The 54692-nt window shown below is 59.8% G+C and carries 62 protein-coding genes and 1 pseudogene (2 of these 63 running past the window's edge); 49 read left to right on the plus strand and 14 right to left on the minus strand.

Annotated features, from left to right (window positions below; genetic code table 11):
- The 5 genes in view from smc to def are tightly spaced (at most 32 nt apart) and all read left to right on the plus strand, a layout consistent with a single transcriptional unit that may run on beyond the window.
- Positions 1 to 1677, plus strand: the 3' portion of a protein-coding gene (smc, locus tag ACQ4WR_RS26620; RefSeq protein ID WP_436490995.1) for a chromosome segregation protein SMC. The gene continues 1851 nt to the left of window position 1, outside the view; only the last 1677 of its 3528 coding nucleotides appear in the window; its start codon lies off the left edge, out of view; it ends in the stop codon at positions 1675 to 1677.
- Positions 1674 to 2864: a cell division protein ZipA C-terminal FtsZ-binding domain-containing protein gene (locus tag ACQ4WR_RS26625; RefSeq protein ID WP_436490997.1), complete on the plus strand. Its 1191-nt coding sequence runs from the start codon at positions 1674 to 1676 to the stop codon at positions 2862 to 2864. The genes smc and ACQ4WR_RS26625 overlap by 4 nt, the downstream gene beginning before the upstream one ends.
- 14 nt (positions 2865 to 2878) lie before the next feature.
- Entirely contained in the window at positions 2879 to 5230 is a 2352-nt protein-coding gene (ligA, locus tag ACQ4WR_RS26630) for an NAD-dependent DNA ligase LigA (protein ID WP_436490999.1), read from the plus strand.
- 32 nt (positions 5231 to 5262) lie between these two features.
- Positions 5263 to 6156 (plus strand): UTP--glucose-1-phosphate uridylyltransferase GalU, encoded by an 894-nt coding sequence (galU, locus tag ACQ4WR_RS26635; RefSeq protein WP_436491001.1) that lies wholly within the window; start codon positions 5263 to 5265, stop codon positions 6154 to 6156.
- On the plus strand, positions 6153 to 6689 hold the full coding sequence (gene def / locus ACQ4WR_RS26640; protein ID WP_436491003.1) for a peptide deformylase: 537 nt from the start codon (positions 6153 to 6155) through the stop codon (positions 6687 to 6689). Before galU ends, def begins: the two co-directional genes overlap by 4 nt.
- Before the next feature lie 185 nt (positions 6690 to 6874).
- On the opposite strand, the gene ACQ4WR_RS26645 is transcribed toward def, so the two are convergent.
- The 4 genes from ACQ4WR_RS26645 to map form a co-directional block, all read right to left on the minus strand.
- Entirely contained in the window at positions 6875 to 7639 is a 765-nt protein-coding gene (locus ACQ4WR_RS26645; RefSeq protein ID WP_102293855.1) for a flagellar brake protein, read from the minus strand.
- Positions 7640 to 7794: 155 nt separating this feature from the next.
- Positions 7795 to 8544 (minus strand): pseudouridine synthase, encoded by a 750-nt coding sequence (locus tag ACQ4WR_RS26650; RefSeq protein ID WP_034752263.1) that lies wholly within the window; start codon positions 8542 to 8544, stop codon positions 7795 to 7797.
- 49 nt (positions 8545 to 8593) lie between these two features.
- A complete protein-coding gene (locus ACQ4WR_RS26655) occupies positions 8594 to 11161 on the minus strand; it encodes a [protein-PII] uridylyltransferase (protein WP_436491005.1) in 2568 nt (855 codons plus the stop codon).
- Positions 11162 to 11217: 56 nt separating this feature from the next.
- Positions 11218 to 12030 carry a type I methionyl aminopeptidase gene (map, locus tag ACQ4WR_RS26660; RefSeq protein WP_102293886.1) on the minus strand — a complete coding sequence of 271 codons (813 nt, stop codon included), beginning with the start codon at positions 12028 to 12030 and terminating at the stop codon, positions 11218 to 11220.
- A 390-nt stretch (positions 12031 to 12420) separates the two neighbouring features.
- Here map and rpsB point away from each other — a divergent pair, with 390 nt between their 5' ends.
- The 17 genes from rpsB (at position 12421) to ACQ4WR_RS26745 (ending at position 29556) form a co-directional block, all read left to right on the plus strand.
- On the plus strand, positions 12421 to 13173 hold the full coding sequence (rpsB, locus tag ACQ4WR_RS26665) for a 30S ribosomal protein S2 (RefSeq protein ID WP_086145236.1): 753 nt from the start codon (positions 12421 to 12423) through the stop codon (positions 13171 to 13173).
- Between the two features lie 157 nt (positions 13174 to 13330).
- Positions 13331 to 14242, plus strand: coding sequence for a translation elongation factor Ts (gene tsf, locus ACQ4WR_RS26670; RefSeq protein WP_436491007.1), 912 nt, complete (start codon positions 13331 to 13333; stop codon positions 14240 to 14242).
- 148 nt (positions 14243 to 14390) lie between these two features.
- Positions 14391 to 15107, plus strand: coding sequence for a UMP kinase (gene pyrH / locus ACQ4WR_RS26675; RefSeq protein ID WP_092715775.1), 717 nt, complete (start codon positions 14391 to 14393; stop codon positions 15105 to 15107).
- Positions 15108 to 15411: 304 nt separating this feature from the next.
- The gene (frr, locus tag ACQ4WR_RS26680) at positions 15412 to 15972 is read left to right on the plus strand and encodes a ribosome recycling factor (protein ID WP_092802600.1); all 561 of its coding nucleotides are present in this window, start codon (positions 15412 to 15414) and stop codon (positions 15970 to 15972) included.
- Between the two features lie 97 nt (positions 15973 to 16069).
- A complete protein-coding gene (gene uppS / locus ACQ4WR_RS26685) occupies positions 16070 to 16837 on the plus strand; it encodes a polyprenyl diphosphate synthase (RefSeq protein ID WP_102293852.1) in 768 nt (255 codons plus the stop codon).
- Positions 16837 to 17670 (plus strand): phosphatidate cytidylyltransferase, encoded by an 834-nt coding sequence (locus tag ACQ4WR_RS26690; protein ID WP_436491009.1) that lies wholly within the window; start codon positions 16837 to 16839, stop codon positions 17668 to 17670. The genes uppS and ACQ4WR_RS26690 overlap by 1 nt, the downstream gene beginning before the upstream one ends.
- A gap of 11 nt (positions 17671 to 17681) precedes the next feature.
- Positions 17682 to 18866 carry a 1-deoxy-D-xylulose-5-phosphate reductoisomerase gene (gene ispC, locus ACQ4WR_RS26695; RefSeq protein ID WP_436491011.1) on the plus strand — a complete coding sequence of 395 codons (1185 nt, stop codon included), beginning with the start codon at positions 17682 to 17684 and terminating at the stop codon, positions 18864 to 18866.
- Entirely contained in the window at positions 18863 to 20224 is a 1362-nt protein-coding gene (gene rseP / locus ACQ4WR_RS26700; RefSeq protein WP_436491013.1) for an RIP metalloprotease RseP, read from the plus strand. The genes ispC and rseP overlap by 4 nt, the downstream gene beginning before the upstream one ends.
- Before the next feature lie 82 nt (positions 20225 to 20306).
- Entirely contained in the window at positions 20307 to 22643 is a 2337-nt protein-coding gene (bamA, locus tag ACQ4WR_RS26705; protein ID WP_102293848.1) for an outer membrane protein assembly factor BamA, read from the plus strand.
- A 52-nt stretch (positions 22644 to 22695) separates the two neighbouring features.
- Complete coding sequence (locus ACQ4WR_RS26710; RefSeq protein WP_102293847.1) at positions 22696 to 23214, plus strand: OmpH/Skp family outer membrane protein; 519 nt, start codon at positions 22696 to 22698, stop codon at positions 23212 to 23214.
- Between the two features lie 165 nt (positions 23215 to 23379).
- Positions 23380 to 24435, plus strand: a complete 1056-nt coding sequence (gene lpxD / locus ACQ4WR_RS26715; RefSeq protein WP_102293846.1) for a UDP-3-O-(3-hydroxymyristoyl)glucosamine N-acyltransferase — start codon at positions 23380 to 23382, stop codon at positions 24433 to 24435.
- Positions 24432 to 24926, plus strand: coding sequence for a 3-hydroxyacyl-ACP dehydratase FabZ (fabZ, locus tag ACQ4WR_RS26720; RefSeq protein WP_071077748.1), 495 nt, complete (start codon positions 24432 to 24434; stop codon positions 24924 to 24926). The genes lpxD and fabZ overlap by 4 nt, the downstream gene beginning before the upstream one ends.
- A gap of 1 nt (position 24927) precedes the next feature.
- Positions 24928 to 25719 (plus strand): acyl-ACP--UDP-N-acetylglucosamine O-acyltransferase, encoded by a 792-nt coding sequence (lpxA, locus tag ACQ4WR_RS26725; RefSeq protein WP_102293845.1) that lies wholly within the window; start codon positions 24928 to 24930, stop codon positions 25717 to 25719.
- Positions 25703 to 26878, plus strand: a complete 1176-nt coding sequence (lpxB, locus tag ACQ4WR_RS26730; protein ID WP_102293844.1) for a lipid-A-disaccharide synthase — start codon at positions 25703 to 25705, stop codon at positions 26876 to 26878. Before lpxA ends, lpxB begins: the two co-directional genes overlap by 17 nt.
- Before the next feature lie 43 nt (positions 26879 to 26921).
- Positions 26922 to 27560, plus strand: coding sequence for a ribonuclease HII (gene rnhB / locus ACQ4WR_RS26735; protein ID WP_102293843.1), 639 nt, complete (start codon positions 26922 to 26924; stop codon positions 27558 to 27560).
- Positions 27557 to 28342 (plus strand): TrmH family RNA methyltransferase, encoded by a 786-nt coding sequence (locus tag ACQ4WR_RS26740; RefSeq protein WP_436491017.1) that lies wholly within the window; start codon positions 27557 to 27559, stop codon positions 28340 to 28342. Before rnhB ends, ACQ4WR_RS26740 begins: the two co-directional genes overlap by 4 nt.
- Positions 28343 to 28353: 11 nt before the next feature.
- Entirely contained in the window at positions 28354 to 29556 is a 1203-nt protein-coding gene (locus ACQ4WR_RS26745; protein ID WP_436491019.1) for an aminotransferase class V-fold PLP-dependent enzyme, read from the plus strand.
- A gap of 38 nt (positions 29557 to 29594) precedes the next feature.
- Here the strand turns inward: ACQ4WR_RS26745 and ppsR are convergent, their stop codons facing one another.
- A complete protein-coding gene (gene ppsR, locus ACQ4WR_RS26750; protein WP_436491020.1) occupies positions 29595 to 30443 on the minus strand; it encodes a posphoenolpyruvate synthetase regulatory kinase/phosphorylase PpsR in 849 nt (282 codons plus the stop codon).
- A gap of 152 nt (positions 30444 to 30595) precedes the next feature.
- Between ppsR and ppsA the strand changes: the two genes are divergently transcribed.
- From ppsA to ACQ4WR_RS26775, 5 genes are all read left to right on the plus strand, one after another.
- On the plus strand, positions 30596 to 33028 hold the full coding sequence (ppsA, locus tag ACQ4WR_RS26755) for a phosphoenolpyruvate synthase (protein ID WP_046685533.1): 2433 nt from the start codon (positions 30596 to 30598) through the stop codon (positions 33026 to 33028).
- 167 nt (positions 33029 to 33195) lie between these two features.
- Positions 33196 to 33693 (plus strand): Dps family protein, encoded by a 498-nt coding sequence (locus tag ACQ4WR_RS26760; protein ID WP_071324012.1) that lies wholly within the window; start codon positions 33196 to 33198, stop codon positions 33691 to 33693.
- A gap of 177 nt (positions 33694 to 33870) precedes the next feature.
- Positions 33871 to 34287 (plus strand): NfeD family protein, encoded by a 417-nt coding sequence (locus ACQ4WR_RS26765; RefSeq protein ID WP_436491022.1) that lies wholly within the window; start codon positions 33871 to 33873, stop codon positions 34285 to 34287.
- Positions 34288 to 34302: 15 nt separating this feature from the next.
- Complete coding sequence (locus ACQ4WR_RS26770; RefSeq protein ID WP_102293839.1) at positions 34303 to 35247, plus strand: SPFH domain-containing protein; 945 nt, start codon at positions 34303 to 34305, stop codon at positions 35245 to 35247.
- A gap of 621 nt (positions 35248 to 35868) precedes the next feature.
- Complete coding sequence (locus ACQ4WR_RS26775) at positions 35869 to 36177, plus strand: H-NS histone family protein (protein WP_076569808.1); 309 nt, start codon at positions 35869 to 35871, stop codon at positions 36175 to 36177.
- 310 nt (positions 36178 to 36487) lie between these two features.
- Here ACQ4WR_RS26775 and smpB read toward each other — a convergent pair whose 3' ends face one another.
- On the minus strand, positions 36488 to 36937 hold the full coding sequence (gene smpB, locus ACQ4WR_RS26780) for an SsrA-binding protein SmpB (protein WP_034784131.1): 450 nt from the start codon (positions 36935 to 36937) through the stop codon (positions 36488 to 36490).
- Positions 36938 to 37030: 93 nt separating this feature from the next.
- On the opposite strand from smpB, the gene ACQ4WR_RS26785 reads away from it, so the two are divergent.
- Positions 37031 to 37462 (plus strand): type II toxin-antitoxin system RatA family toxin, encoded by a 432-nt coding sequence (locus ACQ4WR_RS26785; RefSeq protein ID WP_102293838.1) that lies wholly within the window; start codon positions 37031 to 37033, stop codon positions 37460 to 37462.
- Complete coding sequence (locus ACQ4WR_RS26790) at positions 37455 to 37760, plus strand: RnfH family protein (protein ID WP_436491026.1); 306 nt, start codon at positions 37455 to 37457, stop codon at positions 37758 to 37760. Before ACQ4WR_RS26785 ends, ACQ4WR_RS26790 begins: the two co-directional genes overlap by 8 nt.
- Positions 37761 to 37970: 210 nt before the next feature.
- On the opposite strand, the gene ACQ4WR_RS26795 is transcribed toward ACQ4WR_RS26790, so the two are convergent.
- The 3 genes from ACQ4WR_RS26795 to ACQ4WR_RS26805 all read right to left on the minus strand — a co-directional run bounded on the left by ACQ4WR_RS26795 (position 37971) and on the right by ACQ4WR_RS26805 (position 39931).
- Positions 37971 to 39080 carry an Arm DNA-binding domain-containing protein gene (locus tag ACQ4WR_RS26795; RefSeq protein ID WP_436491027.1) on the minus strand — a complete coding sequence of 370 codons (1110 nt, stop codon included), beginning with the start codon at positions 39078 to 39080 and terminating at the stop codon, positions 37971 to 37973.
- A gap of 5 nt (positions 39081 to 39085) precedes the next feature.
- On the minus strand, positions 39086 to 39421 hold the full coding sequence (gene xisR / locus ACQ4WR_RS26800) for an excisionase family protein (RefSeq protein ID WP_436491029.1): 336 nt from the start codon (positions 39419 to 39421) through the stop codon (positions 39086 to 39088).
- 267 nt (positions 39422 to 39688) lie between these two features.
- Positions 39689 to 39931 (minus strand): hypothetical protein, encoded by a 243-nt coding sequence (locus ACQ4WR_RS26805; RefSeq protein ID WP_436491031.1) that lies wholly within the window; start codon positions 39929 to 39931, stop codon positions 39689 to 39691.
- Positions 39932 to 40162: 231 nt separating this feature from the next.
- On the opposite strand from ACQ4WR_RS26805, the gene ACQ4WR_RS26810 reads away from it, so the two are divergent.
- The 10 genes and pseudogenes from ACQ4WR_RS26810 to ACQ4WR_RS26855 all read left to right on the plus strand — a co-directional run bounded on the left by ACQ4WR_RS26810 (position 40163) and on the right by ACQ4WR_RS26855 (position 45342).
- Positions 40163 to 40297: a hypothetical protein gene (locus tag ACQ4WR_RS26810; RefSeq protein ID WP_436491033.1), complete on the plus strand. Its 135-nt coding sequence runs from the start codon at positions 40163 to 40165 to the stop codon at positions 40295 to 40297.
- Positions 40294 to 40551 carry a hypothetical protein gene (locus tag ACQ4WR_RS26815; protein ID WP_436491034.1) on the plus strand — a complete coding sequence of 86 codons (258 nt, stop codon included), beginning with the start codon at positions 40294 to 40296 and terminating at the stop codon, positions 40549 to 40551. Before ACQ4WR_RS26810 ends, ACQ4WR_RS26815 begins: the two co-directional genes overlap by 4 nt.
- A 266-nt stretch (positions 40552 to 40817) precedes the next feature.
- Complete coding sequence (locus tag ACQ4WR_RS26820) at positions 40818 to 41108, plus strand: hypothetical protein (protein WP_436491036.1); 291 nt, start codon at positions 40818 to 40820, stop codon at positions 41106 to 41108.
- A 17-nt stretch (positions 41109 to 41125) separates the two neighbouring features.
- On the plus strand, positions 41126 to 41341 hold the full coding sequence (locus ACQ4WR_RS26825) for a hypothetical protein (protein ID WP_436491038.1): 216 nt from the start codon (positions 41126 to 41128) through the stop codon (positions 41339 to 41341).
- A gap of 76 nt (positions 41342 to 41417) precedes the next feature.
- Positions 41418 to 41657: pseudogene (locus ACQ4WR_RS26830) on the plus strand (helix-turn-helix domain-containing protein); the annotation flags it as partial.
- A gap of 20 nt (positions 41658 to 41677) precedes the next feature.
- Positions 41678 to 41857 (plus strand): hypothetical protein, encoded by a 180-nt coding sequence (locus tag ACQ4WR_RS26835; RefSeq protein ID WP_436491040.1) that lies wholly within the window; start codon positions 41678 to 41680, stop codon positions 41855 to 41857.
- Positions 41857 to 42357, plus strand: a complete 501-nt coding sequence (locus tag ACQ4WR_RS26840; protein ID WP_436491041.1) for an HNH endonuclease signature motif containing protein — start codon at positions 41857 to 41859, stop codon at positions 42355 to 42357. The genes ACQ4WR_RS26835 and ACQ4WR_RS26840 overlap by 1 nt, the downstream gene beginning before the upstream one ends.
- Positions 42358 to 42512: 155 nt before the next feature.
- Positions 42513 to 42860: a helix-turn-helix domain-containing protein gene (locus ACQ4WR_RS26845; RefSeq protein WP_436491043.1), complete on the plus strand. Its 348-nt coding sequence runs from the start codon at positions 42513 to 42515 to the stop codon at positions 42858 to 42860.
- A complete protein-coding gene (locus ACQ4WR_RS26850; protein WP_436491045.1) occupies positions 42857 to 44866 on the plus strand; it encodes a DNA cytosine methyltransferase in 2010 nt (669 codons plus the stop codon). The genes ACQ4WR_RS26845 and ACQ4WR_RS26850 overlap by 4 nt, the downstream gene beginning before the upstream one ends.
- Positions 44866 to 45342 carry an HNH endonuclease signature motif containing protein gene (locus ACQ4WR_RS26855; protein ID WP_436491046.1) on the plus strand — a complete coding sequence of 159 codons (477 nt, stop codon included), beginning with the start codon at positions 44866 to 44868 and terminating at the stop codon, positions 45340 to 45342. Before ACQ4WR_RS26850 ends, ACQ4WR_RS26855 begins: the two co-directional genes overlap by 1 nt.
- A gap of 2 nt (positions 45343 to 45344) precedes the next feature.
- Here the strand turns inward: ACQ4WR_RS26855 and ACQ4WR_RS26860 are convergent, their stop codons facing one another.
- The gene (locus ACQ4WR_RS26860) at positions 45345 to 45572 is read right to left on the minus strand and encodes a hypothetical protein (RefSeq protein WP_436491048.1); all 228 of its coding nucleotides are present in this window, start codon (positions 45570 to 45572) and stop codon (positions 45345 to 45347) included.
- Between the two features lie 14 nt (positions 45573 to 45586).
- Between ACQ4WR_RS26860 and ACQ4WR_RS26865 the strand changes: the two genes are divergently transcribed.
- Positions 45587 to 46015, plus strand: a complete 429-nt coding sequence (locus tag ACQ4WR_RS26865; RefSeq protein ID WP_436491050.1) for a hypothetical protein — start codon at positions 45587 to 45589, stop codon at positions 46013 to 46015.
- Between the two features lie 110 nt (positions 46016 to 46125).
- On the opposite strand, the gene ACQ4WR_RS26870 is transcribed toward ACQ4WR_RS26865, so the two are convergent.
- Complete coding sequence (locus ACQ4WR_RS26870) at positions 46126 to 46785, minus strand: hypothetical protein (RefSeq protein ID WP_436491052.1); 660 nt, start codon at positions 46783 to 46785, stop codon at positions 46126 to 46128.
- A gap of 56 nt (positions 46786 to 46841) precedes the next feature.
- Between ACQ4WR_RS26870 and ACQ4WR_RS26875 the strand changes: the two genes are divergently transcribed.
- Genes ACQ4WR_RS26875 through ACQ4WR_RS26890 form a run of 4 tightly spaced genes read left to right on the plus strand, consistent with a single transcriptional unit; the run spans position 46842 to position 49168 of the window.
- Positions 46842 to 47330, plus strand: coding sequence for a nuclease domain-containing protein (locus tag ACQ4WR_RS26875; RefSeq protein ID WP_436491054.1), 489 nt, complete (start codon positions 46842 to 46844; stop codon positions 47328 to 47330).
- Entirely contained in the window at positions 47327 to 47734 is a 408-nt protein-coding gene (locus ACQ4WR_RS26880; RefSeq protein ID WP_436491056.1) for a hypothetical protein, read from the plus strand. The genes ACQ4WR_RS26875 and ACQ4WR_RS26880 overlap by 4 nt, the downstream gene beginning before the upstream one ends.
- Positions 47731 to 48510, plus strand: a complete 780-nt coding sequence (locus ACQ4WR_RS26885) for a YdaU family protein (protein ID WP_436491058.1) — start codon at positions 47731 to 47733, stop codon at positions 48508 to 48510. Before ACQ4WR_RS26880 ends, ACQ4WR_RS26885 begins: the two co-directional genes overlap by 4 nt.
- Entirely contained in the window at positions 48497 to 49168 is a 672-nt protein-coding gene (locus tag ACQ4WR_RS26890; protein ID WP_436491059.1) for a DUF6475 domain-containing protein, read from the plus strand. The genes ACQ4WR_RS26885 and ACQ4WR_RS26890 overlap by 14 nt, the downstream gene beginning before the upstream one ends.
- Before the next feature lie 44 nt (positions 49169 to 49212).
- On the opposite strand, the gene ACQ4WR_RS26895 is transcribed toward ACQ4WR_RS26890, so the two are convergent.
- Together ACQ4WR_RS26895 and ACQ4WR_RS26900 are read right to left on the minus strand one after the other, a co-directional pair.
- On the minus strand, positions 49213 to 50010 hold the full coding sequence (locus ACQ4WR_RS26895; protein WP_436491060.1) for an SGNH/GDSL hydrolase family protein: 798 nt from the start codon (positions 50008 to 50010) through the stop codon (positions 49213 to 49215).
- Between the two features lie 173 nt (positions 50011 to 50183).
- Positions 50184 to 50528: a TfoX/Sxy family protein gene (locus ACQ4WR_RS26900; protein ID WP_436491062.1), complete on the minus strand. Its 345-nt coding sequence runs from the start codon at positions 50526 to 50528 to the stop codon at positions 50184 to 50186.
- A 118-nt stretch (positions 50529 to 50646) separates the two neighbouring features.
- On the opposite strand from ACQ4WR_RS26900, the gene ACQ4WR_RS26905 reads away from it, so the two are divergent.
- Entirely contained in the window at positions 50647 to 50895 is a 249-nt protein-coding gene (locus ACQ4WR_RS26905) for a hypothetical protein (protein ID WP_436491064.1), read from the plus strand.
- Positions 50892 to 51359, plus strand: a complete 468-nt coding sequence (locus ACQ4WR_RS26910) for a MepB family protein (protein ID WP_436491066.1) — start codon at positions 50892 to 50894, stop codon at positions 51357 to 51359. The genes ACQ4WR_RS26905 and ACQ4WR_RS26910 overlap by 4 nt, the downstream gene beginning before the upstream one ends.
- Before the next feature lie 24 nt (positions 51360 to 51383).
- On the opposite strand, the gene ACQ4WR_RS26915 is transcribed toward ACQ4WR_RS26910, so the two are convergent.
- Entirely contained in the window at positions 51384 to 52931 is a 1548-nt protein-coding gene (locus tag ACQ4WR_RS26915) for a recombinase family protein (protein ID WP_436491068.1), read from the minus strand.
- Between the two features lie 110 nt (positions 52932 to 53041).
- Here ACQ4WR_RS26915 and ACQ4WR_RS26920 point away from each other — a divergent pair, with 110 nt between their 5' ends.
- The 3 genes from ACQ4WR_RS26920 to ACQ4WR_RS26930 form a co-directional block, all read left to right on the plus strand.
- Positions 53042 to 53254 (plus strand): hypothetical protein, encoded by a 213-nt coding sequence (locus tag ACQ4WR_RS26920; RefSeq protein ID WP_436491069.1) that lies wholly within the window; start codon positions 53042 to 53044, stop codon positions 53252 to 53254.
- 172 nt (positions 53255 to 53426) lie between these two features.
- Positions 53427 to 54434: a 2-hydroxyacid dehydrogenase gene (locus ACQ4WR_RS26925; protein WP_436491071.1), complete on the plus strand. Its 1008-nt coding sequence runs from the start codon at positions 53427 to 53429 to the stop codon at positions 54432 to 54434.
- A gap of 116 nt (positions 54435 to 54550) precedes the next feature.
- Positions 54551 to 54692, plus strand: partial view of a hypothetical protein gene (locus ACQ4WR_RS26930; RefSeq protein ID WP_436491073.1) — the 5' end (the start) only. The gene runs 401 nt beyond the window's last position; only the first 142 of its 543 coding nucleotides appear in the window; its start codon is at positions 54551 to 54553; the stop codon falls past the right edge of the window.

Raw genomic sequence — 54692 nt, forward strand, 5'->3', positions numbered from 1 at the left:
GACGCGGCCGAAGCCCTGGCGGAACGGGGCAAACTGCCGCCGGGCGGCTATTTCGTCACGCGCGCCGGCCACGTGGTCACGGCCACCAGCGTGCGCTTTTATGCGGCCGATTCGGAGCAGGAAGGCATGCTGGGCCGCCAGCAGGAAATCGACAATATCGGCAAGCAGCTGCGTGCCCAGCAATTGCTGGCCGAAGAGGCGCGGGCCCGTTCCGTGCGGGCCGACGCGGCCGTGGGCGCCCTGACGCGCAACCTGTCTGATTTGCGCCTGCGCATACAGCAGCTTACGTCCTCCGTGCATACCTTGCAGCTGGACGTGGTGAAACTGTCGGAAGTGGAAGCGCGTTTCAATCAGCGCAGCACGCAGATCGGTGCCGACCTGGCGGAAATCGGCGCGCAGGAAGCGGAACAGCAGCAGATCAAGGCGGAATCGGAAGAAAAATTCGAACAGCTGGACATGGAGCTGGGCAACTTGCAGGAAGCGCACGAAGACGGCCATACGGATTTCCTGCAGAAGGAACAGCGTCTGGCCGAGGCGCGCGAAGCCTTGCGCGACCTGGAACGCGCCGCCAAGGATACGGAATACGCGGAAAAAGCCCACCGCGCGAAGATCGAGGAATTGCGCCGCAACATCGCCACGGCCAGCACGCAGGCGCAGCAAGTGTCGGAAAGCCTGCAGGCGGGACAGCTGGAACTGGCCAACCTGGAAAGCGGCGCTGCCGCCGACGGCTTGCAGGATCTGCTCGAGCGCCGCACCACGCAGGAACGGGCGCTGGCGGACGCGCGCCATGAACTCGATCAAATTACGCAGCAGCTGCGTTTGTCCGAAGATGCGCGTACGCAATCGGAACGCAGCCTGCAGCCGCAGCGTGACAAGATCATGGAAATGCAGCTCAAGGAGCAGGCCGCGCGCCTGAACCAGGAGCAATTCGCCCAGCAACTGCTGGAGTCGGGAGCCGACGAGGCCGCGCTGACGGAAAAATTGCACCCGGACATGCGCCCCTCGTATCTGCAGGGCGAAGTAACGCGCCTGACGAATGCCATCACGGGGCTGGGCGCCGTCAACCTGGCCGCGCTCGACGAGCTGGCGCAGGCTTCCGAGCGCAAAAATTTCCTCGACGCCCAGAATGCCGACCTGACGGAAGCGATCAACACGCTGGAAGACGCGATCCACAAGATCGACAAGGAAACGCGCGACTTGCTGCAAGACACGTTCGACAAGGTCAACCATCACTTTTCCGAGCTGTTCCCGATTCTGTTTGGCGGCGGCCAGGCCAAGCTCACCATGACGGGCGACGAAATTCTCGATTCCGGTGTACAAGTCATGGCGCAGCCGCCTGGCAAGAAAAATGCCACCATCCACCTGTTGTCGGGTGGAGAGAAAGCGCTGACCGCGACGGCCTTGGTGTTTTCCATGTTCCGCCTGAATCCGGCGCCGTTCTGCCTGCTCGACGAAGTCGATGCACCGCTGGACGATTCGAACACGGAACGCTTCTGCCGCATGGTCAAGCGCATGTCCGACCAGACCCAATTCCTTTTCATTTCGCATAACAAGATTGCGATGGAAATGGCCCATCAATTGATCGGTGTGACGATGCAGGAGCAAGGCGTATCGCGCATCGTGGCGGTGGACATGGAGTCCGCCGCAAATTTTGCTACCGAGGCACAAGCAGCATGACAGACCTTCAAATTACTTTGTTCGGCGCCGGCGGCGTCTTTATCGTCGGTGTTTTCTCCTACAATAAATGGCAGGAATACAAGGCCAAGAAAAGCGTGGAGCGGGCCTTTTCCACCGATCACGATGACGTGCTGATGCGCGAAGGCGAAGCGCCTGTGGCCGATGTCCAGGAACCCGTCCTGCGCCAGGAACCGCGTTTCGATGCGGCGCCTGCCGCCAAGGCCGAGCCGTCGTTTGGCGCGCCCCCGGCCGCCGCCGTAACGGACGCGCCCGTGCACGCGGAACCGTCGCTGGGCGATGCCGCCGCGCCTGTGGTTTCGCCTGCCGCTGCGCCTGCCGCGGCCGCAGCGGCCGCTCCGGTACGGGAAGAAGTCAGCGCCGCCAGCGAACAGGCTACCAGCCTCGTCGATCCGCTGATCGACTGCCTGCTGCCCTTGTCGCTGGAAGCGCCGGTGCGCGGCGACAAGATTTTGCCCGTGCTACAAACGCTGCGCCTGGTGGGCAACAAGCCCGTGCATTTCATCGGCCTGCATGTGAATGGCGACTGGGAACCGATCACGCATGGCGGTGTCTACACCAAGATGCAGGGCGGTGTGCAGCTGGCCAGCCGCAGCACGGCCCTGAATGAACTCGAGTACTCGGAACTGGTCACGCGCCTGCGTGGCGTGGCCGACGATATCGGCGCCGAGCCGGAAGTGCCGGACATGATGGAAGTGATGGCAGAAGCGCGCAATCTGCACCGTTTCGTGGCTGGACACGACGCGCAGCTGGGTGTCAACCTGCACACGAATGGCGCGCCATGGGCCATTTCCACCTTGCTCGTGGCACTTGAAAAACAAGGTTTCGACGTGCGTCCCGACGGCCGCTTCGTCATGCCGGACGGCGATGGCAGCTATCTGTTCTCGTTGTCGACCAACGTCACGCTGGCCGAGGAAACCACGCCCCGCTTGACCCTGCTGCTCGACGTGCCTTGCGTGGCGCCCGCGCGCGACGGTTTTGGCGCCATGATCGCCTGCGCTAAATCGCTGGTGGGCCGCCTGGACGCGACCATCGTCGACGACTACAACCAGGCCCTGTCCGACGCGGCGCTGGCCGAGATCGCCGGCCAGGTGCAAGAGTTTTACCAGGAAATGGACGCGGCCGACATTCCGGCCGGCTCCACCCGCGCCCTGCGTTTATTTAGCTGAAGAATCCCGCAACAATGACTGATCTGACCAACCAGGACGCCGCAGCGCGGGTCCTGGCACTCACTGCCGAACTCAACCGGCATCTGCACGCCTACCACGTGCTTGACAATCCCACCATTCCTGACGCCGAGTACGACAAGCTGTTTATCGAACTGCAGGCGCTGGAAGCTGCCCATCCGGAGCTGCTGCAGCCGGATACGCCCACCTTGCGCGTGGGCGCGGCGCCTCTGCCGCAATTCGAGCAAGTCACGCACACGGTGCCGATGCTGTCGCTGAACAATGGTTTTAGCGACGACGACATCGTCAATTTCGACCGCCGCGTGCGCGAAGGCCTGGGCCTCGACGGACAGGACGTCGCCTATGCGGCCGAAGTGAAATTCGACGGCCTGGCCATCAACCTGCGCTATGAGAACGGCCTGTTCGTGCAAGCGGCAACGCGCGGCGATGGCGCCACGGGCGAAGACGTGACGGCGAATATCCGCACCATTTCCGGCATCCCGCTGCGCCTGCATGGCAAGACCGTGCCGGCGCTGCTCGACGTGCGCGGCGAAGTCATGATGTTCAAGGCCGATTTTGCCCGCCTGAACGAACGCCAGCGCGAGGCCGGGCAGAAGGAATTCGCCAATCCCCGCAACGCGGCGGCCGGCAGCCTGCGCCAGCTCGATTCGCGCATCACGGCCCAGCGCAAGCTGCGTTTCTATGCGTACGGCATCGGCGCCCTCGATGGCGCCGCCATGCCCGCGTCGCATTCGGCCTTGCTGGACTGGTACGAACTGCTCGGCATCCCCGTATCGAAAGAGCGCAAGGTGGTGCAAGGTGCGCAGGGCTTGCTCGATTACTACGCCGACATCGGCGCCCGGCGTCCCGCCTTGCCGTACGAAATCGACGGCGTGGTCTACAAGGTCAACGCCACGGAAGACCAGCAGGAACTGGGCTTTGTCTCGCGCGCGCCGCGTTTTGCGCTGGCGCACAAGTTTCCCGCCGAAGAAGCGCTGACGCAGGTGCTGGGCATCGATATCCAGGTTGGCCGCACGGGCGCCATGACGCCAGTGGCGCGCCTGGCGCCCGTTTCCGTGGGCGGCGTGACGGTCACCAATGCCACCTTGCACAATGAAGACGAAGTGCTGCGCAAGGATGTGCGCGTGGGCGATACCGTCATTGTGCGGCGCGCTGGCGATGTCATTCCGGAAGTGCTCGCCGTGGTGCTGGAGAAACGTCCAGACCCGGCGCCGCCGCCGTTCAAGATGCTGGAAGCATGCCCCGTGTGCGGCTCGCACGTGGTGCGCGAAGAGGGCGAGGCGATCGCCCGCTGCTCGGGCGGCCTGTTCTGTTCGGCGCAGCGCAAGGAGGCGTTCCGCCACTTCGCTGGCCGGCGCATGATGGATATCGAAGGCCTGGGTGAACGTTATATCGATACCCTGGTCGAACTGGAATACGTGCATGGCCTGGCCGATCTGTACAGCCTGACCCTGGACAAGCTGCTGGAAATGAAGGTACGCGCCGATGAGCGCGATGGCTCCACGCCTGAGACAGTGCAACAAGGCAAGATTCCCACGAAGTGGGCGGAAAACCTGCTGGCTGGCATCGAAGCAAGCAAGCGGCCGCCGCTTGAGCGTTTCCTGTTTGCGCTGGGCATCCGCCACGTGGGTGAATCGACGGCGAAGACCCTGGCCGAGTGGCTGGGCAGCCTGGAATATGTGCGCCGCGCGCCGGCGGCCCTGCTGCGCGTGCTGCCCGATATCGGCGGCACGGTGGCCGAGTCCATCGCCGACTTCTTTGCGGAAGAAAAAAACCAGCAGGCGCTGCAGGCATTGCTGGACGCCGGGGTCGCGCCGCAAGGCGAACATGCGCCCAGCGCCAAGCTGCGCACGCAGCTGGAGCAAACCAAGCTGCTGGCCGCGCTGGGCATTCCCAAGCTGACCGAGCCGCGCAGCAAGCAGCTGGTGGAGCGGGGCGTCACCCTTGCCAGCCTGGCGGCGCAGGGTGCCAGCTTCCATGCGGGCTTGCCCGCTGCCGTGGCCGAGTCGCTGGCGCAATGGCTGTCTGTTGACGACAATGTCAAGCTGCTTGGTCAATTGGACGCCCTCAGAAATGAATTACTGTCACAATTGCCTGAAATGCCAGCTTCCGGCGGCAAGCTGGACGGCAAGACGTTCGTCTTGACGGGCACCTTGCCCACCATGGGCCGCGATGACGCGGCCGCGCTGATCGAGGCGGCTGGCGGCAAGGTCAGCGGTTCCGTGTCGAAGAAAACCAGCTATGTCGTGGCTGGCGCCGACGCAGGCAGCAAGCTGGCCAAGGCCCAGGAGCTGGGCGTGCCCGTGCTGGACGAGGCGGCCATGCTGGCGTTACTGGCACAGCAATAGCGGTATTTATTCAATATTTTGTAGATAGATCCATGAAAAAAATCCGAAAAGCAGTTTTCCCCGTCGCGGGCCTGGGCAGCCGTTTCTTGCCCGCCACCAAAGCGCAACCGAAGGAAATGCTGCCCATCGTCGACAAACCCTTGATCCAGTATGCGGTGGAAGAGGCGGTGGCGGCGGGCATCACGGAAATGATCTTCATCACGGGCCGCAACAAGCGCGCCATCGAAGACCATTTCGATACGGCCTACGAACTGGAAACAGAACTGGAAGCGGCAGGCAAGCGCCAGTTGCTGGAGATGGTGCAAAACGTCATTCCCAAGCACATCAATTGCATCTACATCCGCCAGTCGGCGCCGCTGGGCCTGGGCCATGCCGTGCTATGCGCCCGTCCCGTGATCGGCGACGAGCCGTTTGCCGTGCTGCTGGCCGACGATTTCATGGATGTGGAAGAGGGCGTGCGTCCGGTGCTGGCGCAGATGGCCGATGTATACCAGTATGAAAACTGTTCCTTGCTGGCGGTGCAGGATGTGCCGCGCGCGGAGACCAAGCAGTACGGCATCGTCAGCGCCCAGCATTATCAGCCTGACCTGGAACTGGTGTCGGCCATCGTGGAAAAACCTGCCCCGGAAGAGGCGCCGTCGACCCTGGCCGTGGTCGGACGCTATGTGCTGACCAGCCGCATCTTCGAGCACCTGGAAAAAATCGGCACGGGCGCCGGTGGCGAAATCCAGCTGACGGACGGCATTGCCGCCCTGATGCGCGAGGAGCGCGTGCTGGCCTACCGCTACAAGGGCCAGCGCTATGACTGCGGCTCCAAGCTCGGCTACCTTAAGGCGACCACGGCGATGGGCATGAAGCATGCGGAAACGGGTGCCGCTTTCCGCAATTATCTGCAACAGCTGCAATCGACACTGGACGCCAAATGACGGTACGCGAGATTCTGAGGATGGGTGATCCGCGCTTGCTGCGGATGGCCGAGCCCGTGCGCGAATTCAATACGCCCGAATTGCACGCGCTGATCGCCGACATGTTCGACACCATGCATGCCGCCAATGGCGCCGGCCTGGCCGCGCCGCAGATCGGCGTCAACCTGCAGGTGGTGATCTACGGCTTCAAGCAGAATGCGCGCTACCCTGACGCGCCGCAAGTGCCGGAAACCGTGCTGATCAATCCGGTCCTGACGCCCTTGTCGGAACGCAAGGAAGAGGGTTTCGAGGGCTGCCTGTCCGTGCCCGGCCTGCGCGGCAGCGTGCCGCGCTGGAGCGAGCTGCACTATGAAGGGTTCGACCAGTTCGGCCAGCCCATCAGCCGCGACTGCGACGGCTTTCATGCAAGAGTGGTGCAGCATGAGGTCGATCATCTGCACGGCATTCTGTATCCGATGCGGATTGTCGACTTTACGCAGTTCGGTTATACCGAGGTCATGTTCCCGGACCTGGATCCGAACGACGACGATTGATCGGCCCCTGAGAAAACGCCCAAGGCTGCGTTGCGTTGCATTGCCTCGCCGTACTATTCCGTACTGTCTTCGGCAATACGCCTTGCCCTGAACGTTTTTCAGGTGCCTCATACGTGTGACTGTCGAACATAAAATGGCCGCGCAGCTTGAGCTGGGCGGCCATTTTTTATGGGCAAGCGAGAAACTCAGCGTACCTTGCGGCTGCTGCCCATATTGTCGAGCAGCATTTTCAATTCATCCTGCATGGCTACCGACAGGTTCAGGAAGCGGCAGCCGATCTGCACCTGTTCGCCCAGCAGGAAGGAGCGGAAGGTGCGCGACAAACGGATTTCCAGGTCGGCGATCATGACCTTGTCCGGTCCCAGTTCCAGGCGCACGCGCGACAGCTTGCGGCCCACGTACAGGCCCACCGTATCGCGTGGATGGGCGCGCATGCCGATGCCGCCGGCGGAAAAGTCATACAGCTGCAATTCGTAGGGACGGCCTTCCAGCACGAACGCGGCCAGGTAGTACACGCCCAGCGGCGTTTCCAAGCGCGTCGATTCGCGCCGCTCGAGCACCAGGCAGTGGCTGGGGAAGTTCGTCAGGTAGACGTTGGGCCGCTCGGGATAGGCTTCCCATTCGCCATTGATGGTGAATTGCAGCTTGGCGCTTTGCACCCAGGACACGAAGGTGGCGCCGCCCGGCGGCAGGGTGGCACCTTCATTGAGCTCCAGCACGAATTGCGGCAGGTCGTCATCGACCGACAGAATGCGCGCCATGATGACCTCTTCGCCACCGCTGGGGTAGATGGAGATGGCGTCACCGTTGTCTGCCAGGCTGCACAGTGTTTCGCCGATATCCCACGGATCGCTCATGTGGTGCGGCTTGGTGCCGGGCGCCATCGGCTCGGCCACGTCGGCCAGGCTGGGCGCGCCCTTGCGCAGGGGATTGGGGATGGGATCGTTCACGACGGCGTATCTCTTCTGTTCTAATGGGGAATAGTGTATAGGTTCACGGCAATATTTGCTAAGCAAATCACAATAATGATATTTATTGCACTATATTCCTGTTTCTTCTTGTGCAGTCTGGCATGCCGCAGGGCATGCCGCCTTGATCTGCGTGCTTAAAACTGCTCGTCCGCGCTCAGGTAGCGCCATTGGCCCGTCGGCAGGTCGCCCAGCTTGACCTTGCCGATGCGCACGCGTTTCAAGCCCAGCACCTTCAAGCCCACGGCTTCGCACATGCGGCGGATCTGGCGCTTCTTGCCTTCGCGCAGGGTAAAGCTCAGCTGGTCTTCATTCTGCCAGCGCACTTTGGCCGGCAGCAATGGCTTGCCATCGAGCCACAGGCCGTGGTTGAGCTTTTTCAGCTCGCTGTCGGGCAGGGTGCCGCCCTTGGTGTAGCTGACGCGCACCAGGTATTCCTTGTCGATATCGGTATCGTGGCCGATCAGCTGCTTGGCCACGCGGCCATCCTGCGTCAGCACCAGCAAGCCGACGGAATCGATGTCCAGGCGACCGGCCGCCACCAGGCTGCGCAGCTGGGTCGGATGAAACTGTTCCGGGCTGCGGTCTTCCGCCCAGCGGTTTTCCGCCTTGATCAGGGCCACGGCGGGCGTGTAGCCATCTTCGGCCTGGCCGCTGACATAGCCGACGGGTTTGTTGATCAGGACGGTGACCCGCTTTGACTGCTCGGCCGCCGCCTGGCGCTCCACGGTGACGCGCTGGCTGGGGTAGACCTTGCTGCCCAGTTCGGATACCACTTTGCCATCTACGCGGACCCAGCCGCGCGCGATCCATTCATCGGCTTCGCGGCGCGAGCACAGGCCCAGTTCGGACATGCGTTTGGACAAGCGTAATAATTCTTCGGTCATGGTCTGTGTTTCACTAAATCAATAAGAGTGGACGCTGCGCTGGCGGCATTTACACCTTCAGCGCATCGAGTAAGTCGGTTTCCAGCAATATCTGGTTGCGGGCATTGTTGAGCGCGGGGCCATCGACAAGGAAGACGTCTTCGACCCGCTCGCCCAGGGTCATGATCTTGGCCGTATGCAGGTTGATGCGGTACTTGGTCAGCACATTGGCGATCGAGTACAGCAAGCCCGTGCGGTCGTTGGCGGCCACCGACAGCAGGTAGTACTGGCCCCTTTCGTCTGGCCGCAAGTCGACCGTCGGCTGGAAGGGGAAGGTGCGCGACAGACGCGACAGCCGGCCCTTGCCCGGCGGCGGCAGCGGCGCCTGCGACAGCAGCAGTTCGCCCAGTTCATGCTCGATCAGGCTGATGATGTCGCGGTAGCTCTTGGCGAAGTTCTGTTCCGTGACCAGGAAGGTGTCGAGCGCATAGCCGTTCTTCGTGGTGTGGATCTTCGCGTCGAGGATGCTGAAGTTCTTGCGGTCGAAATAGCTGCAGATGCGCGCGAACAGGTCGGGCTGGTCGGGCACGTAGACGGCCACCTGCAAGCCTTCGCCAATGGGCGCCAGCCGGCATTTTACCACCGGCAACTTGCTGTCGAGCTTGTCATACAGCGAGCGCGTCTGCCAGGCGATGTCGGAGGCGTCGTGGCGCAGGAAATACGCCACGTCCAGCTGCTGCCACAGCTTGACATGCGCGTCCGGCGGCAAGCCGTACAGGCGCAGGGTGGCCAGCGCTTCCTGCTGGCGGTTCTTCAGCTCGCGGTCGGCCGTGTGCGGTTCGCCACCGAGAACGCGCAGGGTGACCTTGTACAGGTCTTCCAGCAGCTTGCCTTTCCACGCATTCCACACTTTCGGGCTGGTGCCGCGGATGTCGGCCACCGTCAGCAGGTACAGGCCCGTCAGGTGGCGCTCGTCCTTGACCACTTTCGCAAAAGCGGCGATGACGTCGGGATCGGACAGATCCTGCTTCTGCGCCACCTGCGACATGGTCAGATGGTTTTCCACCAGGAAGGCGATGAGTTCCGTATCCTCGGCCGACAGGCCATGGTCCTGGCAGAACTGGGTGGCGTCGGCCACGCCCAGCTTGGAATGGTCGCCGCCGCGGCCCTTGGCGATATCGTGGAACAGGGCCGCCACGTACAGCAGCCACGATTGCGAGAAATCGGCCATCAGCTGGCTGCAGAACGGGTATTCGTGCGCATGCTCGCTCATGGTGAAACGGCGCATATTGCGCACCACCATCAGGATATGCTGGTCAACCGTGTACACGTGGAACAGGTCGTGCTGCATCTGGCCCACGATGCGGCGGAAATTCGGCAGATAGCGTCCCAGGATGCTCATTTCATTCATGCGCCGCAGCGCGTGGATGATGCCGACGGGCGCCTGCATGATGCGCAGGAAGAGGGCGCGGTTGGCGGGATCCTGGCGGAAGGCGGCGTCGATCTTGAAACGCTCGTGCCACAGGGCCCGCGTGGCGCGCGAAGTCATGCCCTTCAGGGCCGGGCGTTCCGTCATCAGCACGAAAATTTCCAGCATGGCCGACGGGTATTGCTCGAACGTGTCGTCGGCGCTGATGTCGATCAGGCTGTTGACTTCATTGAAGCGCTCGTTGATGGGCACGGCCACATCGTCTTGCGGAAACAATCGCGCTTCGATGTTTTGCAGCAGAATCGTGTTGAGCTGGGTCACCGTCTTGGCGGCCCAGTAATAACGCTGCATCAGGAATTCGCTGGCGCGGCGCATGTGCGGCCCGCTGCCCGTCGCTTGCAGGCCCAGCGATTCGGCGATGGCCGTCTGCACGTCGAACACCAGGCGGTCTTCGCGCCGGCCCGCATGCAGGTGCAGCCGCACGCGGATATCCTTGAAAGCGCGCTCCTTTTCCATCAGCTGGCGCGCTTCCGTCAGCGTGATCAGGCCGCCCGTGGCCAACGTGCGCCAGGAATTGGCCAGGCCGGCCGCCTTGGCCACCCATAAAATCACCTGCAAGTCGCGCAGGCCGCCGGGGCTCTCCTTGCAATTGGGTTCCAGGCTGAAGGCCGTGTCTTCATATTTGGCGTGGCGCTGGCGCATTTCCGCCGTTTTCGCCTGGAAAAACGCCTGCGGATCCATGGCCGCATCGTAGCGCTGCTGCAATTGCGCGAACAGCTCCGCGTTGCCGCACACCAGGCGCGCTTCGAGCAAGCTCGTTTGCACGGTGATGTCGGCTTTCGATTCGATCAAGCACTCATCGACGGTGCGGATGCTGTGGCCGATTTCCAGGCCCAGGTCCCACAGCAGTTGCACCAGTTCCTCGAGCTTTTCCTGCGTCGCCGCATCCGGCGATTGCTGCAGCAGGATCAGCAGGTCGACGTCTGAATAGGGAAACAGTTCGCCGCGGCCATAACCGCCGACGCCCACCAGTGAAGTGCCAGGCGGCAAGCCCGCTTCCTGCCACGCGCGCGCCAGCACGCCGTCGACGCTGTGGCGCAGGCTGCGCAGCAGTTTTTCAGGCTTGCCGTCGGCCTGGAAGGCCGCGATGACGACCTGGCGGTCGGCTTTCAGTTGCTGTTTCAGCTGTTCCCGAACTTGCTTTTTCATCTGGGCCCTGGGTGGCGGTGGGTCGGGTGGGGTCAGGCTAGGTCAATCAGGCGTGATCAGGCTTTTTTGGCGATGATGGCCGGCGGCGGCGGCATGCCCGGCGAAACGGTCAGCACTTCATAGCCCGTTTCCGTCACCAGCACCGTGTGTTCCCATTGCGCCGACAGGCTGCGGTCCTTGGTTTTGATGGTCCAGCCGTCGTTCATTTCGCGGATTTCGCGGCGGCCCGAGTTGATCATCGGTTCCACGGTGAAAATCATGCCCGCTTCCAGGCGCTCCAGGGTGCCTGGCTTGCCGTAGTGCAGCACTTGCGGTTCTTCATGGAACACCTTGCCGATGCCGTGGCCGCAGAATTCGCGCACCACGCTGTAGCCGGCTTTCTCGGCATGTTGCTGGATGGCATGGCCAATATCGCCCAGGTGGGCGCCCGGCTTGATCTGGTCGATTCCCAGCCACATGCATTCATAGGTGATTTCCGACAGGCGCTTGGCCAGGATGGTGGGCGTGCCGACCAGGAACATGCGGCTGTTGTCGCCGTGGTAGCCATCCTTGATGACGGTGATGTCGAGGTTGACGGCGTCGCCGCTCTTCAAGACCTTGTCGCCGGGAATGCCGTGGCAGATGACATCGTTGACGGACGTGCAGATGGCTTTCGGGTAGGGCGTGTAGCCTGGCGGGCAATAGTTCAGCGGGGCCGGGATGGTGCCTTGCACATTGACCATGTATTCGTGGCACAGGCGGTCCAGTTCACCGGTCGTGACGCCCACCTTGACGAAGGGGGTGATGTAGTCGAGCACTTCGGCGCCGAGTTTGCCGGCAACGCGCATGCCTTCGATGTCGGCGGCGGTATTGATACGGATGGTGGACATGATATGGTTCGCAATCTGCAAGAGGTTCGGCTGAAAAGCACAGACTTATCCTGCGCAAGGCGGAAAAGTCTGCAAATATGTCGAAATTATAAACGAGGCGCACCCGATCCGCCGCCTCCTTCCTATGGCCGGGAGGCGATTTGTGGGGGAAAAGGCGCCGCCGCCGCCCCTTGCACCAGCCTGGTGCGCCGGCCGCTTTCCCCCTGCGCGCGATTTGCGCCGCGCACTTGATGCAATGGGCATTTCAGTGTAGAATCCCGGGTTGCTTGAATTCTCTTTTAAGCAATGCAGTAAAACAGTGTCTTTAATTTATATAAACACGCGAATCCGGTCGACAAGGGTGCCTGTATGGTGACTGATCGGATTCCAGACCCAACCCTGGAGTTAATAATGTCCGTAACAATGCGCGAAATGCTGGAAGCCGGTGTCCACTTTGGTCACCAAACCCGTTTTTGGAATCCAAAAATGGCACCGTTCATCTTCGGCCATCGCAACAAGATCCACATCATCAACCTGGAAAAAACCATGGCGATGTACCAGGACGCAATGAAGCACGTGCGTCAACTGGCTGCAAACCGTGGCACCATCCTGATGGTTGGCACCAAGCGTCAAGCTCGCGAAATCATCGCTGCTGAAGCACAACGCGCTGGCGTGCCTTTCGTTGATCAACGTTGGTTGGGCGGTATGCTGACCAACTTCAAAACGATCAAAACCTCGATCAAGCGCCTGAAGGACATGGAAGCGATGGTCGAAGATGGTTCGATCGAGAAGCTGTCGAAAAAAGAAGCGCTGATGTTCTCCCGCGAAATGATCAAGCTGCAAAAATCGATCGGCGGCATCAAGGACATGGGCGGCGTTCCTGACGCAATCTTCGTCGTCGACGTCGGCTACCACAAAGGCGCGATCACCGAAGCAGCTAAACTGGGTATCCCGGTCATCGGCGTTGTCGATACCAACCACTCCCCAGAAGGCGTGAACTTCGTGATCCCAGGTAACGATGACTCCTCGAAAGCCATCATGTTGTACGCTCGCGGTGTTGCTGATGCAATCATCGAAGGCCGTGCAGCTGCCGGTAACGAAGTTGTTGAAATGGTTAAAGCAGCCGCTGGTGACGAATTCGTCGAAGTTAACGAACAGGCTTAATGGCCAGGCTATCGCAGGATAGCCGTTTGTAAGCACAGCAGTAAGGGAAAAGGGGTGGCAGCAGCTCCCCCTTTTTTTTAACAAAAAAACGATAGCGACCGCTGGCAAGGCGCAAGCCCGTGCCGCGACTATCGACTCACCGAATCAGGAGAAACACATGGCAGCGATTACAGCAGCGATGGTAGGCGAATTGCGCGGCAAAACCGACGCACCAATGATGGAATGCAAAAAAGCACTGACCGAAGCCGATGGCGACATGGCCCGTGCGGAAGAGATCCTGCGCGTCAAACTGGGCGGCAAGGCATCGAAAGCATCGGCACGCATCACCGCTGAAGGCGTAGTGGCAACCTACATCGCCAACGGCGTAGGCGCCCTGGTCGAAGTGAACTCGGAAACCGACTTCGTTGCTAAAAACGACGATTTCCTGGCACTGGCCAACAACGCTGCCCGTCTGGTAGCGGAACACAACCCGGCTGACGTAGCTGCCCTGCTGGCCCTGCCACTCGATGGCAAGACCCTGGAAGAAGTGCGCGCTGCCCTGATCGGCAAAATCGGCGAAAACATGACCATCCGCCGCTTCCAGCGTTTCGAGACCAGCGCCAAGCTGGCTTCGTACCTGCACGGTTCGCGCATTGGCGTGATCGTCGAATTCGACGGCGCCGATGAGCAAGTAGGCAAAGACGTGGCCATGCACATCGCTGCAATGAAGCCAGTGTCGCTGTCGTCGGAACAAGTTCCAGCGGAACTGATCGAAAAAGAGCGTTCGGTTGCTCAGCTGAAAGCTGAAGAAGACGCAGCCAAAGCTGCCGCCGAAGGCAAGCCAGCGCAATCGCCGGAAATCCTGGCCAAGCGCCTGGAAGGTTCCGTACAGAAGTACCTGAAAGAAGTTTCCCTGCTGAACCAAGCTTTCGTGAAAAACGACAAGCTGTCGGTTGAGCAAATGCTGAAGGCGGCTAACACCACCGTCAAGGGTTTCGCCATGTACGTGGTGGGCGAGGGCATTGAGAAGAAGCAAGACGACTTCGCAGCGGAAGTCGCAGCACAGATGGCTGCCTCCCAGGGAGCGTAAGTAAAGCGGGCCGAGAGGCCCGTTTTTTTGGCCCGCCCGCACCCGTCGTGCCGGGCGGCGGCATGGGCAGCTTCCTCCCGCCTATCCGGCGCTGCAAGGCGCTGCGCCATGTCATACTCGAATAACCTCATTTATGGAGCCCCAGCTCATGTCAAAACCAGCCTACAAGCGCGTCCTCCTCAAGTTGTCCGGCGAAGCCCTGATGGGCGATGATCCCTACGGCATCAACCGCGCCACGATCGAGCGCATGGTGGCCGATGTGGCCGAGGTGGCGAAGTTGGGTGTGGAACTGGCAATCGTGATTGGTGGCGGCAATATCTTCCGCGGCGTCGCGCCTGGCGCGCAAGGCATGGACCGTGCCACCGCCGACTACATGGGCATGCTGGCCACCGTGATGAATGCACTGGCCCTGGCCGATGCCATGCGCCACGTGGGTATCACGGCGCGCGTCATGTCGGCCATCGGCATCGAACAAGTTGTCGAGCCGTATGTTCGTCCGAAAGCCCTGCAATACCTGGAAGAGGGCAAAGTGGTTGTCTTCGCCGCCGGCACCGGCAATCCCTTCTTCACCACCGACACGGCTGCTGCCCTGCGCGGTTCCGAGATCAGCGCCGAGATCGTCCTGAAGGCCACCAAGGTCGACGGCGTCTACACGGCCGATCCGAAGAAGGATCCGAACGCCACCCTGTTCAACACCATCACGTTCGACGACGCCATCGCCAAGCACCTGCAGGTGATGGATGCCACGGCATTCGCCCTGTGCCGCGACCAGAAACTGCCAATCAAAGTGTTTTCGATTACGAAACCAGGCGCCTTGATGCGTGTCATCATGGGTGAAGACGAAGGCACGCTGGTCCACGTATAAAAATAAGGAGGACCAAAAAACCGTCCATGGCTGCGTCGCTCCACCTTGCCAGTACCATGCGTACTGGCTTCGGTGCGGCGCCTTGCCCTGAACGGTTTTCGGCACTCTTGACGGGCGCCAGCCGCGCGTCATATGGATGTAATTGCAAGATTAATTTATCACTAACAACGCCTGGCAAAACCGTCGCGAGCGGAAGGGAGTTGTGGCTGAGAAGCGCAACCGTACGAAGGTACGGTGAGCATCGCAGGCCGCAAATACCGACGCGCAGCAGGTTTTTGACAGGCGTCACTACAGGAGTACAGTAATGTCCTTAGCTGACGTTAAGAAAAACGCCCAGGAACGCATGACGAAATCGCTGGAAACACTGCGCGCCGACCTGGCCAAAGTGCGTACCGGCCGTGCCCATACGGGTATCCTGGACCACGTGATGGTCGACTACTACGGTTCGCCGACGGCGCTGACCCAGGTGGCCAACGTGACCCTGATCGATGCGCGCACCATCGGTGTGCAGCCATACGAAAAGAAGATGGCTTCGACCGTCGAAAAAGCCATCCGCGACGCCGACCTGGGCTTGAACCCGTCGGCACAGGGCGACCTGATCCGCGTACCGACGCCGCCCCTGACGGAAGAGCGCCGCAAGGAAATGGTCAAGCTGGTGAAAAGCGAAGCGGAAGACGCGAAGATTGCCGTGCGCAATATTCGCCGCGATGCGAACGAATCGCTGAAGAAACTGGTCAAGGAAAAAGCCTGCTCCGAAGACGACGAGCGCCGCTCGTCGGAAGAAGTGCAGAAGCTGACGGACAAGTTTATTGCCGACATCGACAAGATGGTTGTCGACAAAGAAAAAGAAGTGCTGACGGTCTAGTCTTCAGTCTTTTGCGCTGCCCGGGAAAGCATGGCTTTTCCGGGCAGTGCTATTTGGCGCATAATAACTATCTTTTATTTTTGGCATTAGTGTTTTCATGATCTATTCGAGTTCGACAACGGCAGTACCCGAGGTGGGCACGGTGCCGCGCCATGTGGCAATCATTATGGATGGCAATGGTCGCTGGGCAACCAAGCGCTTCCTGCCCCGGGTGGCTGGCCACGTCAAGGGCGCCGACGCCGTGCGCGGCATCGTCGAGACTTGCCTTACGCGCGGCGTCGAGTACCTGACCCTGTTTGCCTTCAGTTCGGAAAACTGGCGCCGTCCCGAAGAAGAAGTGTCGATGCTGATGCGTCTGTTCGTCACCATGCTGGAACGCGAAGTGGTGAAGATGCATGCCAACGACATCCGCCTGAAAGTGGTGGGCGACTTGTCGCGCTTCAATGAGCAGTTGCAAACGCTGATTGCCGATGCCGAACGCAAGACGGCGCGCAACACGCGCCTGACGATGACCATCTGCGCCAATTATGGCGGCCGCTGGGACATCATGCAGGCAGTCAATAAAATGACGGCCGCAGCCATCGCCGCTGGCCAGGCGCCCGGCCAGGCTTATACGGAAGAGCAACTGGCGCCCCATCTGGCCATGGCCTACGCGCCCGAACCCGACCTGTTCATCCGCACTGGCGGCGAACAGCGCATTTCCAATTTCCTGTTGTGGCAACTGGCGTACACTGAGTTGTTTTTCACCGAGACTTTCTGGCCTGACTTCAATGAAGAATGCCTCGACGCGGCAATCGCGTCTTACCAGCAGCGCGAACGGCGCTTTGGCCGTACCAGCGCGCAACTAACTGAAAAGAAAAACTGATGCTGAAAACACGGATAATCACCGCCCTGGTCTTGTTGGCGGTCTTGCTGCCGGTTCTGTATCTCAATTATTTCCCCGCATTCGCCGTGATCGTCACGCTGTTCTTCGGCGCCGCCGTGTGGGAAAGCTTCCGCCTTTTCAAGAATCGCCAGGCGCTGGTGATCGCGGCCGTCTGGACGGCCGCCTTCGCGTATACGTTTTTTGTCGGCAACGGCATGGCGCAGCTCAATTTCTGGTTCGCCCTGAGCGTGGCCATCTGGCTGATCCGCTTCGTGCCCTCGCTGGCGACGGGCCTGCCGCCCATGGAAGGGCTGGGCAACACCTTGCTCAGCCTGGTGTACCCGGTCACCATCGTCGGCTGCTTCGTTGCCATCATCTCCTTGTTCCTGCATAGCCCCCTGTACCTGCTGTCCGTCATGGCGCTGGTATGGATCGCCGACATCGGCGCGTATTTCTCGGGCAAGGCTTTCGGCAAGCGCAAGCTGGCGCCGACCATTTCTCCAGGCAAGTCGTGGGAAGGCGCGATCGGCGGCGGTATTGCCGTGCTGGTCATTTCCGCCATCACGATTCTCGCCGCGCCATCGCTGCCCGTCTTGCAGGACACCTTCGCCGTGCAACTGCAACTGCACCGCGGCTGGCTGGTGGCCCTGCTGATCCTGCTGCTGGTGGTGGCCGCCAGCGTCGTGGGCGACCTGTTTGAATCGCAATTGAAACGCCGCGCCGGCATCAAGGACAGCAGCAACCTGCTGCCTGGCCATGGCGGCGTACTCGACCGTATCGACGCCTTGATCCCGGTCTTGCCGTTTGCCGCCCTGGTGGCCAACTGGCTTTAAGGAATTAGTTCATGCAATACATCACCATCCTAGGCGCGACCGGCTCGATCGGCGTGTCCACCCTGGACGTGCTCGCGCGCCATCCGGAGCAGTACAGCGTCTACGCGCTGAGCGCCCACAGCCGCGTTGCCGAGCTGGCCGCCCAGTGCCTGCAATTTCGTCCCCAGCGCGCCGTCGTCGCCACGGCCGAGGCGGCCCTTGAACTGACGCGCTTGCTGCGCGGGCAGGGCGTGTCCACCGAAGTCGAGTACGGCGAGGCGGCCTTGTGCGCGATCGCCAGCGCGCCACAGGTGACGGGCGTGATGGCCGCCATCGTCGGCGCCGCCGGCCTGGCACCCACCCTGGCCGCAGCCCGGGCCGGCAAGAAAGTCTTGCTGGCCAACAAGGAAGCGCTGGTCATGTCCGGCCAGCTGTTCATCGATGCCGTGCACGACAACGGCGCCGTGCTGCTGCCGATCGACAGCGAACACAACGCCATTTTCCAGTGCCTGCCGCATGCCTACGGCCGCGCGCCTGCAGCCTCGGGCGTGGCAAAGATCGTGCTGACGGCGTCCGGCGGTCCCTTCCTGACGCGCGACGTCGAGACGCTCGACAAGGTCACGCCTGACCAGGCATGCAAGCATCCGACCTGGGCCATGGGCCGCAAGATCTCCGTCGATTCGGCCACCATGATGAACAAGGGCCTGGAAGTGATCGAGGCGCACTGGCTGTTTGGCGCGCCTGCCGACAGGATCGAAGTGCTGATCCATCCGCAAAGCGTGATCCATTCCATGGTCTCGTACATCGACGGCTCCGTGCTGGCCCAGCTGGGCAATCCGGATATGCGCACGCCCATCGCGCACGCGCTGGCGTATCCGCAGCGCATCGATTCCGGCGTGGCGCAGCTTGACCTGGCGCAAGTAGCCACCTTGCAGTTCGAACGTCCCGATTTCCGCCGTTTCCCTTGCCTGGCCCTGGCGTTCGACGCCTTGCGCGCGGGCGGTACGGCACCGGCCCTGCTGAACGCGGCCAATGAAGTGGCCGTGCAAGCCTTCCTCGACGAACAGATCGGCTTCCGCCAGATCGACACCGTCATTGCCCACGTGATCGAGACGGTGGCGCATGGCGCCGCCTCCAGCATCGATGCCGTGATGGAACAGGACCGCCTGGCCCGCGTGGCGGCACAGGCGTATATCGCCGGCAGGCTGGCCGCATGACGCTCATTACCACCTTGCTGGCGTTTATCGTTGCGCTGGGCTCGCTGATTACCCTGCACGAGCTGGGCCACTACCTGGTGGCGCGCTGGTGCGGCGTGAAGGTGCTGCGTTTTTCCATCGGCATGGGCAAGGTCGTGTATTCGCGCAAGCTGGGCAAGGATCAAACGGAGTGGGCCATTTCCGCGCTGCCGCTGGGCGGCTATGTGAGCATGCTCGACAGCCGCGCGCAAGACCTCAGCGGCTTGCCGGAAAGCGAACTGCGCCGTGAATTCACGCGCCAGAGCGTGTGGCGCCGCATCGCCATCGTCGCTGCCGGCCCGCTGGCCAATTTCCTCGTCGCCATCGTGCTGTACGCAGGCCTGTTCATGTACGGCATCGAAGAGCCATCGAGCAAGCTTGGCCCCGTGGCCGAACAGACGGCCGCCTATACGGCCGGCCTGCAGCGTGACGATCTGGTCGAATCGGTCAATGGCAAGGCCGTGGGCAGCTGGTCCGACCTGCGCTGGGAGCTGATCCAGGCCGCGCTCGACAAGCAGCCGGCGCGCATCGAAGTGCGCCGCCCTGACCGCGGCGTGCAGGAAGCCATCCTGCCGACGGCCAGCCTGACGGAAACGGACCTCGAAGGCGACGTGCTGGGCAAGCTGGGCCTGACCCTGGCCCGCTCGGCGCCCACCATGATGGAAATCCTGCCCGGTGGTGCCGCCGAGCGCGCCGGGCTGCAAAAGGGCGATGAAATCCTCGCCATCGACGGCAAGCCTGTGCATGACGTGACCGCCATCATCGACACCCTGAGCCGGGCGCCCGGGCAAACCTTGCAATTGCAACTGTTGCGTCAAGGGCAAGACCTGACCCTGCCGATCACTCCCGACGCCGTGCCCGGTGCGGGGGCGGAGGGAGCTGTAACAGTTGGTAAGATCCAGGCCAAGCTGGGACAGGTGCCGGATATGATCACCGTGGCATCGGGACCGTTCGCCGCCGTCGGCAAGGCCAGCGTCAAGGTCTGGGATACCAGTGTCATGAGCCTGAAAATGCTGGGCAAAATGATCACCGGACAGGTGTCGCTGAAGAATGTGACGGGGCCGATTACCATCGCCGACTATGCGGGCCAGACGGCGCGCATCGGCCTGGTGAGCTACCTGAGCTTCATTGCCTTCATCAGTATCAGTCTTGGCGTGATGAATTTGCTACCCATTCCTGTTCTGGATGGCGGGCATTTGCTGTATTATTCGCTGGAAGTTTTGACCGGACGCCCCGTGCCGGAACGCGTAGGCGAGATTGCCCAGCGTCTGGGGATCGGTCTGTTGCTGACCTTGATGGTGCTTGCCGTCTTTAACGACGTCTTGCGGCTGCTGAATTAAGGCAATGGCTGATGCCATTGAGTGAGTCGCACAAGCAATCTTTTGTGTATGTTGTCCACTGATTTACCATTGAATAACCCCAATGAAATTACATTCTGCTCGTTTTGCCTTGCCTTCCTTTCGCCGTAGCCTGATCGGTGCTGCCGTCATGGCTTTCTGTGCCGGCCACGCGCTGGCCGTCCAGCCGTTCACTGTCAAGGACATCCGGGTCGAAGGGATCCAGCGTACCGAAGCGGGTACCGTGTTCAGCTACCTGCCGGTGCGGGTAGGCGAGACGTTCTCCGACGAAAAGAGTATCGCCGCCATCAAGGCCCTGTATGCGACGGGTTTCTTCAAGGATGTGCGCCTGGAAGTCGATGGCGACGTGCTGGTCGTGCTGGTCGAGGAACGCCCGGCCATCGCCGCGGTGGAATTCACCGGCACCAAGGAATTTGAAAAGGACGTGCTGGTCAAGGCATTGAAGGAAATTGGCGTGGGTGAAGCCAAGATCTTCGACAAGGCTTCGGTCGACCGCGCGGAACAGGAACTCAAGCGCCAGTACCTGTCGCATGGCCTGTACGGCGTGAAGATCACCACCACCGTCACGCCGATCGAGCGCAACCGCGTCAACGTGGTGTTCGCCGTCGACGAAGGCGACGTGGCGCGCATCAAGCAGATCAACATCGTCGGCAACAAGGCGTTCAAGGACAAGGAACTGCGCGAGCAGCTGGCCCTGAACACGGGCGGCTGGTTCAGCTGGTACACCAAGGCCGACCAGTATTCGAAGACCAAGCTGACGGGCGACATCGAGTCGCTGAAGTCGTTCTACCTTGACCGCGGCTATATCGAGATGCAGGTCGATTCGACGCAAGTGTCGATCACGCCCGATAAAAAAGACATCTACCTGACGATCAACATCACGGAAGGCGAGAAGTACAAGATCGCCGGCACCAAGTTCGAAGGCGAGATGTTTGGCCGCGAAGAAGAACTGAAGGCGCTGAACCTGATGCGCGAAGGCGAGATCTATTCGGGCGCGCGCCTGACGGCGACCAACAAGCGTATCCAGGACCGCCTGGCGACGTTCGGCTATGCGTTTGCCAACGTCAACGCCAATCCCGAGATCAATCGCGAAAAGCATGAAGTGGGCTTTACCTTCTTCATCGATCCGGGCAAGCGCGTCTACGTGCGCCACATGAATATCGCCGGCAACACCACCACGCGCGATGAAGTCATCCGCCGCGAATTCCGCCAGTTCGAGTCGTCCTGGTACGACAGCAACAAGATCAAGCTGTCGCGCGACCGTGTCGACCGCCTCGGCTACTTCAAGGACGTGACCATCGACACGCCGGAAGCGCAGGGCACGAACGACCAGGTTGACGTGAACGTGACGGTGGTGGAAAAGCCGACCGGTAACTTCCTGATCGGCGGCGCGTTCTCGCAGTCAGAGAAATTCACCCTGTCGGCTTCGATTTCGCAAGCCAACTTTGCCGGTAGCGGCAACACGGTGGGTATCGAACTCAATACCAGCCATTACAGCCGCACCATCGCGTTTTCGCAAACCAATCCGTATTTCACGGACGACGGCATCTCGCGCAGCTTTGAAGTCTACCTGCGGACGACGGAACCGCCGGCGCTGAACATCGGCAGCTACAAGATCAAGCAGACCGGTGGCCGCGTCAGTTTCGGCGTGCCATTCTCGGAAATGGATACCGTCTTCTTCGGTATCGGCGCCGAGCGCTCGCGCATCGAAACGGATGCCACCAGCCCGGTGCGCTTCAAGCAATACGTGATCGACAACGGCGGCCCGTCCGACGGTATCGGTTCGGCCACCACCAATTCCATCCCGCTGACGGCGGCATGGCAGCGCGACAGCCGCGACAGCGCGCTGACACCATCGATTGGCCGCTACCAGCGCGTCAACCTCGAGGCTGACCTGGTCGGCGACCAGAAATACTTCCGTGCCATCTATGAGCACCAGTATTTCCGTCCGTTGTTCAGCAAGGTCACCCTGGCGCTGAAAGGCGAGATCGATTACGGCCACGGTATCGGCAACCACGTGTATCCGGTCTTCAAGAACTTCTACGGCGGCGGCATCGGTTCGGTGCGCGGCTACCTGAGCTCTTCGCTGGGCGCGGTTGAACCAAGCACCAACGACGCCCTCGGCGGCGCGTCGCGCCTGATCGGTAACGCGGAACTGCAAATGCCATTCCCCGGTTCGGGCAATGACCGCAGCCTGCGCTGGTTCGGTTTCCTCGACGGCGGCCAGGTCTACCAGGAAGGCGAAAAAATGCGGATCTCGCAATTGCGCTATTCTGCAGGTCTGGGGATCAGCTGGATTTCGCCGGTGGGCCCGCTCAAGCTGAGCTATGCCAAGCCGTTGAACGCCAAACCGACAGACCGCCTGGAGCGCTTCCAGTTCCAGATGGGTACCGGTTTCTGACCGGGCCCTCTGCAGCAGGGCGCCAGCTTACACTTTTTGACCATGGAGTATCATGAACACCGCATCCGCTACCCTGCCCAAGACCCTTGCCGCGCTTGCATTGTGCTGGAGTTCGCTGTTGCCGGTGCAGGCACAGGCTCAGGAGTCGAAGATCGCCTGGATCAGCAGCGAACGTATTTATAACGAATCGAAGCTGGCGAAACAGGCCAGCGCCAAGCTGGCCGAGGAATTCCGTTCGCGGGAAAAGGCCGTGCAGGAATTGGCCGCCCGTTTCAAGGTGGCCAACGAGGCGCTGGAAAAGGACATGCCGACCCTGAGCGAGGCCGACCGTGCCAAGCGCCAGCGCGAATTTTTCGAACTGGACAAGGAATTGCAGCGCCGCCAGCGCGAATTCCGCGAAGACCTGAGCCAGCGCACGAACGAAGAGCGCAGCGCCATCGCGGAAAAGGCCAACACCATCATCCAGCAGATGGCGCATATCGAAGGATATGACATCGTGCTGCAGGAAGCCCTGTGGGCCAGCCCGCGCATCGACATTACCGACAAGGTCTTGAAGGCGCTGGACAAGTAATCGAAACGGTTTTAAGCCTGACAGTGCCGTAGCGAGCGGATGTGAGTGGTGCTTGAAAAGCGGAGCCGTGCGAATGCACGGGGCCGCCCGAGGCAGCGAGCATCGCAGACCGCACATCGCGCCGCGCGGTACGCATAGTCAGGCGTTCTTATAAAAAGGTAAAAGATGGGCACTCGACTAGGAGACTTGGTCGAACGCTTCGGCGGGCAGTTGGCGGGCGATCCCAACCTGGAAGTCACAGGGATCGCACCGCTGGCCGACGCCGGCGCTTCGCACATCAGCTTTCTCAGCAACAGTAAATTTCGCGCACAGGCGGCCCAGAGTGGCGCTGCCGCCCTGATCCTCACGCCGGCCGACGACGCGCTGATCGGCGTTGAGTACGCGGGCGCGCGCATCGTCACGCCGAATCCCTATGTGTATTTCGCGCGCGCGGCGCAGTATTTCGCCGCCCTGCATGAAATCAAGGCCCCGCCGGGCATCCATGCCAGCGCCGTGGTCGACGCCAGCGCGCAGGTCGACGCCAGCGCCTCCGTCGGCGCCAATGCCGTCATCGAGGCCGGTGCCGTGATTGGCGCCGGCTGCGTGATCGGCTCAGGCTGTGTGGTGGGGCGCGACGCCGTGATCGGCGCCGGCACGCAGTTCTTCGCCAACGTGACCTTCCACGCGCGCTGCGTGATCGGCCAGCGCGGCATCATCCATTCGGGCGCCGTCATCGGCACCGACGGATTCGGCTTCGCCAACGAAGGCGGCGTGTATATCAAGATCCCGCAAACGGGCAGGGTGGTGATCGGCGACGATGTCGATATCGGCGCCAACACCACCATCGACCGTGGCGCACTGGCCGACACCATCATCGAAGACGGCGTCAAGCTGGACAACCAGATCCAGATTGGCCACAACTGCCATATCGGCGCGCACACGGCCATGGCCGGCTGCGTCGGCGTGGCGGGCAGTGCCGTCATCGGCAAATACTGCACCTTTGGCGGCGCCGCCATGGTGCTGGGCCACCTGACGATCGCCGACCGCGTCCACGTCGGCTCGGGCAGCATGGTCTCGCGTTCGATTCTTGAAGCGGGCCAGTACACGGGTTTCTACCCGCTGGCCAAGAACGCCGACTGGGAAAAGAGCGCCGCCATCGTGCGCAACCTGTCAAGCATGCGCGAGAAAATCCGCGCGCTTGAAAAAACAATTAAAACACTGACCACGCAAGACGAAAAATGACTACTGAAAAAAAGACCCTCGACATCCTGGCCATCAAATCGCTGCTGCCGCACCGCTACCCGCTGCTGCTGGTGGACCGCGTGCTGGACTGGGAAGCGAACAAAACCATCACCGCCATCAAGAACGTGACGGTCAACGAAGAATTCTTCCAGGGCCACTTCCCGCACAAGCCAGTCATGCCTGGCGTGCTGATGATCGAAGCGCTGGCGCAGACGGCGGCCTTGCTGTCGTTCCTGTCGATGGGCGTGAAACCGGACGAGAACTCGGTGGTGTACTTCGTCGGCATCGACAATGCGCGCTTCAAGCGTCCCGTCGAACCGGGCGACCAGCTGAAGATGGACGTGGAAATTCTGCGCGTCTCGCGCGGCATCTGGAAGTACAAGGCGGTCGGCTCGGTCGACGGCAAAGTGGCGCTGGAAGCGGAGCTGATGTGCACCATCCGCAGCGCGCAGGATGCCAGCCAGTCTGCGAGCCAGCCTGCGGGACAGTAATATGGCGGCCATCCACTCCACGGCAGTGATCGACCCGAAGGCCGAGCTGGACAGCTCGGTCGAAGTCGGTCCGTATTCCATCATTGGCCCGCACGTGCGCATCGGCGCCGGCACCAAAGTCGGCCCGCACGTGGTGATCGACGGTCACACGACGATCGGCACGGACAATCACCTGTTCCAGTTTTCTTCCATCGGCGCGCAGCCGCAGGATAAAAAATGGGCAGGCGAGGCGACGCGCCTGGACATCGGCGACCGCAACACCATCCGCGAATTTTGCACCTTCAACACCGGCACGGTGCAGGGCGGCGGCGTGACGCGCCTGGGCAATGACAACTGGATTTCGGCGTATGTCCACCTCGCGCACGACTGCCTGGTGGGCAACAACACCATCTTTTCGAACAACGCGCAGCTGGCGGGCCACGTGGAGATCGGCGACTGGGTCATCATGAGCGGTTTCGCCAACGTGCACCAGTTCTGCAAGATCGGCGCGCATGCCTTCGTCGGCATGAGCACCAGCCTGACGCAGGACGTGCCGCCGTTCGTGCTGCTGAGCGGCAATCCGGCGCAGGCGCATGGCGTGAATATCGAGGGCCTGAAACGCCGCGGTTTCACGCGCGAGCAGATCAACGGCATCCGCACCGCCTATAAACTGATCTACCGCTCGGGCCTGACCCTCGATGAGGCCAAGGCGGCGCTGTTCGAAGAAGAGCAGGCTTCCTCGCCCGAGGTGGCCGAGCACATTCGCGCCATGCGCGAATTCCTGGGCGTGGCGTCGCGTGGCATCGTCCGCTGACCAGGCAGGCGGCCTGTCGGTCGCCATCGTCGCCGGCGAGGTGTCGGGCGACCTGCTGGCCAGCCGGCTGCTGTCCGGCCTGGTGCCGCAGCTGCCCGGTGCGCGTTTCCATGGCATCGGCGGCGAGCACATGGCCAGGCAGGGTTTTGTTTCCGACTGGCCGCTGGACAAGCTGACGGTGCGCGGCCTGTTCGAGATCATTCCCCGCTACCGCGAAATCAAGGGTATCCAGAACGCGCTGCGCGACCAGCTGCTGGCCGAGCGTCCCGCCGTCTTCATCGGCGCCGACTATCCCGGCTTCAACCTGGGGCTGGAACAGCAGCTGAAGGAAGGCGGCATCCCCACCGTGCATTACATCGGGCCGCAGATCTGGGCCTGGCGCGGTGGACGCATCAAGAAAATCATCAAGGCTGTCTCGCACATGCTGGTAATCTTCCCTTTCGAGGAAGAGATCTACCGCAAGGCTGGCGTGCCCGTCACGTATGTCGGCCATCCGCTGGCCGAGATGATTCCCGTGCAGCCTGACGAGGCGGCCGCGCGCCGTACCTTGGGCTTGCCGGAAGATGCCAACGTCGTGACCCTGATGCCGGGCAGCCGCATGGGTGAGCTCAAATACAATACGGTGGCCTTTGTCAGCGCCTGCAAGCTGCTGCTGGCGCGCGACCGTTCGCTGAAATTCGTCGCGCCCATGGCCGGCGAAAAACAGCGCCAGTACTTCCTGCAGCTGATCGCGCAAGCTGGCTTGCAGGACGTCGAGATCCTGCTTACCGATGGCGGCTCGCATACGGCCATCTGCGCCGCCGATGCGGTGCTGGTGGCATCCGGCACGGCTTCGCTGGAAGTGGCGCTATACAAGAAGCCGATGGTCATTGCCTACAAGATGATGCGCGCCTCGTGGGAAATCATGCGCCACATGGGCTACCAGCCGTGGATTGGCTTGCCCAACATCCTGGCGCGCGACTATCTGGTGCCCGAGCTGCTGCAAAACGCGGCCAGCCCCGAAGCGCTGGCCGAAGCCATGTGGCAGCAGCTGAGCGACGTGCCAGGGCGCTTGCGCCTGGTGCAGCGCTTCACGGACATGCACCACAGCCTGCTGCGCGACAGCGCGCGCGAGAGCGCCAACGCGGTGATGCAAGTTATCGCCGCCAACCGCAAGTAGTTCCGCTCACCGCTTCAACCGCAGTACCAACCAAAGATTTAACGTGAAAAATATCTATCCAGGCCTGTTTGACGACTTGCCATTCTCGCTCGATGAAATCGTCTGTGGCGTCGACGAGGCAGGGCGCGGTCCGCTGGCCGGCCCCGTCTTCGCCGCTGCCGTGATCCTCGACCCGAACCAGCCAATCGACGGCTTGCGCGACTCGAAGAAACTCACCGAAGCCAAACGCGACTTGCTGGCGCCGCAGATCAAGGCCAAGGCCCTGGCCTGGGCCATCGCCGAAGCGTCGGAAGAGGAGATCGACAGCCTGAATATCCTGCAGGCGTCGATGCTGGCCATGCGCCGCGCCGTCGAGGCGCTGGCGACCGTACCGACCCTGGCCCTGATCGATGGCAACCGCTGCCCCGTGATGCCGGTACGCGGCATGGCGATCATCGGTGGCGACGACAAGGTCGACTCCATTTCCGCCGCCTCGATCCTGGCCAAGACGGCACGCGACGCCGCCCTCGTGCACCTGCACGCGGCGTATCCTGAATACTGCTTCGACCAGCACAAGGGCTACGGCACCAAGCTGCACCTGGAACGCCTGCACCTGCACGGCGCCTCGCCCGTGCATCGCCGCTCGTTCGCGCCCGTACGTAACGTGATCGCCCTGTTTGGCGGACAGGAGGTGGCGGCATGAAGACGATCACCTCGCGCGACAACGCGCAGTACAAGGACCTGCTGAAACTGGCGGGCAGTTCGCAGGCGCGCCGCAAGTCCGGCCGCACCTTGCTCGATGGCGTGCACCTGTGCCAGTCCTACTTGCAGCTGCGCGGCATGCCGGAGCAGTGCATCGTCAGCGAAAGCGCCTTGCAGAATCCGGAAGTGGCGGACATCGTCGGCCAGCTCGAAAGCCAGCGCGCGCACGTGCTGGGTTTGCCCGATGCGCTGTACCACTCCGTGAGCCAGGTCGAACACGGCGTCGGCGTGATGTTCCTCATCGGGACACCGGAACGGGCCGTCACGGCGCCCGTCAGCGTCTCGGCCGTGCTGCTCGATAACCTGCAGGATCCGGGCAACGTCGGCTCTATTTTGCGCAGCGCGGCCGCCGCCGGCATCACGCAGGTGTATTGCAGCGCCGGCACGGCATTCTGCTGGTCGCCGAAAGTGCTGCGCGCGGCGATGGGCGCGCACTTCGTGCTCGATATCTTTGAAAACGTCGACCTGGCCGCGCTCGTTGCGGGCGCCAAGGTGGCGACCCTCGCCACCAGCGGCTACGCCACGCAGCGCCTGTACGATGTCGACCTGCGCCAGCCCGTGGCCTGGCTGTTCGGCCATGAAGGGCAGGGCGTGGCCGACGACCTGCTGGCTATGGCCACGCACCAGGTGGTCATTCCCCACCTGGGCCAGATCGAATCGCTGAACGTGGCCGCCTGCGCCGCCGTCTGCTTCTTCGAGCAGCTGCGCCAGGGCCAGTCCTGAACGGGGGAGCCATGTCTTTTCTTCTGCTTGCCGATGGTGCCGTACGTGATGAGGCCTGGTGGCGCCAGGTGGCCGCGTTTTATCCCGCGCCGCCGGACGCCATCGTCAATCTCGAACATGGCTATTTCGGCGCCATGGCCGCGCCTGTGCAAGCTGCCTTCGAACAGGCCGTGCGCTACACCAACGAGCAACTGAGTCCTTTCGTGCGCGGCGAGTTCACGCGCACGCACGTGGATATCCTGCGCCAGCGCGTCGCCGCGCTGATCGGCGCGCAGCCGCACGAGATCCTGCTGACCCGCAGCGGCACCGAGTCCATGCAGGTGCTGATCACGCAATACCACGGCCTGGCGCCCGGCGATACGGTGCTATGGAGTAATCTCGATTATCCGGCCATGCGCACGGCCATGCGCTGGCTGGCGCAGCGCCGTGGCGTCACCAGCACGCAAGTTCAATTGAGCCTGCCCATCAGCGATGACGAGATCATCGCCCGTTACGCGCAAGCCATGCGCCAGGCCGTCAATCCAAAATTGCTGCTGCTGTCGCAGGTGACGCCGGCCAACGGCCAGCAACTGCCGCTCAACGACATCATGGCGCTGGCGCGCGAGCACGGCATCGACGTGCTGCTCGATAGCGCCCATGCGCTGGGACAGGTCGACGTGGACGTGCAGGCCATGGGCGTCGATTTCGCCGGTTTCAATCTGCACAAATGGCTGGGAGCGCCGGCGGGACTCGGTGTCGTGTATATCCGCACATCGCAGCTGCACAAGATCGAGCCGCACTATGGCGACGACGATTATCCGCTGGACGATATCCGCAGCCGCCTGCACATGGGCATGCCCCCGATCGGCGCCATCCTGGCCGCGCCCGCCGCGTTGGATTTTCATGCGCGCCTGGGCGGCACGCCGGCCAAGAACGAACGCCTGGCATGGCTGCGCACTTACTGGGTCAGCCGCGCCGCGCAACTGCCCGGCGTGCGCATGTTGTCGCCGCCCGATGCCAGGCGCGGCACGGCGCTGGTGGCCTTTGCCGTGGACGGCATGAACGCGCGCGATCTGCAGCAAGCCTTGCTGCAGCGCTTTGGCATCTTTACCGTGCAGCGCAATATCGGCGATGCCGATGTCGTGCGCGCCACGGTCGCCGTCACGACCACCACCGCTGAACTCGATCAGCTGGTGGCCGCGCTGACGGTGCTGTCCAGCGAGGCGACCACCTGACAAAACCGACGCGCAGCAGGTCTGGTCAGGTGCTTTTCTCAGTATTCGCGGCGGTTCGGTTTGATCTCCTGGAGGATCGTCGTGGAGATCTCTTCAATCGACTTTGTGGTCGACGACAGCCAGCGTATTCCCTCGCGTTTCATCATTTTTTCCGCCTCGTTGACTTCGTAACGGCAATTTTCGATGGCCGCATACTTGCTGCCAGCGCGTCTTTCGTTGCGTATTTCCGACAAACGTTCGGGCGTAATGCTCAATCCGAAAATTTTATTCTTAAATTCCAGCAAGGCCGATGGCAGCTTGTCGCGCTCGAAATCATCGGGTATCAGCGGATAATTGGCCGCCTTGATGCCGTACTGCATGGCCAGGTACAGGCTGGTCGGGGTCTTGCCAGAGCGCGACACGCCCACCAGAATGACATCGGCCGACGACAGATTCTTGTGCGACTGGCCATCATCGTGCGCCAGCGAATAGTTGATCGCCTCGATGCGGTTCTTGTATTCCTCGCTGTCGACGATGTTGTGCGAGCGGCCGATGGTATGCGTCGACATCACGCCCAGCTCCTGCTCCAGCGGGGCGACGAAGGTCTGGATCAGGTCCATGTGCATGCCGCTGGACTTGCGGATCACGGCCGACAGGTCGCTTTTCACCAGGGTCGAGAAGATGATGGGCTTCTGGCCGTCGGTGGCGAAGGCTTCGTTGATTTTGCGCGCCGCGTCATGGGCCTTGTCCATGGTGTCGATGAAGGGCAGGCGGATCTGGCGGAAGCGCAGCTCGAATTGTGTCAGCACGGAATGGCCGAAGGTTTCGGCGGTGATGCCGGTACCGTCAGAAACGAAGAAAACAGTGCGGGCCGCAGGGGGCAGGGGAGGGCGTGGTTCTTGTGTCATGGGTCTTCGGATCGAGATTGTGCGTCGTCAATTTGCGCTGCACAAGGTAAAATGGCTGTAACGGTATGATTGTGCTGCACGACGCCAAGAATAACAAGAAGACAGTCTGTGCGCCGCGCGTAAAGATTTCTATCATCAGTAAGGGTGTCATTATGACCAACGCAGTATCGCAACAGCAGGAAGACAAGGACGCGGTGTATGTTGCCTCGTTCGAGCATTTGCGCATGACGGATGTCGAATCCGTCGGCGGCAAGAACGCCTCCCTGGGCGAAATGATCAGCCAGCTGGCGGAAGCCGGCGTGCGCGTGCCCGGTGGCTTCGCCACCACGGCGCAGGCTTTCCGCGACTTCCTGTCGTATAGCGCCAATGGCGGCTTGCCGCTGGCCGAACGCATCGCCCAGCGCCTTGAAGGGCTGGACATCGACGACGTGCGCTCGCTGGCGCAAGCCGGTGCCGAGATCCGGCAATGGATCGTGGAAACGCCGTTCCAGCCGCGCCTGGCAGCTGAAATCGACCAGTTCTACGCCAAGCTGGTGGCCGATTCCGATACCGAAATGTCGTTTGCCGTGCGCTCCTCGGCCACGGCGGAAGACTTGCCGGACGCCTCTTTTGCTGGTCAGCAAGAAACCTTCCTCAACGTGGTCGGCATCGACAACGTGCTCGACGCCATGAAACAGGTGTTCGCATCGCTGTACAACGACCGCGCCATCTCGTATCGCGTACATAAAGGCTTTACGCACGCTGAAGTGGCCTTGTCGGCCGGCGTGCAGCGCATGGTGCGCTCCGACCTGGGCGCTGCCGGCGTGATGTTTACCATCGATACGGAATCGGGCTTCAAGGATGTGGTCTTCGTCACCTCCAGCTATGGCCTGGGCGAAACCGTGGTGCAGGGCGCCGTCAATCCCGACGAATTCTATGTGCACAAGCCGATGCTGGAAAAGGGCAAGTCGCCCGTGATCCGCCGCAATATCGGCTCGAAGCTGCTGAAGATGGAATTCACCAATGAAGCGAAAGCTGGCCGCTCCGTAAAAACCGTCGACGTGCCCGTCGAAATGCGCAACCGCTACTCGCTGAACGACAGCGAAGTGGTGGAACTGGCGAAATACGCCGTCATCATTGAAAACCACTACGGCCGTCCGATGGACATCGAGTGGGGCAAGGATGGCCGCGACGGCAAGCTGTACATCCTGCAGGCGCGTCCTGAAACCGTCAAGTCGCAGCAAAAGGCGACCGACGTGCAAGAGCGCTTCAAGCTGAAAAGCACGGGCACCGTGCTGACGTCCGGCCGCGCCATCGGCCAGAAGATCGGCGCCGGTCCCGTGCGCGTGATTCACGATCCGGCCGACATGGAACGCGTGCAGCCGGGCGACGTGCTGGTTGCCGACATGACGGACCCGAACTGGGAACCGGTCATGAAGCGTGCTTCGGCCATCGTCACCAACCGTGGCGGCCGTACTTGCCACGCGGCGATCATCGCGCGTGAGCTGGGCGTGCCGGCCGTCGTCGGCTGCGGCGACGCGACCGACGTGCTGAAAGATGGCACCTTCGTCACCGTCGTGTGCTCCGAAGGCGACGAAGGCAAGATCTACGATGGCTTGCTGGAAACGGAAGTATCGGAAGTGTCGCGCGGCGAATTGCCCAAGCTCGACACCAAGATCATGCTCAATGTGGGCAACCCGCAGCTGGCCTTCGATTTCCAGTCGGTGCCGAACGCCGGCGTGGGCCTGGCGCGTCTGGAATTCATCATCAATAACAATATTGGTGTGCATCCGCGCGCGATCCTGGAATACCCGAACATCGATGCCGACCTGAAAAAGGCCGTGGAATCGGTGGCGCGTGGCCACGCCTCGCCGAAAGCGTTCTACATCGACAAGCTGGCCGAAGGCATTGCCACCATCGCCGCCGCGTTCTGGCCGAAGAAAGTCATCGTGCGCCTGTCGGACTTCAAGTCGAACGAGTACAAGAAGCTGATTGGCGGTTCGCGTTACGAGCCGGACGAGGAAAACCCGATGCTGGGCTTCCGCGGCGCGGCGCGCTACCTGTCGGCCGACTTCTCCGAAGCGTTCAACATGGAATGCGAAGCGATGAAGCGCGTGCGCAATGACATGGGCCTGACAAACGTGGAAATCATGGTGCCATTCGTGCGCACCCTGGGCCAGGCCGAGAAAGTCATCGACCTGCTGGCAAAGAATGGCCTGAAACGCGGCGAGAACGACCTGCGCGTCATCATGATGTGCGAAGTGCCGTCGAACGCCATCCTGGCCGACCAGTTCCTCGACCATTTCGACGGCTTCTCGATCGGCTCGAACGACCTGACCCAGCTGACCCTGGGACTGGACCGCGATTCGGGCATGGAATTGCTGGCCGCCGACTTCGACGAGCGCGATCCTGCCGTGAAAGCCCTGCTGGCCCTGGCCATCAAGGCCTGCCTGGCACGCGGCAAGTACATCGGCATTTGCGGCCAGGGTCCTTCGGACCACCCTGACTTCGCCGTCTGGCTGATGGAGCAGGGCATCGAATCGATGTCGCTGAATCCTGATTCGGTCATCGACACCTGGCAGAAACTGGCCGCGCTGAAAGCGTAAGCCGTTTCCATGCCTTGTAAAACCCGCTGCCAGCGAACCTGGCAGCGGGTTTTTTTATGCCTGTCTTGAGCCGGGCGAGGATAAGCGTGGCGCGCACGCCTGCATGCGATGGGTTTGCGCCAGATCAGCTAAAATGATTTCACCAATACATTGAAACGGGAGTTCACATGGCAAGCAAGAAACCGACCAAAGCTGCAAAGATCGACATCGGCATTTCCGAAGCGGACCGCGCGAAGATCGCGGAAGGCCTGTCCGGCCTGCTGGCCGACAGCTACACCTTGTACCTGATGACCCATAATTTTCACTGGAACGTCAAGGGGCCAATGTTCAACACCCTGCACCTGATGTTCATGACGCAATACACGGAGCAGTGGGGCGCGCTGGACCTGATCGCCGAGCGCATCCGCGCGCTCGGCTACCCGGCGCCGGGCACCTACAAGGAATTCGTCAAGCTCGCTTCGATCAAGGAAATCGACGGCGTGCCGCCGGCGCTGGATATGGTCAGCCACCTGGTGGCGGCACAGGAAGCGACCGCGCGCACGGCGCGCCGTTTGTTCCCGCTGCTGGAAAAGGCCAATGACCAGCCAACGGCCGACCTGATCACGCAGCGTCTGGACTTGCACGAAAAAACCGCGTGGATGCTGCGCAGCTTGCTGGAAGAATAAACGCCTGGCCTGGAAGGGCTAATTCGCCCCAGGCTATTGACGCCATCAGGAATTGCGTTAGACTGCTTGTATATAGGTGTATGGCAGGAATAATATCAGGCAGTGTTGCGCATCAAACCCCGTCGCTTATATAGGCTGCGGGGTTTTTTATTTTCAGATTCAAAAGATGGAGGCATCATGGCTGAATGGGTAGGCTGGTTCGTGGCAGCTGGCGCGGTATTAATCCTGGAACTGTTTACGGGCACGTTTTATTTGCTGATGATAGCCATCGGTATCAGTGCCGGTGGACTGGTGGCGCTGGCCGGTGGAAATGGCAGCTGGCAGGCCTTGACGGCGGCGATAGTCGGCGTGGCGGCTACCCTGTTATTGCGGCGCAGCCGTTTTGGCAAGGCGGCACGGCGCGACGCGGCGCAGGATCCGAATGTGAATCTGGATATCGGCCAGAACGTGGCAGTGTCGCACTGGGTCGATGGCATGGCACGGGTCATGTATCGTGGCGCCTTGTGGGATGTGGAATTGGCACCTGGCGGCGATACGCAAGCTGGCCATTACACCATACGCGCCGTGCGCGGTAGTCGTTTGATTGTTGGATAACCTGGAGAGTAGATTATGGAAGTAAGCATCGGAAGCGTGTCGCTTATCTTGTTATTGCTGGCATTGGTTTTTGTCTTCAAGACGGTCAATGTCGTGCCGCAACAGCACGCCTGGGTCGTCGAGCGCCTGGGCAAATTCCACGCGGTACTGGGTCCCGGCTTGAATATTGTCGTGCCTTTTGTTGACCGCATTGCTTATAAGCACGTGCTCAAGGAAATCCCGCTCGATGTGCCGCCGCAAGTCTGCATTACGCGTGACAATACGCAATTGCAGGTGGACGGTATCCTGTATTTCCAGATCACGGACGCGATGCGCGCTTCGTATGGTTCCTCGAACTATATTGCCGCCATCACGCAATTGGCGCAAACCACCTTGCGCTCGGTGATCGGCAAGATGGAACTCGACAAGACATTTGAAGAGCGCGACCATATCAATACGGCTATCGTGAATGCCATCGATGAATCAGCGGCGAATTGGGGCGTGAAGGTATTGCGTTATGAAATCAAGGATTTGACGCCGCCTAAGGAAATTCTGCATGCGATGCAGGCGCAAATTACGGCGGAACGGGAAAAGCGTGCCTTGATCGCTGCCTCGGAAGGGCGCAAGCAGGAGCAGATCAATATTGCCAGCGGCGAGCGCGAAGCGGCGATTGCACGCTCGGAAGGCGAGAAGCAGGCTTCCATCAACCGTGCTGAAGGGCAAGCCACCGCCATCGTGGCCTTGGCGCAAGCCAGTGCCGAAGCGCTGCGCCAGGTGGGCGCCGCCATTCGCGAGCCGGGTGGCGAAGATGCGGTCAACTTGAAAGTTGCAGAACAGTATGTGGGCGCGTTCGCGCAATTGGCGAAAACCAATAACTCGATTATCGTACCGGCCAATCTGGGCGACATGAGCGGCTTGATCGCGACAGCGATGCAGGTAGTGAAAACCCAGAAGCCGAAGGGCGGCGTGGCGCTTCCCTGAGTATGGGCTGGACTAGTTAAACCATAGTAACTGTGTAGTAACTGGATCCGAATGCCTGCCCGCTTTATAGCGGGCAGTTTGCATTGGGCGGTGCATGTTTATGTTGTGGTGTCATGCGGGCCTATCCTGCCGCAATGCTGTGCGGAGACTATTTTATGTTTATGTTATGCTGTGCGTGCTTTGGATATTAAGCTTGGATGAAACGCCTGTTTTTCTATAAAGTTGAGCTCGCTGAGTGTGCCGGTTGCGGCTGCGAAAGAATGCAGTGGTTATTGAGGTTTGTTTGTGATTGATAAACGGCTACGATAGCATTGCTCCCATGTATTTTTTGAATTGCAATTTATTATTACTATAAATTGCAATGAAACGAGAAGTGCTGCAGAATAAATACTGCACCTGGCACCGCAATTGAATTGTGAACAGAACCAGCGGTGGCATGGGCGACCTGACCGCGTGCCGCATCACCTGCGCGGCATCGTTTCAAGGCCAGCAAAAGTAGGTTTTTGGGTAAAAGAATTGTAAAAAACAATCAAAATTCAAGAAAAATCACCTCAGCCGCGTTACAATTGGATAGAATTTAACTGTTCAGTTATATTTTTCAACTCACACAAAGGAAATATCATGGATCTGTCCAGCTTATCCCTGTCCGAACTGCGTACCTTGCAGGATGACATCAAGAAGCAAATGAAAAAACGCGAACAGGACGATCTGTCCAAGGCGCGCGAGCAAATCCTGGCAATCGCCCAAAGCGTTGGTGTTTCCGTTAAAGACCTGGTGGGTACGGGCATCCGCGCTAAAACCGGTACCGTGGCCGTACGCTATCGCAATCCTGATGATCCGACGCAGCAATGGACTGGCCGTGGCCGTCAACCGAAATGGGTCAAGGAATGGACTGATTCGGGCAAGTCGCGTGATCTGCTGAAGGTTTAATCGACCATTCATTCGGATGCTTGTCCTGTGCAGTGGCAGGTGTGGTAGTGAGCAGCATACAAGCATCCGGAACTTTGTTTATCTGAACGTCTTTGGCCTGCCTGGCCAGCCGCAATTCTTCCCAGTATATCTATTTGGCTTTTTTGATAATGCCACTGTCTGCTTTCGCCTTATATATTTTGCATTCTGTTTGAGCGCATGCGCCGCGCCTTATTTGCCTGCGCGTGATTGGCCATAGCCAAAAATAAAACCCGGCATATGGCCGGGTTTTTGTATTGCTGGCGCACGCATGCGTGCCTGCCGTCCGTGATTAACGGCGGTGAGACTTCATTGCCGCCTGGACTTCGCGCGCGCCGTCGCGGTCGCGTTCGGCGGCCCGCTTGTCGTGCTGTTTCTTGCCCTTGGCCAGGCCGATTTCGCATTTCACGCGGCCGCCTTTGTAATGCAGGTTCAATGGCACCAGCGTGTAGCCCGAGCGCTCGACCTTGCCGATCAGTTTATCCATTTCCGCCCGGTGCAGCAGCAGCTTGCGCGTGCGCACGGCTTCCGGGTGGATATGGGTGGAGGCGGTCGGCAGGGCGCTGATGTGCGCGCCGAACAGGAACAGCTCGTCGCCGCGGACGACAACGTAGGCTTCCTTGATTTGTACGCGGGCGTCGCGGATGGCTTTGACTTCCCAGCCTTCCAGCACGATGCCCGCTTCGTAGCGATCCTCGATAAAGTAGTCGTGGAAGGCTTTTCTGTTGTCTGCTATGGTCATGAGATGGTAAATGTGCGCGGGTCGGTTAAACTACTGTCTCGCGCAAGCGCGATAAAATCAAATGTATCCAACATCATAGCAAATGGTTCTTCAATGGCAGTAGTACATAAATCAGTTTTTCTCGGCTATAGCGCCGAACAAATGTTCGCGCTGGTGGCGGCGGTGGAAGATTATCCCAAATTTCTGCCGTGGTGCGGTGCGGTCGAGATACGCGAGCGCGGCGAGAACACGGTCGTCGCCAGCGTGGGCATACAGTACCACGGCGTGCGCCAAAGCTTCACCACGTCCAACGAGAACGTGCCGCCGAGCTCCATCAAGATGAAGCTGGTGGACGGTCCTTTCAAGACCCTCGATGGCGTGTGGACTTTCAAGGCCCTGCGCGAGGACGCCTGCAAGATCGAACTGGACCTGCACTACGAGTTTTCCAGCCGCGTCCTGGAGCAGATCATCGGCCCCGTCTTCGGCATGATCGCCAACAGCATGGTCGATTCCTTCTGCAAGCGTGCGGAGACTGTGTATGGCTGAGGCCAATACACCCTGCATCCAGGTGCAGGTTTGCCACGCCTTGCCGGACAGCAGCTTCCTGCGCGCCCTGACGGTGCCTGCGGGCACGACCATCGGGCAGGCGGTGGAGCAGAGCGGCTTGCTGCAGGAAATCCCCGGCATCGACCTGGCCGTGAATGTGGTCGGCATCTATGGCAAGAAGAAGCCCCTCGATACCGTTTTGCGCGAGTATGACCGCATCGAGGTGTACCGGCCGCTGCAGGCTGACCCGAAAGAGGCGCGCCGGCGACGTGCCAGCGGCAAGCCAGCCAAGGCGTGACGGGTCAGGGTTGGGAGCAATAGGCGGACAAGGATGCGGCTGGCGGCCTGACCTGGCGGGACATTTTTTTGCTATTTCCAAATATCTTTTCTATGCTGCAAGGACGGAGGGCCGGTTTTTCTGTATAAGTTGCTTTTGTCCGTCGCAAGCAAGCATCCATGCGGGTTTCAGCCATTTCGCAATAAACTTGGGCGAAACGTGGGCGAAAATCTAAGCAACTCCTGCCTTTAGCCCATCTGTCATTTTGCAGTATTGATCAGGCAACACACCACCTTCCTGCTCAACCCAGCGGCCATATGTTCGGGTGATCATGGTCGTATCGGTATGGCCCATTTGCTTCGCCACATACATCGCGTTGGTTCCCGTCGAGAGCAGCGTCGATGCGAAGGTGTGCCTTGTTTGATACGGATTCCGGTAGCGGACCTGGGCCTTCTTGATCATTGCCGCCCAGAAGAGGCTCAGGCGCTGCGTGTTGTCCCAGCCCTGGCCGGTGGCCGGATCAAGGAACACCAGGCCGCCAGCAAGGAAACTATGTTGTTTCTGCGCAACCAGTGCCTCGACGGCACCGCGCCGCAGGTCGACCAGGCGACGGCCGGCGCGTGTCTTCAGCTCCTCGCGAGACTCACCCATCACGCGCGAACGTTCAACCTTCGCTTTGAATCCTGCCCAGTCGATCGACTCCCAGCGCAACGCGATGTATTCGCTCGGGCGCATGCCCGTGTAGAAGGCAAATTGAAAGACGTTCCTGGCCTGGCCCTGGGCGGCCCCGAGGATTGCGGCAATCTCCTGCGCTGAGAACGGGTCCACTTCGTATTCAGCCTTATACGCGTCGCGGTCTAGCGTTTTTTGCAATTTGACGCGGTCCAGCGGATTGCTTTCGATCAGGTCGTCGTTTATTGCAAGCTCGAGCGCGCCGCGCAAGGGGATGAGAATTTGCCGAACCGAGGTTGCCTTCAGGGACAGATCGACAATCCACGTGCGCAGCGCGGCCGGCGTAAGGTCGGTGAGCAGGGTATCGCCCCATTGCCCCATCAGAATTTTGTTGAGCACGCGCTTGTAGCTTTTCAACGTGCTGGGCGCGAGGATACGCTCGTAGATGGCGAATTGCTTTTCAAGCAGATCGCCAACGGTTACATCCTTGCCCCGAGGTTGCAAGCCGAACTTCTTCAACTGCGTCGAATCAGGGAAGTACTTGGCATAGTTGAAATTTCCCAGCGCAATGGCGTTCAGGATCTCGCCGCGCAGCCGCTCCGCATATTTGATATTTGCCTTGCTGTGCGCGAGCTTGAGCGTTTCCCTGCATTCGGTGCCCCGGTACATAAATTTTATGCGGATCGATTCGCTTTGGACGCCCGACCGGAGTTCGACGCCTGGCGGGCTGGACTTGCTTGTTCCCATTTTGCTACCCATTCTTCTACTGCCGGCAGGTTGATCCACAGCCGGCCATCCACAATTTTGCATTGATTGCCATCGAGCCACTTGCCGGCCTTGCGGCGGGCCTGCACGGAATCGACGGAATCGCCTGATATTTCGACGTAGCGCTCGAGCTTTACCCAGGCCAGAGGATGACGCTCGGCCTCTGCCTTGGCTGCCGCCGCGCGCGCATTGCGCTCGATGGTCTCGACCAGCTTGGCCACCATGTCGTGCTCGCTCATGTTCATGGCGCGCTCCTGGCCGCCACGTCTCCCGGGAGTGGCGAGTGTTTCGGCTTTGCCGCTTGCTTGGCGCGGATCGCCTCGACCTTCGTCCAAATCCTGGACAGCTCCGTCTCTCCGGCGGCGTGCATGTCTAGGCCTTGGGCCAGGCACAGGGCGGCCAGCGTGACCATGACGCCGCCGACTTCCTGCGCGCGCTCGCCGACCGGGCGGCCGAAAACGTAGTCGACCAGCTGGTGCGCCTCGCTGGCCGTGCAAGGTCTAAGAGGTCGATCATTCTGCTTGCTCCACAAAGGTTATATCGCCGGGCTGGCGCGGTGTCGCGTCGCCCATCAGGTAAATCACGGAAGACACGCCACCGCCCAGCACCTGGGCACCCATGGCGCGCAAGTGGTGCTGCTTGCCGTTGAACAGCACGGGCTGGCAGGTGTGGATCGCGCGCAGCACGGCCCGGTCCAGCTTGTATGCCGCCTCGGCCGGGGTTTCCGGCGCTGGTGCCGGGCTACGGCCGCTCATTGCGCCGTCGGCGCGCGGCGCGCGAACCATGCCACAGGACCATCGTTCTCTTCGTCGTACAGCGCGAGGAGGAACCCGTCAAGAGCTTCGGCCTGATGACTGGCACAAGATCTGGCCGGAGCTGGTTGCTGTCGATCCAGGCCACGCCGGCCGCCAGCTGCCCACTACCAACGCCATCTTCGACACCGTGCCGCCGCGGGCCGCTGTCGGCATCGACGTGGGCGCGAAGCCATGATCCGCCTGATCCCAACTTCCCCGCCTCGCCCGGCAGACGACTTCGTGCGTATCCCGCTGCTCGAACCGCATCAGCTGCCGCCTGGCGTGCCGCTCGATGAATGCCTCAAACAACTGAAGGAGCCGGAATGAACAAAACCGAAATCCACGCGAAGTGGCGTGTCCTGCCAGTCCATCTGGTCGCCAAGCTGTTTGGCGTCCTGGTCAAGGTTGAGGGAATGCCATTCGGTTCGGCTCGCATTTACCGGGCCAGCCCGCAGGTATCCGCAAAAAACGGCTGCGGCGGCTCACCAGCACCTACTGACGGTCCCCTCTCGAAATCCATTCTTGAAGATGAGATGAGAAGGCGCGGAGTTCTTCGAGATACCCCTCCGGGTACTGCGTGAGCAGAGATAGGTCGACGACACGCTCCGTATTGCTTTCCAGCGCGGATAGGAAAGCTTGATCAGTTCCCAGGCCGTTGTGCTTCACAACAGTGCAAAGCAAAACGCTTAACGCTTCGATGCGAGCCTCCAGTTTTGCAACGTAATTTTGATCTACCACGGGGATTTCCTCGAATTGTTGTTGTGGAGATTGCAATGTAGCACGAAGGAATTTCCCGCCCATTTTCGTTGTACCCAAACCCTGTAACACCGACCACCAGGAGAAAACCATGAAACAGAAGCAAAAACGTACTGCGCTCGTCAAGGGCTACATCACCGACGAGAACAAAGATGCCTTGCAAGCCGCATGCACTGCGATGCGCAAGTCAGTTAGCGATGTGCTGAACGAATGCACGATCGTGATCATCCGCAATCATCTGGACGTCAGGCCGAAACGGAATGATACGCCGCCGTTTTCAAGCGGAGCTAGGCCCAAATCAGTAAATAACAGGGCCCAGTTTTTCCCGGCACCGCGCCCGTGTTTCGGCATCGTCCCGCGCGTTGTGCGGATGCGGGTTTAACGGCATGGAGGCAGCTATTGAATAAACCAGCCGAGGTCACGGCCGAGGAAAAGGAGCTGGTTTTCCAGCGTTCGATGATTTACCGCCAGGCTGAGAAAGACCTGCAGGGCGCGAAGGACGGGGAGGGCGAGAGTGCGGCGAAGTCCGCGCACAAGGAAGCGCGCCAGAAATGGCGCGATGCCACCGACAGGGTGGCGAAGAAATATGAGGTGCCGCGGCGCGAGCCGCCATAACTAACCCGTACTCGACAGCTACAGCATCGCACGGCCGGATTCGGCCTCTTTAATCACCATCAATTAGGAATATGACATGACGCAAACAAATGCAATCAAGCCGTACCGCTCGCTGGACGACGCCCACGGCAATAACGAATTGCTCGACATGCTGCTGGCCAAAGGCCCGAAGAACGACGCGGCGCTGGCCCGCGCGCTGGAAGTGGCGCCGCCCGTGATTTCCAAAATTCGCCACGGCCGTCTGCCGATCGGCGCCTCGCTGCTGATCCGCATGCACGAGGTGTTCGACGTGTCGATCCGCGAGCTCAAGCGCATCGCGCGCGCCGAGGTGGCGGCTTGACCTGGTCGACGATGCAGCCGGAAAGTGGCGCGCCGGCGCAGGCCGAGCAGGGCGCCCAGCAGCAAGGGCACGTCGAGCGTGAACTACCGGTCGACCCCGGTCACGTCCGGACGCGCCAGCACTACGAAGCAATGCTGCAGGAACTGCAAGGCCAGAAATCGAGGCGAATGTCTTGATGAAAAATGTACTCCCTAGCCAGGCCGAGCTTCGCCAACTTTTCAGCTACTGCGAACTGACGGGCGTATTCAGATATGCGGAAAAGACCTGTCGAAAAGTAGTTGTCGGCAAAGTCGCGGGCGCTCTGAAAAATGGCTACGTGCGTATTTACATCAACAGGGTCGGCTATCTGGCCCACCGGCTGGCGTGGGTCTACGTCCATGGCCGGGAGCCATCAGATTGTTTGGATCATATCAATGGTGATCGCAGCGACAACCGGATCGCCAATTTACGCGAGGCATCGATTGCCGAAAACAACCAGAACAGAGTGCATTTTAAGAAAAACTCATCGGGCCATCAAGGCGTCAACTGGGATGCATCGAGCAGTAAGTGGAGGGCAAAGGTTTATCTCAAAGGTAAGTGTATAGACCTGGGCCATTTTTCTGACAAAGAAGATGCGGCTAAAGCATATAGGGATGAAAAGAAACGAATACATCCATTCCAGACCCAAATTCCATAAAAAAAGCTCACCTGCAAGTGAGCTTTCTTAAAACGTAATAAATCCAGGAAAGAATTTATGTGCCAATTGTACACCATCAATATAGTCATCAGCACTCAGGCCCAGCTTGAGCACCATCGAGCGCAAGCGCAGACTGCATCTGTTTGGACGCAACCATGACGTCCACTACCCGTAATTCCGCCAACGCCGACCGCGCAGCCGATATCCTGGCCATGGTAAAGCGCTGCGGCGCCGCCACCATCATTGACATCGCCGACGATCTGACCCTGCACCGGGAAACCGTGCGCAAGCGCCTGCTCGCCCTGGTTGATTCCGGCAAGCTCGTGCTGATCGAGCCAGCTGCTGCACACGTCCGCGCCCTGTACGGCATGCCTGACCTGGACGATCAGGCCGAATTCGACCTGTACCGAAACCGCAGCAGCAACTGGCCACGCGGCCAGCACGGCCGTGATCCGCTCGTTGCAGCCATATTCGGCGCGCCAGCTGCGGAGGTCCGCCCATGAAGCGCGACCTCATTACCATCACCAAAGAGTTCCGCCACTTCCATTTCTGCTGCGGCCTGGGCGGTGGGAAGCAAGGCTTCAATGCTGCGCAGCCACATGTGGGCAATATGGCCGCGACGTTGCGCTGCATCGGCGGCATCGACAATGATCCTGCCGCGATCCGTGATTTTGATCGCGCCGGTCCTGGCCGCCCTGGTACCGTCATGGACCTGTTCACGCGCGCCCAGTACACGGCCTTTCACGGTAAGGAGCCGCCATCAGGTTGGCGCGAGGCCACCGCCGTCGATATCCGCCGCGCGGCCGGCCATGAGTCGCCGAACATCGTTTTCATCAGCTCCCCATGCAAGGGCGCCAGCGGCTTGCTGAGCGAGACGCTGAGCAAGACGGCAAAATATCAGGCGTTGAACGAATTGACGTTGCGCTGCATCTGGCTGATGTGCGAGGCCTGGGCTGACAACCCGGTCGACCTGATTGTGTTCGAGAACGTGCCGCGCTTGGCGACGCGCGGCCGGCACCTGCTCGACCAGATCAACCAGCTACTCCAGCAGTTCGGCTATGCCGTGGCCGAAACAACGCATGATTGCGGTGAGTTGGGTGGCCTGGCGCAGAGCCGAAAGCGATTCCTGCTCGTGGCGCGCCACATGGAAAAAGTGCCGCCATTCCTCTATGAGCCAGAGCGGAAGCGCCTGCGCGCCGTCGGCGACGTGCTGGGCCGCATGCCGTTCCCTGGCGATGCCGCTGGCGGCCCGATGCACCGCATTCCGCGCCTGCAGTGGAAAACGTGGGTGCGCCTGGCTTTCGTGGAGGCCGGCAGCGACTGGCGCAGCCTGAACAAGCTGGCCGTCGAGAATGGCCATCTGAGCGATTACCTGATCGTGCCGGACATGCACAACGGCGTGCTGGGCGTGCGCGACTGGGACGTGCCCACAGGAACGGTAACTGGCAACAGCCGCCCGGCGACCGGATCCTTTTCTGTTGCTGATCCTCGCCACTTCGGCCCGGACAAGCACAGCAACGAATGCCGCATCAACCCATGGACCGACCCTGCAAAGGTGGTGTCGAGTGCTCACAGCACTGGCCAATGCGTGGCCGACCCGCGATATGTCAACGAGGGTGATTATGGCCAGCTCGGTGTGCGGCAATGGGATAAGCCTACCGGCACGATCACGGGCCAGCGCTCGCCGATACAAGGTGGCTTCTCTGTCGCTGACCCGCGCCCACCAAGCGGCCCGATATTCAGCAAGTACGCAGTCACCCGCTGGGACAAACGCACCGGTACCGTGATCGGCGGCGATGACCAGGGCGCATACGCCGTGGCCGATCCACGATCGAGCACCGGCTTCGAAGGCGCGGGCAAGTACCTGGTCACGCCGTTCGATGAGGCGGCCGGCACCGTGATCGCCGGCAGTACGACCGGCCAAGGCGCATTCTGCGTCGCCGATCCGCGCGCGATCAATCGCCAAAAGGGCGATGCATTCCTGACCGGTGGCCACTACGGCGTGCTGCCGTGGGATGGCCAGAGCGGCGCCGTCAGCGCTTCGGCCGGCTACGACAATGGCCGATGGAGCATCGCAGACCCGCGCATTGACGAAGCGCCGCAGCTGCCCGCCCTGAACCAGAAAACGGTCACGCTGATCCGCGCGCTCGACGGCACCTGGCACCGGCCATTCACGACGCTGGAACTTGGGGCGCTGCAATCGCTGATCGATCCGGACGAGCATTGGTCGACCGATCCGAAAATCCAGCGTGAAATTGACGACCACAAGCGCCGGACTGGCGCCAGCGCGTTCCCGCTGCTCGACGGCACCAACGATAGCGCGCATCGCGAGCGCATCGGCAATGCCGTGCCGAAACTCGCCGCACAGGCAATAGGCGAGGTGATGGGCACCACGCTGCTGCTGGCAGCCGCCGGCGAGACGTTCATGCTCAGCGCCATGCCGATATGGGTGCAGCCTGTGGCGCTCGCTATTGCGGCGTCGCAGGCTGGCGCGGGAGGTGAATTGTGATGGCGAACACTCGAACCGAAGCCGGCCGCTTCATGTCCGGCAAGAGCTATTCGCCGGCCACGCAGTTCAAACCTGGCCAGCATCCGGCGCCAGCGACAGAAATTCAGCCTGGCCAGCGGCTCTCGCCGGCGACAGAGTTCAAGCCTGGCATGGATGCGCACAACCGGCTACCCGTCGGCGCCGTGCGCGTGCGCCGCGAAACGCATACCGGGCTCGATCGCGCCTGGGTAAAAACGGCCGAGCCGAACGTGTGGCGCAAGCGTGCGGTGCTGGTGTGGGAGGTTGAGCACGGCCCGGTGGCGCGCGGTCTGGTTATTCACCACCGCGACCGTGACAGTTTGAACGATGCGCCGGCCAATCTCCAGGCGCTGACGCGCAAGGAGCATGCGGACGAGCACCGCTGCGAACTGGAGGCAGCCCGTGCGCGGAACGGCGCCAACTTCGCGCATGAGCGCGAGATTGCGAGGGCAGCTTGAGCCTATTTCATTCCATCGATTTTGGCCTCGGCAGCTATTTTTGCATCGCGAACAGCTTCCTTTTGCGTCCTCAAGCGACGCCCTATGTTGTCTACCTCGATATTTTCACCAGCAACAACATACGACCAAGTCCAAGTGCCGCTCCCATTCTCACCGGTCCATATCGTGATGGAGTGGCCTCGATAATCAAATGGCTCGTGGGTCATTGCAATCCTTTCGAAATATTTCACAAAGGAATCCTACCATGATGTATGACTTGGCAAGAGCAGAGCGGCAGCACCGCGCTATCGCCAATGAAAAGCCGGCGCCAACCTTGGCGCGCAAAGCCTGCGCCTGCGGCAAGCGCACCACCGCCAAGCAGCTGGCCCAGCACGGCAAATGCGCCGCCTGCGCGCTGGCGGCCGTCCGCGACGCAATCATGCCCGGCGACCTCGCCAAGCTGCAGCACATGCTCGGCGCAGTGCAGCAATATCCAAAGTCCAAGTGGGGATGGCGCAACTATTTTGCCGCCGGCAGCGGCCAGCAGCACGAGGCCATGCAGCGCCTGGTGGTCGCCGGCCTGGCCACGGCTGGCCGTGCATGCGGCGACATGACCTATTTTTACGCTACCCGCCTGGGATGCAAGGCTGCTGGCCTCGACGCCGCTGGCATCAAGCGCGCGATGGAGGATTGACCATGCCTACTAATACTCCGGCCAAATCCGAAGCCAACACCGTACGCTACTTGGCTCAATTTCACAAAGGCAATGCCTTCGACCTTGCGCAGCGAGAGTGCAACATCATATTAATTAGCGAGCTCAAGGTTGAGAGCATCGACAAGCTCTTGAATACTTGCCATCGCCTCAATGTAGGCAGCGCGCAGCGCGGCAGCGTATTCAACGGCGATCTGAATTCGTCCAGCAAGGTGATTCCTATGCAGGTCGTCATTAAATTTGTCGGCGAGGTAGCCGCATTCCTCGATTTTCGCTACAAAAGTGTTGTTAAGCCGCATGCTTTGAACAAAACTCATTGCCTTGGTGTAACCGACGACAATTTTTTGCCTCAAAACAGGATCAGGAATTTCGCCCAACCTGTTGACGCATGCGCTGTAGATCGGAAATGGATGTTCGGTTGCCGGAACAATATAGCGGAAAAATTCGCCAGATTGCAGGCCAAGGAGGAGGGCACCATTTCGGGTATTAAACCCAGATACCACGATCGACATTTCGTCGTTCAGGCTACTGAGCAATTGTTTAGTTCGAGCCTTTTCAGCCGCAGCCGCTTGCCTTATGGAGCTTCGTTGTTGCCAATAAGGCACCCATATTGCGATTCCGATTGCGATGATGGAGCCAATCGCCTGTACCCAGGCGGGAGTATTAGTACTGGACCACGGAATAATGGCAAGGCCGTAACCGCTTGCAAAGGAAAGCAGGCCCAACGCAGCGAATTGAAAAAATGCTTTCATGAATTTCCTCGTGGATATTGGCAACATAATAACAGGTCGTCTTGTTGGTGGACGGCATGAAGCGCTCTTCGATGAAGCCAGGCAAGCCCTTAGCGCGCACGCCATTCAAGCGCACCTCGCCCATGCCGAGCACCGGCATGCTCTCCTTGCAGTCTCACCAGCGCACGGCGCCGAAGCGCAAGGCCGGCCTGAAGGCCAAAGGACCGCGCTCGACGCCGATCCGGCGCGCCGCGCGCGGCCAGGACTGCACGTTGCGTCTGGCCGTCTGCAATTTTGACCCTGACACGACCGTGCTATGCCACAGCAATTTCCTGGCGGACGGGAAGGGCATGGGCCTGAAGGCGTCAGACACCGCCGCCGCCTTCGGTTGCAGCGCATGCCACGACGTGCTCGATGGCCGGCGGCCGCGCCCGGCTGATCTATCTCTGGCCGGCCTGGAGGCTGCCTTTCGCGCGGCCGTCGTCACCACACACGAAATTTTACGGTCGATGGGCCTGCTCGCTTCGCTGCCCAGTGACCAAAAACAAAATATGGAACACACATGACGCGCATTAACTTCCGTGATTTCGTGTTGGGCGCCATGCCCGGCACCAAGGCAGATATCGTTAATAAGTCGGGCGTCAGCCAAGCAGCCGTGCTGCGCTGGGTCCGCTTGCTGCACGCCGAGCGCAAGATCTACATCGCCAGCTGGAAGCCACACCCGCGCGCCGGTGCAGCCATGGCTGTGTATGCCGTGGGAAATCTGCCGGACGCGCCATGCAAGCTGCGGCACCTGACTAAGCGCCAGATTCGCCTGCGCTTCGAGGCCAAGGCCAAGAAGGACGGCCGCTACGACACGATGAAGGCGCGCTGGCGCAGCAAGTACTGGATCCGAAAGGCGGGCGCCGTGGGCGATCCGCTGGTAGTGGCCCTGTTCGGCACGGCGTGTGTGCAGGAGGCCCGACCTTGAACTACTACAGCCACCACATTGGCGATTACACCACCGACACCGCACATCTTTCTCTACTGGAGGACGGTGCATATCGTCGCCTGATGGATCGTTATTACACAACGGAAGCCCCATTGTCGAACGACGAAGCAGGACTCTTCCGCCTGGTGCGCGCGCGATCGGATGAGGAGAAGGATGCCGTGCGCATTGTCCTGCAGGAGTTTTTCCAGGCAACGGACGCAGGCTGGGTGCATAAGCGCTGCGATGCCGAGATAGCTGCGTTCAAAGACAAGAGCATGAAGGCCGCAGATGCCGCCAACAAGCGATGGAATAAGGGTGGCAGTACGGATGCTATGCCGACGCATAGCGAAGGCAATGCAGGCGCACTGCCAACCAATAACCAAGAACCAATAACCAATAACCATAAACCAGTAAAAACAAAAGACAAGTCGCCTCAGGCTCCCGATGCATTGTTTCCTGGCGTTGATTCTCAGATTGTCGCTGATTTCAAGGCGCTACGGACGAAGCACAAGGCTCCGATTACCCAGACCGCCATTCAGGGCATCGTCCGCGAAGCGGAGAAAGCAGGGCTGACCTTGGAAGGCGCGTTGCGCATCTGCTGCGAGCGTGGCTGGCGCAGTCTCAAAGCCGAATGGATCACGCAGCACGGGCTGCGCGCTGGACCAGGGCAGGGCGCCAGCACGGTCTATGACCAGACCATGGCCGCTGCGGAGCGAGCCAAGGTACGAATTTTCGGCAATGCAGGAGCACAGGGAGGACAGCATGACGCAGGATGACTACGAGGATTTCGCTGGTATGGTGGGTGGTATTACCGAGCTGTACGGGCGCGCGGCCAGCGAGTTTGCCATCACGATCTGGTGGGGAGCTCTACGGCAGTATGACCTTGCCGCCGTGCGCCAGGCCTTCGACCGCCACGTTCGCAACCCCGATAGCGGCCAGTTCGCACCGAAGCCGGCCGACCTGATTCGCATGATGGGTGGCACGACGCAAGACTCGGCTATGGTGGCCTGGGCCAAGGTCGACCGCGCGCTACGCGTAGTTGGAACTTATCGGAGTGTGGCATTTGATGACGCTCTAGTGCACCGCGTGCTGACTGAAATGGGAGGATGGACGGCGCTGGGCGTGAAGACCGAGAAGGAGTGGCCTTTCATTGCCAAGGAGTTCGAGAATCGGTACCGAGGCTATCGCATGCGCAATGAGCATCCAGATTATCCGCCGATCTTGGTGGGTCTTGCTGAAGCACAGAACGCTCAAGCGGGCTTTGAAGGAGAAGGGCCGACGCTAATTGGCGACCAGGAGCAGGCGCACCAGGTCATAGCGTTTGGTTCAACTCAGCCACTGCTCGAAATGCGGCACGCTTCTGCGATGGCAATGGGTGTAACGCGGATGGATCCGCCCATACGCGTTGAGCACGCCGTCCACAGTGGGCGGTAAATGCAGGGACGGCGCATTGCGATAGCACCTCGCCTTAAAAAAAATTAGGCGGCCAAGCTGAGGCTCTGAAGTACTGGTGCCCAGCGGGTAACCGCAATTTTTTTGAACCCAACCGGCTTTGGATGGATTTCATTGGCCCATTGGTTCGGCTCAAGACATCCACGGCTGTCGACAAGTAGTATTCGTGTCGGATCGATTTGAGTTAATTTTACAAGTTCGGCAGTTAGTCTGTCGATTACGAGTCTGACGCAGCCTGCCTGCAAGGCCAATGGTACGTTTGAGTCGTCCAACGCCATGCGTAGCCACGTCGATTCTTTGCCAAATACGCCTTTCCCAGTGGGAAGTGCGTAATCATAATTATGGAGAACAATACGCACATCCGGCCCTGCCGCCGCCATGATCTGGCCGATGAGTATTTCATAGTTCTCAGCAGTTTTGCTCATCAGCCAATTAAGGGTACGGTAATCTGAACCTGGGCGAAAGCAATCATCCGGTGTTTTCGCGCTAGAGCAATTGATATTAAGCATCGGCTGCAGATCATTGACACCGGCAAAGTCGTTGCCACCACCGCTAATGAACGCCGCCGAGAGTGACGGCCCGTGGAGTTTTAGTGCTCTTTTGATCAACTTCGTGTGTTTGCCAGTGACATAATCGACGATCTCCGCACCATTTTCCCCGAGTGCGAAGATTACGTGCTCCTTGGAGGCCACAAGTTCGCCAAGTTGGTTGAGCAACGATCCTCCAGGGAATGGATACCAGAACCAGGAGTCGCCAATAGCCAGGATCGAAGGGTAGCGGCCTTCCGCCGTCATTGCGCTGTCTGACCAGAACACGTTGCCCATAGCTTCTCCCGGAACGATAATCGTTATATTTTGCGGCTCAGGTGATGCGTTTCATCGATTCTGATAGCAATATTACTTTTTGAATGTTACCAGAAGTTTATCTACTTAAACTATTTAAAAACTATCCAATAGTCACGATTATGATTTGAGTTATTGTTGCGATTTAGTGCAATTTACGTTTTTGGCTTTGGCCCCTTAGGTTTTGGCAGCGGCAATGCATCGGCCGTGCGCCGCGCCAGCTGGCTCAGCCAATCGCGCTCGTCCCACAGTCCGCCATCAATCAAAAAATATGGTTTGGCTTGTGGGTAGGGCGGTGCTTCCTGCGGCGTGCCTTGCGCGCTGATCCATGTGCGTCCCGCGTCCGTCGGCTTGATGAACAGCTGGTCGTCGGCAACGATGGCGAACATCTTGCCGTCGCAATACAGGCCGTACTCGCCAAACATTTTTTTCGCGCTGATGCCGCCTGCGCCAGCCAACTGGTCGAGCAGGTAATCCACGGTGCCTTGCTGTGACGCCATGTTGTCCTCCGTATGAAGGAATAGTGTAGCGTAAGCCTCTATCTTGGCGGCCTTTTTTTGGCCATGTACTGGCCAGGATCGGCCGGCGCGGCTACACTATGGCCATTGATTTTTTTGCATGACGTATTTGCCCATGACACCCGAGCATATTATTCACCGTGGCACCACCATCGCCACCCTGTCGGCTGACCAGTCCGTCCACACCCATTGCGCACCGGGCCATACGGCCATCCGCCAGCAGGCCGACGGCTGGTGGCTGTATTTTGTCGACGAGGATGGCAAGGTCGATGGCTATGACAGCCCGTTCACCAGTCACGACGAGGCCCTTTGGGCGGCCAAGGCCGCGGCCGAGTTCAGCGCGCAATGAAGGCCAGTCCATGGGCTTTCCTAGGCTTGCCGCAAGCGCCCGTGCCGGAAGCGGAAAGCGCGCAATACGGCGCCTGCCGCGCCGAACTGCACGGCAAACGCGTGGTCCTGCGCGTAGCCAAAACCACGCCGACGAAAATCGGCCAGTTCGTCACGGTCTGGAAGCGCCCCCATCCCGACGCCGAGATCGCTCCGCTGGACGAAGCGGACCCCGTCGATGTCGTCATCATCACCGTGGCAGACGAAGATGACGCGCGGCACGGCTTTTTCATTTTCCCGCGCAGCGTGCTGTTGGAACGGGGCGTGATGTCGCGCTCCAGCCAGGGCGGCAAGCGCGCGCTACGCGTGTATGCACCGTGGTGTGCGCCAGAATCGGGCCAGGCACTGCGCACGCAACGATGGCAGGGGGCATATTTTGTAGCGGAAGGGGATCAGTTAGGTCTTGCTCGACAACTTGAAATTTGATTCTGTACATCTGTAGGGAATTGGTTATCGAATTGCCCCAAATATTGCATCGAGAGTGGAGTGCCGATACCTGCTAAGAGTTGGTATGTTCGCCTCAGTAAGAGTAATTTGCACCTTGAGGAAGTCGGCCTTCGGAAAAAGAAAAAATGCATTTGCTTTTGTGTTTTCAAGGTCAAGGAGTACGGCGAGAACGAAGTCGCATCTAGATTCTTCGTCCATTCGGACACGCCAACGGGGAAGGGCCTTCTTCTCGTAGAGGCACCGCGCGATAGCTATTTTTAAAATCGTAATCCCATTAAGCAAGAACGTATTCCGCGATAGACCTCGCTCTAAACCAACTCCTGCATTTGTTATTAACGTCGCGATTTGATCGTGCGTCTCCGCGCGGACATTGCGCACAACTGCGCGGGTAGCTACATTCTTGCATAAATTGGTAGGGGGCAATCCTGCCAGGGCATAGGCCTCTAGCATGGTCCCGAAGTAGTATGCAAACATTTGTGCGCCGGGAAGTGCATCATCCTGGTCGATTAGGGCAGTGGTCACCTTTCCATGCATATGATGTAGCTTTCGAAGCATTTCTAAGAGTTCTTCTTTTGGTATCGGAGCGAGGCGATGTTTACGCTCTTGCTGCGCTTTACGGAAAAGAGCAACTGGAATGAGGGGAGGGAAGGCACCGATCCTTTGTATCCACATCGACGTTGGATTTTCGATGTGACGCTTTCGGAGCTTAAAGGAAGCTCTGTTGTAGATGATGTTGCCGATGTACTTTTCGTTCGTAAGCACATCCCGAACGCAGTCACGGGTCCAAGCGCGCCCGCATTCGCGAGGGGCTTCCATGGCGTTAAGCAAGAAAGCAATTTCGGTCTCACTTAGTTTTTCTAGCACGTACCAGTCGTACACGGCCCGAAGAATCTCGAGCTCATCGCTTGGCCCAGGAACAAGGACTACACGGTCAGTAGGATGACTCTTCCTCTCGCCAAATGCCAGCGCCGGCTTGGCCTTGCCACTTGCACTGACAGGGATCCGGCGCAATCCGAATCCTGCTCGGCCACCTTGCTTAAATCCCATTTCTACAAAACGGCACTGAGCTGCAAACACCTTGGTTGAAAGTTCTTTGCTGTACTCGGCGGCCATGGCGCGCTTTACGCTCTTAATTATGGACGAGACCGAAGATCCATTGTTCTCGAAGTCTTCTGCACAATAGACGATGGCGACTCCTGCGCGGCGGCATATGTATTCGTAGTAGGCGCTTTCGTCCAAGTCCTGGAACCTTCCCCAGCGGCTTATGTCATAGGCAAGTATCGACTGAAATGGTGCTACGCCACTTTGCACGTCTTCTATCAGGCTTTTTAAGCCTGGGCGAGAGGAAAAATCGAGCCCGCTCCTACCCTCGTCGGTGTATGTCTTGATAATGTCTATGCCATGGCGTTCTGCATACTCCGAAATGCAATGAAGCTGATGTGAAACAGAATGATTTTGATTGTCTGTAGACATCCGGACGTATACTGCAGCTGTCGGCTTTGCACTTTTTTCCTTCGCCTTTGGAACGTGTATGACTGCTTTGCGTCGCATGCTATTCCCCTATAGACAGTGCCTAGTGCGGCGAGCTTTTTGCACTTGTTTGATGCGGATCAACACCTGGCCCTTCACCTGTCGCATCCTAATGAAACAGGGAGGGTGCTATGTTTGATAATGCGACTGAAAAAACGTTACGACTGATTGCTGCCGGGGTGTATCTGAAACGAATACATGGCCTGGAGTTCGCGGTTCTTTTGCTGATAGATGCCGGGCTTTGTGAAGGTATCGCAAGAGCTGCCCTGCAAGAAGATCGGACTTACTTAGGTAGGGACTTGACGTTGAAAAACTGCCCGAGTGACGGTATACATCCGGAATGATCTGAAACCTATTGCAGTGTCGCACGATTCGGGTAACCCTTTCCTTTTTCTCTGGCCGGCAGTCCTCGTCGCTAGGTATTCAATTGCGTGGTCATACAGTTTGGAAAGGAGTAATCTTTTGTGTAGCCATTTTTAACAATTACAAATTGCGTTCGCGCGAAGGATCTCTAAGATGAAAATCGCTGTATTCAGCTCCCAACCATATGATCGCCGTTTTCTCAATGAGAAAGCAGATCAACGCGATACTCAAGATGCAGTGGAGATGCGTTTTCACACTGAATCCTTGTCCCTGCAGTCCGTGGCTCTTGCACAAGGATGCAAAGCAATCTGCGTGTTTGTAAATGATGTGCTTGACGCCGAAGTGCTGCATGCTCTTGCTCACATTGGTGTGCGCGCGATCTTGTTGCGTTGCGCAGGTTTCAATAACCTCGATATCGAGGCAGCACGGCGGTTGGATTTTTTTGTCGCACGCGTGCCTGCATATTCACCGGAGGCTGTTGCTGAGCATGCACTTGCCTTAACGCTGACGCTGAATCGCCGAACTCACCGTGCCTATGCAAGGGTGCGCGAAGGCAATTTTGCGCTTGATGGCCTTTTGGGGAGCAATCTGCACGGGAAGACGGTGGGTATCATAGGAACAGGAAAAATTGGCTTGGCTACCGCAAAGATTTTTAACGGTTTCGGCTGCCGACTGTTGGGTTTTGATCCGTTCCCATCGTCGGCGTTTGAAGCATTCGGCGAAATGGTTGAACTGTCCGAGCTTCTATCCGAGTCGGATTTCGTCTCACTGCATTGTCCGCTCACAACCGATACCCACCACCTCATAAACGCCGATACGCTCAATCTGATGAAGGAGGGGGCTATGTTGATCAATACTTCACGTGGAGCTCTCATTGACACACAGGCAGTGATTGACGCGTTGAAGTCGCGCCAGCTAGGCTCCTTGGCCATCGATGTGTACGAACAAGAAAGCAACCTTTTCTTCGAGGACCGGTCCGGCGACATCATTACGGATGATATTTTCCAACGCCTGATGACGTTCCCGAATGTTCTTGTTACCGGACATCAAGGTTTCTTTACCATTGAAGCTATGCGTGAGATTGCCACCACAACCTTTGATAATTTGTCCGCATATCAGCTTGGCGCCGAGTGTTCGAACCTTGTGCCAGGTACATACTGACGGTTCTCGTTTTCCCAAAAGTTAGCGGTGCATAGCTTGCTCCGCTGCTGATACTTTCGGCCGCCAGGCCGGTGAAATCCCATGCTACGATTGTCGAATTCTGACAGGAGTAGAGCATGGGATTTGCTGAAAAGTATGTTGCCTCAATCGGATCGAGCAATTTAATGGATGACGCGCAGCACCACCAGACTGACCCGCTCGCCGCTGCGGCGCTGGCTGGTGACATCGGCGCGCTGCTGTGCCGCGTGAAGTATGCCG

The organism is Janthinobacterium amylolyticum, from assembly GCF_051380655.1.
Lineage (GTDB): Bacteria > Pseudomonadota > Gammaproteobacteria > Burkholderiales > Burkholderiaceae_D > Janthinobacterium.

Bases quoted from the DNA above. Each gene is read 5' to 3' on its own strand.
- ACQ4WR_RS26655 (WP_436491005.1), bottom strand. From the start codon at position 11,161: ATGAAAAAGCAAGTTCGGGAACAGCTGAAACAGCAACTGAAAGCCGAC.
- fabZ (WP_071077748.1), top strand. From the start codon at position 24,432: ATGACTACTGAAAAAAAGACCCTCGACATCCTGGCCATCAAATCGCTG.
- ACQ4WR_RS26795 (WP_436491027.1), bottom strand. From the start codon at position 39,080: ATGTACCGGGGCACCGAATGCAGGGAAACGCTCAAGCTCGCGCACAGC.
- ppsA (WP_046685533.1), top strand. From the start codon at position 30,596: ATGACCAACGCAGTATCGCAACAGCAGGAAGACAAGGACGCGGTGTAT.
- lpxA (WP_102293845.1), top strand. From the start codon at position 24,928: ATGGCGGCCATCCACTCCACGGCAGTGATCGACCCGAAGGCCGAGCTG.
- ACQ4WR_RS26770 (WP_102293839.1), top strand. From the start codon at position 34,303: ATGGAAGTAAGCATCGGAAGCGTGTCGCTTATCTTGTTATTGCTGGCA.
- tsf (WP_436491007.1), top strand. From the start codon at position 13,331: ATGGCAGCGATTACAGCAGCGATGGTAGGCGAATTGCGCGGCAAAACC.
- ACQ4WR_RS26775 (WP_076569808.1), top strand. From the start codon at position 35,869: ATGGATCTGTCCAGCTTATCCCTGTCCGAACTGCGTACCTTGCAGGAT.
- frr (WP_092802600.1), top strand. From the start codon at position 15,412: ATGTCCTTAGCTGACGTTAAGAAAAACGCCCAGGAACGCATGACGAAA.
- lpxD (WP_102293846.1), top strand. From the start codon at position 23,380: ATGGGCACTCGACTAGGAGACTTGGTCGAACGCTTCGGCGGGCAGTTG.
- map (WP_102293886.1), bottom strand. From the start codon at position 12,030: ATGTCCACCATCCGTATCAATACCGCCGCCGACATCGAAGGCATGCGC.
- ACQ4WR_RS26920 (WP_436491069.1), top strand. From the start codon at position 53,042: ATGTTTGATAATGCGACTGAAAAAACGTTACGACTGATTGCTGCCGGG.
- ACQ4WR_RS26875 (WP_436491054.1), top strand. From the start codon at position 46,842: ATGAAGCGCTCTTCGATGAAGCCAGGCAAGCCCTTAGCGCGCACGCCA.
- ACQ4WR_RS26805 (WP_436491031.1), bottom strand. From the start codon at position 39,931: ATGAGCGGCCGTAGCCCGGCACCAGCGCCGGAAACCCCGGCCGAGGCG.
- ACQ4WR_RS26650 (WP_034752263.1), bottom strand. From the start codon at position 8,544: ATGACCGAAGAATTATTACGCTTGTCCAAACGCATGTCCGAACTGGGC.
- ligA (WP_436490999.1), top strand. From the start codon at position 2,879: ATGACTGATCTGACCAACCAGGACGCCGCAGCGCGGGTCCTGGCACTC.
- ACQ4WR_RS26910 (WP_436491066.1), top strand. From the start codon at position 50,892: ATGAAGGCCAGTCCATGGGCTTTCCTAGGCTTGCCGCAAGCGCCCGTG.
- ppsR (WP_436491020.1), bottom strand. From the start codon at position 30,443: ATGACACAAGAACCACGCCCTCCCCTGCCCCCTGCGGCCCGCACTGTT.
- ACQ4WR_RS26760 (WP_071324012.1), top strand. From the start codon at position 33,196: ATGGCAAGCAAGAAACCGACCAAAGCTGCAAAGATCGACATCGGCATT.
- ACQ4WR_RS26845 (WP_436491043.1), top strand. From the start codon at position 42,513: ATGACGTCCACTACCCGTAATTCCGCCAACGCCGACCGCGCAGCCGAT.
- ACQ4WR_RS26850 (WP_436491045.1), top strand. From the start codon at position 42,857: ATGAAGCGCGACCTCATTACCATCACCAAAGAGTTCCGCCACTTCCAT.
- xisR (WP_436491029.1), bottom strand. From the start codon at position 39,421: ATGAACATGAGCGAGCACGACATGGTGGCCAAGCTGGTCGAGACCATC.
- ACQ4WR_RS26870 (WP_436491052.1), bottom strand. From the start codon at position 46,785: ATGAAAGCATTTTTTCAATTCGCTGCGTTGGGCCTGCTTTCCTTTGCA.
- ACQ4WR_RS26710 (WP_102293847.1), top strand. From the start codon at position 22,696: ATGAACACCGCATCCGCTACCCTGCCCAAGACCCTTGCCGCGCTTGCA.
- galU (WP_436491001.1), top strand. From the start codon at position 5,263: ATGAAAAAAATCCGAAAAGCAGTTTTCCCCGTCGCGGGCCTGGGCAGC.
- ispC (WP_436491011.1), top strand. From the start codon at position 17,682: ATGCAATACATCACCATCCTAGGCGCGACCGGCTCGATCGGCGTGTCC.
- ACQ4WR_RS26900 (WP_436491062.1), bottom strand. From the start codon at position 50,528: ATGGCGTCACAGCAAGGCACCGTGGATTACCTGCTCGACCAGTTGGCT.
- ACQ4WR_RS26625 (WP_436490997.1), top strand. From the start codon at position 1,674: ATGACAGACCTTCAAATTACTTTGTTCGGCGCCGGCGGCGTCTTTATC.
- ACQ4WR_RS26865 (WP_436491050.1), top strand. From the start codon at position 45,587: ATGATGTATGACTTGGCAAGAGCAGAGCGGCAGCACCGCGCTATCGCC.
- ACQ4WR_RS26785 (WP_102293838.1), top strand. From the start codon at position 37,031: ATGGCAGTAGTACATAAATCAGTTTTTCTCGGCTATAGCGCCGAACAA.
- ACQ4WR_RS26840 (WP_436491041.1), top strand. From the start codon at position 41,857: ATGAAAAATGTACTCCCTAGCCAGGCCGAGCTTCGCCAACTTTTCAGC.
- ACQ4WR_RS26880 (WP_436491056.1), top strand. From the start codon at position 47,327: ATGACGCGCATTAACTTCCGTGATTTCGTGTTGGGCGCCATGCCCGGC.
- rseP (WP_436491013.1), top strand. From the start codon at position 18,863: ATGACGCTCATTACCACCTTGCTGGCGTTTATCGTTGCGCTGGGCTCG.
- ACQ4WR_RS26745 (WP_436491019.1), top strand. From the start codon at position 28,354: ATGTCTTTTCTTCTGCTTGCCGATGGTGCCGTACGTGATGAGGCCTGG.
- ACQ4WR_RS26740 (WP_436491017.1), top strand. From the start codon at position 27,557: ATGAAGACGATCACCTCGCGCGACAACGCGCAGTACAAGGACCTGCTG.
- ACQ4WR_RS26890 (WP_436491059.1), top strand. From the start codon at position 48,497: ATGACGCAGGATGACTACGAGGATTTCGCTGGTATGGTGGGTGGTATT.
- ACQ4WR_RS26790 (WP_436491026.1), top strand. From the start codon at position 37,455: ATGGCTGAGGCCAATACACCCTGCATCCAGGTGCAGGTTTGCCACGCC.
- bamA (WP_102293848.1), top strand. From the start codon at position 20,307: ATGAAATTACATTCTGCTCGTTTTGCCTTGCCTTCCTTTCGCCGTAGC.
- ACQ4WR_RS26690 (WP_436491009.1), top strand. From the start codon at position 16,837: ATGCTGAAAACACGGATAATCACCGCCCTGGTCTTGTTGGCGGTCTTG.
- rpsB (WP_086145236.1), top strand. From the start codon at position 12,421: ATGTCCGTAACAATGCGCGAAATGCTGGAAGCCGGTGTCCACTTTGGT.
- def (WP_436491003.1), top strand. From the start codon at position 6,153: ATGACGGTACGCGAGATTCTGAGGATGGGTGATCCGCGCTTGCTGCGG.
- ACQ4WR_RS26855 (WP_436491046.1), top strand. From the start codon at position 44,866: ATGGCGAACACTCGAACCGAAGCCGGCCGCTTCATGTCCGGCAAGAGC.
- ACQ4WR_RS26905 (WP_436491064.1), top strand. From the start codon at position 50,647: ATGACGTATTTGCCCATGACACCCGAGCATATTATTCACCGTGGCACC.
- uppS (WP_102293852.1), top strand. From the start codon at position 16,070: ATGATCTATTCGAGTTCGACAACGGCAGTACCCGAGGTGGGCACGGTG.
- pyrH (WP_092715775.1), top strand. From the start codon at position 14,391: ATGTCAAAACCAGCCTACAAGCGCGTCCTCCTCAAGTTGTCCGGCGAA.
- smpB (WP_034784131.1), bottom strand. From the start codon at position 36,937: ATGACCATAGCAGACAACAGAAAAGCCTTCCACGACTACTTTATCGAG.
- ACQ4WR_RS26810 (WP_436491033.1), top strand. From the start codon at position 40,163: ATGATCCGCCTGATCCCAACTTCCCCGCCTCGCCCGGCAGACGACTTC.
- ACQ4WR_RS26925 (WP_436491071.1), top strand. From the start codon at position 53,427: ATGAAAATCGCTGTATTCAGCTCCCAACCATATGATCGCCGTTTTCTC.
- ACQ4WR_RS26895 (WP_436491060.1), bottom strand. From the start codon at position 50,010: ATGGGCAACGTGTTCTGGTCAGACAGCGCAATGACGGCGGAAGGCCGC.
- ACQ4WR_RS26815 (WP_436491034.1), top strand. From the start codon at position 40,294: ATGAACAAAACCGAAATCCACGCGAAGTGGCGTGTCCTGCCAGTCCAT.
- ACQ4WR_RS26765 (WP_436491022.1), top strand. From the start codon at position 33,871: ATGGCTGAATGGGTAGGCTGGTTCGTGGCAGCTGGCGCGGTATTAATC.
- ACQ4WR_RS26820 (WP_436491036.1), top strand. From the start codon at position 40,818: ATGAAACAGAAGCAAAAACGTACTGCGCTCGTCAAGGGCTACATCACC.
- ACQ4WR_RS26915 (WP_436491068.1), bottom strand. From the start codon at position 52,931: ATGCGACGCAAAGCAGTCATACACGTTCCAAAGGCGAAGGAAAAAAGT.